Source organism: Mesorhizobium sp. BHscii (genome assembly GCF_053848065.1).
The window spans coordinates 56168-112499 of record NZ_JBSPKW010000018.1; the positions used below are offsets into that span (position 1 = coordinate 56168).

The 56332-nt window shown below is 61.9% G+C and carries 57 protein-coding genes and 1 tRNA gene (2 of these 58 cut by a window edge); 45 read left to right on the forward strand and 13 right to left on the reverse strand.

Translation table 11 applies throughout. The annotated features are described in order from the left end of the window. The 14 genes from ACWTU7_RS22690 to glpK all read left to right on the forward strand — a co-directional run. On the forward strand, positions 1-772 hold the 3' portion of the coding sequence (locus ACWTU7_RS22690) for a circularly permuted type 2 ATP-grasp protein (RefSeq protein WP_455840417.1). Its footprint begins 641 nt before the window's first position; the window shows 772 of its 1413 coding nt (coding positions 642-1413); the start codon falls outside the window, past its left edge; it ends in the stop codon at positions 770-772. A 129-nt stretch (positions 773-901) separates the two neighbouring features. Next, complete coding sequence (locus ACWTU7_RS22695) at positions 902-1843, forward strand: alpha-E domain-containing protein (protein WP_029352858.1); 942 nt, start codon at positions 902-904, stop codon at positions 1841-1843. A 61-nt stretch (positions 1844-1904) separates the two neighbouring features. After that, entirely contained in the window at positions 1905-2699 is a 795-nt protein-coding gene (locus tag ACWTU7_RS22700) for a transglutaminase family protein (RefSeq protein WP_455840418.1), read from the forward strand. Positions 2700-2730: 31 nt separating this feature from the next. Next, the gene (locus tag ACWTU7_RS22705; protein ID WP_065009553.1) at positions 2731-3462 is read left to right on the forward strand and encodes a peptidase; all 732 of its coding nucleotides are present in this window, start codon (positions 2731-2733) and stop codon (positions 3460-3462) included. Positions 3463-3517: 55 nt separating this feature from the next. Continuing rightward, positions 3518-4930: a pyridoxal phosphate-dependent decarboxylase family protein gene (locus ACWTU7_RS22710; protein ID WP_455840419.1), complete on the forward strand. Its 1413-nt coding sequence runs from the start codon at positions 3518-3520 to the stop codon at positions 4928-4930. Positions 4931-5057: 127 nt separating this feature from the next. After that, complete coding sequence (locus tag ACWTU7_RS22715; protein ID WP_029352850.1) at positions 5058-5825, forward strand: DeoR/GlpR family DNA-binding transcription regulator; 768 nt, start codon at positions 5058-5060, stop codon at positions 5823-5825. A gap of 126 nt (positions 5826-5951) precedes the next feature. After that, a complete protein-coding gene (gene glpD / locus ACWTU7_RS22720) occupies positions 5952-7478 on the forward strand; it encodes a glycerol-3-phosphate dehydrogenase (protein ID WP_455840420.1) in 1527 nt (508 codons plus the stop codon). Between the two features lie 28 nt (positions 7479-7506). After that, the gene (locus tag ACWTU7_RS22725) at positions 7507-8589 is read left to right on the forward strand and encodes an ABC transporter ATP-binding protein (protein ID WP_029352845.1); all 1083 of its coding nucleotides are present in this window, start codon (positions 7507-7509) and stop codon (positions 8587-8589) included. 13 nt (positions 8590-8602) lie between these two features. After that, the gene (locus tag ACWTU7_RS22730; protein ID WP_455840421.1) at positions 8603-9673 is read left to right on the forward strand and encodes an ABC transporter ATP-binding protein; all 1071 of its coding nucleotides are present in this window, start codon (positions 8603-8605) and stop codon (positions 9671-9673) included. Positions 9674-9678: 5 nt separating this feature from the next. Beyond that, the gene (locus ACWTU7_RS22735) at positions 9679-10545 is read left to right on the forward strand and encodes a carbohydrate ABC transporter permease (protein WP_065007669.1); all 867 of its coding nucleotides are present in this window, start codon (positions 9679-9681) and stop codon (positions 10543-10545) included. A gap of 112 nt (positions 10546-10657) precedes the next feature. Next, positions 10658-11476, forward strand: coding sequence for a carbohydrate ABC transporter permease (locus ACWTU7_RS22740; RefSeq protein ID WP_455840465.1), 819 nt, complete (start codon positions 10658-10660; stop codon positions 11474-11476). 27 nt (positions 11477-11503) lie between these two features. Continuing rightward, complete coding sequence (locus ACWTU7_RS22745; RefSeq protein WP_027151937.1) at positions 11504-11785, forward strand: DUF2160 domain-containing protein; 282 nt, start codon at positions 11504-11506, stop codon at positions 11783-11785. Between the two features lie 72 nt (positions 11786-11857). Then, on the forward strand, positions 11858-13600 hold the full coding sequence (locus ACWTU7_RS22750) for an ABC transporter substrate-binding protein (RefSeq protein ID WP_029352840.1): 1743 nt from the start codon (positions 11858-11860) through the stop codon (positions 13598-13600). Positions 13601-13684: 84 nt separating this feature from the next. Continuing rightward, the gene (gene glpK / locus ACWTU7_RS22755; RefSeq protein WP_455840422.1) at positions 13685-15178 is read left to right on the forward strand and encodes a glycerol kinase GlpK; all 1494 of its coding nucleotides are present in this window, start codon (positions 13685-13687) and stop codon (positions 15176-15178) included. An 87-nt stretch (positions 15179-15265) separates the two neighbouring features. On the opposite strand, the gene ACWTU7_RS22760 is transcribed toward glpK, so the two are convergent. Continuing rightward, a complete protein-coding gene (locus tag ACWTU7_RS22760) occupies positions 15266-15844 on the reverse strand; it encodes a BA14K family protein (RefSeq protein WP_455840466.1) in 579 nt (192 codons plus the stop codon). A 262-nt stretch (positions 15845-16106) separates the two neighbouring features. Between ACWTU7_RS22760 and ACWTU7_RS22765 the strand changes: the two genes are divergently transcribed. Next, positions 16107-16182, forward strand: a tRNA-Lys gene (locus ACWTU7_RS22765). 135 nt (positions 16183-16317) lie between these two features. On the opposite strand, the gene dprA is transcribed toward ACWTU7_RS22765, so the two are convergent. From dprA to ACWTU7_RS22785, 4 genes are all read right to left on the reverse strand, one after another. Continuing rightward, on the reverse strand, positions 16318-17442 hold the full coding sequence (gene dprA, locus ACWTU7_RS22770) for a DNA-processing protein DprA (protein WP_455840423.1): 1125 nt from the start codon (positions 17440-17442) through the stop codon (positions 16318-16320). Beyond that, a complete protein-coding gene (plsY, locus tag ACWTU7_RS22775) occupies positions 17439-18026 on the reverse strand; it encodes a glycerol-3-phosphate 1-O-acyltransferase PlsY (protein ID WP_455840424.1) in 588 nt (195 codons plus the stop codon). Before plsY ends, dprA begins: the two co-directional genes overlap by 4 nt. Positions 18027-18146: 120 nt before the next feature. Beyond that, complete coding sequence (locus tag ACWTU7_RS22780; protein WP_455840425.1) at positions 18147-19433, reverse strand: dihydroorotase; 1287 nt, start codon at positions 19431-19433, stop codon at positions 18147-18149. Next, positions 19430-20407: an aspartate carbamoyltransferase catalytic subunit gene (locus ACWTU7_RS22785; RefSeq protein WP_455840426.1), complete on the reverse strand. Its 978-nt coding sequence runs from the start codon at positions 20405-20407 to the stop codon at positions 19430-19432. Before ACWTU7_RS22785 ends, ACWTU7_RS22780 begins: the two co-directional genes overlap by 4 nt. Before the next feature lie 158 nt (positions 20408-20565). Here ACWTU7_RS22785 and ACWTU7_RS22790 point away from each other — a divergent pair, with 158 nt between their 5' ends. Beyond that, positions 20566-22194, forward strand: a complete 1629-nt coding sequence (locus tag ACWTU7_RS22790) for a DNA alkylation response protein (protein ID WP_455840427.1) — start codon at positions 20566-20568, stop codon at positions 22192-22194. On the opposite strand, the gene ACWTU7_RS22795 is transcribed toward ACWTU7_RS22790, so the two are convergent. Beyond that, entirely contained in the window at positions 22176-23114 is a 939-nt protein-coding gene (locus ACWTU7_RS22795) for an AEC family transporter (RefSeq protein WP_455840428.1), read from the reverse strand. The two genes, ACWTU7_RS22790 and ACWTU7_RS22795, sit on opposite strands and share 19 nt — an antisense overlap. 167 nt (positions 23115-23281) lie before the next feature. Here ACWTU7_RS22795 and ACWTU7_RS22800 point away from each other — a divergent pair, with 167 nt between their 5' ends. Both ACWTU7_RS22800 and ACWTU7_RS22805 read left to right on the forward strand, forming a co-directional pair. Continuing rightward, positions 23282-23860 (forward strand): hypothetical protein, encoded by a 579-nt coding sequence (locus ACWTU7_RS22800; RefSeq protein ID WP_455840429.1) that lies wholly within the window; start codon positions 23282-23284, stop codon positions 23858-23860. Then, positions 23860-24171 carry a DUF6105 family protein gene (locus tag ACWTU7_RS22805; RefSeq protein ID WP_455840430.1) on the forward strand — a complete coding sequence of 104 codons (312 nt, stop codon included), beginning with the start codon at positions 23860-23862 and terminating at the stop codon, positions 24169-24171. Before ACWTU7_RS22800 ends, ACWTU7_RS22805 begins: the two co-directional genes overlap by 1 nt. On the opposite strand, the gene ruvX is transcribed toward ACWTU7_RS22805, so the two are convergent. Next, on the reverse strand, positions 24138-24623 hold the full coding sequence (gene ruvX, locus ACWTU7_RS22810; RefSeq protein WP_029352820.1) for a Holliday junction resolvase RuvX: 486 nt from the start codon (positions 24621-24623) through the stop codon (positions 24138-24140). The two genes, ACWTU7_RS22805 and ruvX, sit on opposite strands and share 34 nt — an antisense overlap. An 88-nt stretch (positions 24624-24711) precedes the next feature. Between ruvX and ACWTU7_RS22815 the strand changes: the two genes are divergently transcribed. The 5 genes from ACWTU7_RS22815 to ACWTU7_RS22835 all read left to right on the forward strand — a co-directional run bounded on the left by ACWTU7_RS22815 (position 24712) and on the right by ACWTU7_RS22835 (position 28720). After that, a complete protein-coding gene (locus tag ACWTU7_RS22815) occupies positions 24712-25419 on the forward strand; it encodes a metal-dependent hydrolase (RefSeq protein WP_455840431.1) in 708 nt (235 codons plus the stop codon). Between the two features lie 143 nt (positions 25420-25562). Beyond that, a complete protein-coding gene (gene gatC, locus ACWTU7_RS22820) occupies positions 25563-25850 on the forward strand; it encodes an Asp-tRNA(Asn)/Glu-tRNA(Gln) amidotransferase subunit GatC (protein ID WP_029352817.1) in 288 nt (95 codons plus the stop codon). A 7-nt stretch (positions 25851-25857) separates the two neighbouring features. Continuing rightward, positions 25858-26316, forward strand: coding sequence for a GNAT family N-acetyltransferase (locus ACWTU7_RS22825; RefSeq protein ID WP_455840432.1), 459 nt, complete (start codon positions 25858-25860; stop codon positions 26314-26316). Further along, on the forward strand, positions 26316-27881 hold the full coding sequence (locus ACWTU7_RS22830; RefSeq protein ID WP_455840433.1) for an amidase: 1566 nt from the start codon (positions 26316-26318) through the stop codon (positions 27879-27881). Before ACWTU7_RS22825 ends, ACWTU7_RS22830 begins: the two co-directional genes overlap by 1 nt. A gap of 29 nt (positions 27882-27910) precedes the next feature. Beyond that, complete coding sequence (locus ACWTU7_RS22835) at positions 27911-28720, forward strand: YdcF family protein (protein ID WP_455840434.1); 810 nt, start codon at positions 27911-27913, stop codon at positions 28718-28720. Here the strand turns inward: ACWTU7_RS22835 and ACWTU7_RS22840 are convergent. Beyond that, positions 28657-29412, reverse strand: coding sequence for a DUF599 domain-containing protein (locus tag ACWTU7_RS22840; protein ID WP_455840435.1), 756 nt, complete (start codon positions 29410-29412; stop codon positions 28657-28659). The two genes, ACWTU7_RS22835 and ACWTU7_RS22840, sit on opposite strands and share 64 nt — an antisense overlap. 161 nt (positions 29413-29573) lie before the next feature. Between ACWTU7_RS22840 and ACWTU7_RS22845 the strand changes: the two genes are divergently transcribed. The 4 genes from ACWTU7_RS22845 to ACWTU7_RS22860 all read left to right on the forward strand — a co-directional run bounded on the left by ACWTU7_RS22845 (position 29574) and on the right by ACWTU7_RS22860 (position 33058). Then, positions 29574-30977, forward strand: a complete 1404-nt coding sequence (locus ACWTU7_RS22845; protein ID WP_455840436.1) for an L-serine ammonia-lyase — start codon at positions 29574-29576, stop codon at positions 30975-30977. A 115-nt stretch (positions 30978-31092) separates the two neighbouring features. Continuing rightward, a complete protein-coding gene (locus tag ACWTU7_RS22850) occupies positions 31093-31530 on the forward strand; it encodes a DUF1489 family protein (RefSeq protein ID WP_455840437.1) in 438 nt (145 codons plus the stop codon). Between the two features lie 98 nt (positions 31531-31628). Continuing rightward, positions 31629-32360 (forward strand): VWA domain-containing protein, encoded by a 732-nt coding sequence (locus tag ACWTU7_RS22855; RefSeq protein WP_455840438.1) that lies wholly within the window; start codon positions 31629-31631, stop codon positions 32358-32360. Beyond that, positions 32360-33058, forward strand: a complete 699-nt coding sequence (locus ACWTU7_RS22860) for a DnaJ domain-containing protein (protein WP_455840439.1) — start codon at positions 32360-32362, stop codon at positions 33056-33058. The genes ACWTU7_RS22855 and ACWTU7_RS22860 overlap by 1 nt, the downstream gene beginning before the upstream one ends. A 45-nt stretch (positions 33059-33103) precedes the next feature. On the opposite strand, the gene ACWTU7_RS22865 is transcribed toward ACWTU7_RS22860, so the two are convergent. Next, positions 33104-34519 carry a D-alanyl-D-alanine carboxypeptidase gene (locus ACWTU7_RS22865; protein WP_455840440.1) on the reverse strand — a complete coding sequence of 472 codons (1416 nt, stop codon included), beginning with the start codon at positions 34517-34519 and terminating at the stop codon, positions 33104-33106. A gap of 316 nt (positions 34520-34835) precedes the next feature. On the opposite strand from ACWTU7_RS22865, the gene ACWTU7_RS22870 reads away from it, so the two are divergent. From ACWTU7_RS22870 to clpA, 3 genes are all read left to right on the forward strand, one after another. Beyond that, entirely contained in the window at positions 34836-35165 is a 330-nt protein-coding gene (locus tag ACWTU7_RS22870; RefSeq protein ID WP_455840441.1) for a phasin family protein, read from the forward strand. Between the two features lie 272 nt (positions 35166-35437). Next, the gene (gene clpS, locus ACWTU7_RS22875; RefSeq protein ID WP_029352795.1) at positions 35438-35764 is read left to right on the forward strand and encodes an ATP-dependent Clp protease adapter ClpS; all 327 of its coding nucleotides are present in this window, start codon (positions 35438-35440) and stop codon (positions 35762-35764) included. A gap of 6 nt (positions 35765-35770) precedes the next feature. Then, the gene (gene clpA, locus ACWTU7_RS22880; RefSeq protein ID WP_455840442.1) at positions 35771-38239 is read left to right on the forward strand and encodes an ATP-dependent Clp protease ATP-binding subunit ClpA; all 2469 of its coding nucleotides are present in this window, start codon (positions 35771-35773) and stop codon (positions 38237-38239) included. A gap of 92 nt (positions 38240-38331) precedes the next feature. On the opposite strand, the gene ACWTU7_RS22885 is transcribed toward clpA, so the two are convergent. From ACWTU7_RS22885 to ACWTU7_RS22900, 4 genes are all read right to left on the reverse strand, one after another. Further along, positions 38332-38763 carry an HIT family protein gene (locus tag ACWTU7_RS22885; RefSeq protein ID WP_029352791.1) on the reverse strand — a complete coding sequence of 144 codons (432 nt, stop codon included), beginning with the start codon at positions 38761-38763 and terminating at the stop codon, positions 38332-38334. A 127-nt stretch (positions 38764-38890) separates the two neighbouring features. Further along, the gene (locus ACWTU7_RS22890) at positions 38891-40108 is read right to left on the reverse strand and encodes a GNAT family N-acetyltransferase (protein WP_455840443.1); all 1218 of its coding nucleotides are present in this window, start codon (positions 40106-40108) and stop codon (positions 38891-38893) included. A 42-nt stretch (positions 40109-40150) separates the two neighbouring features. Then, positions 40151-40879, reverse strand: coding sequence for a glycerophosphodiester phosphodiesterase (locus ACWTU7_RS22895; RefSeq protein WP_455840444.1), 729 nt, complete (start codon positions 40877-40879; stop codon positions 40151-40153). 7 nt (positions 40880-40886) lie between these two features. Then, complete coding sequence (locus ACWTU7_RS22900; RefSeq protein WP_455840445.1) at positions 40887-41351, reverse strand: RidA family protein; 465 nt, start codon at positions 41349-41351, stop codon at positions 40887-40889. 137 nt (positions 41352-41488) lie between these two features. Between ACWTU7_RS22900 and ACWTU7_RS22905 the strand changes: the two genes are divergently transcribed. From ACWTU7_RS22905 to ACWTU7_RS22975, 15 genes are all read left to right on the forward strand, one after another. Next, positions 41489-42319 (forward strand): cell envelope integrity EipB family protein, encoded by an 831-nt coding sequence (locus ACWTU7_RS22905; RefSeq protein WP_029352783.1) that lies wholly within the window; start codon positions 41489-41491, stop codon positions 42317-42319. 199 nt (positions 42320-42518) lie between these two features. Further along, positions 42519-43817, forward strand: coding sequence for a hypothetical protein (locus ACWTU7_RS22910; RefSeq protein WP_455840446.1), 1299 nt, complete (start codon positions 42519-42521; stop codon positions 43815-43817). A gap of 72 nt (positions 43818-43889) precedes the next feature. Beyond that, a complete protein-coding gene (locus ACWTU7_RS22915) occupies positions 43890-44168 on the forward strand; it encodes a DUF4031 domain-containing protein (RefSeq protein WP_029352779.1) in 279 nt (92 codons plus the stop codon). 206 nt (positions 44169-44374) lie between these two features. Further along, the gene (gene rpsB, locus ACWTU7_RS22920; protein ID WP_029352777.1) at positions 44375-45172 is read left to right on the forward strand and encodes a 30S ribosomal protein S2; all 798 of its coding nucleotides are present in this window, start codon (positions 44375-44377) and stop codon (positions 45170-45172) included. A gap of 117 nt (positions 45173-45289) precedes the next feature. Continuing rightward, positions 45290-46213 carry a translation elongation factor Ts gene (gene tsf / locus ACWTU7_RS22925; RefSeq protein ID WP_455840447.1) on the forward strand — a complete coding sequence of 308 codons (924 nt, stop codon included), beginning with the start codon at positions 45290-45292 and terminating at the stop codon, positions 46211-46213. 298 nt (positions 46214-46511) lie between these two features. Then, positions 46512-47234, forward strand: a complete 723-nt coding sequence (pyrH, locus tag ACWTU7_RS22930) for a UMP kinase (protein WP_029352773.1) — start codon at positions 46512-46514, stop codon at positions 47232-47234. 123 nt (positions 47235-47357) lie between these two features. Further along, positions 47358-47912: a ribosome recycling factor gene (frr, locus tag ACWTU7_RS22935; protein WP_036267909.1), complete on the forward strand. Its 555-nt coding sequence runs from the start codon at positions 47358-47360 to the stop codon at positions 47910-47912. Positions 47913-47944: 32 nt separating this feature from the next. Further along, the gene (locus tag ACWTU7_RS22940) at positions 47945-48676 is read left to right on the forward strand and encodes an isoprenyl transferase (RefSeq protein WP_029352770.1); all 732 of its coding nucleotides are present in this window, start codon (positions 47945-47947) and stop codon (positions 48674-48676) included. Then, entirely contained in the window at positions 48673-49503 is an 831-nt protein-coding gene (locus tag ACWTU7_RS22945; protein ID WP_455840448.1) for a phosphatidate cytidylyltransferase, read from the forward strand. Before ACWTU7_RS22940 ends, ACWTU7_RS22945 begins: the two co-directional genes overlap by 4 nt. A gap of 116 nt (positions 49504-49619) precedes the next feature. Next, complete coding sequence (rseP, locus tag ACWTU7_RS22950; protein ID WP_029352766.1) at positions 49620-50762, forward strand: RIP metalloprotease RseP; 1143 nt, start codon at positions 49620-49622, stop codon at positions 50760-50762. 217 nt (positions 50763-50979) lie between these two features. Beyond that, positions 50980-53334 (forward strand): outer membrane protein assembly factor BamA, encoded by a 2355-nt coding sequence (bamA, locus tag ACWTU7_RS22955; RefSeq protein ID WP_455840449.1) that lies wholly within the window; start codon positions 50980-50982, stop codon positions 53332-53334. Positions 53335-53513: 179 nt separating this feature from the next. Continuing rightward, positions 53514-54572, forward strand: coding sequence for a UDP-3-O-(3-hydroxymyristoyl)glucosamine N-acyltransferase (gene lpxD / locus ACWTU7_RS22960; RefSeq protein WP_455840450.1), 1059 nt, complete (start codon positions 53514-53516; stop codon positions 54570-54572). Between the two features lies 1 nt (position 54573). After that, the gene (gene fabZ, locus ACWTU7_RS22965) at positions 54574-55032 is read left to right on the forward strand and encodes a 3-hydroxyacyl-ACP dehydratase FabZ (RefSeq protein ID WP_095520391.1); all 459 of its coding nucleotides are present in this window, start codon (positions 54574-54576) and stop codon (positions 55030-55032) included. Positions 55033-55045: 13 nt separating this feature from the next. Beyond that, on the forward strand, positions 55046-55879 hold the full coding sequence (gene lpxA, locus ACWTU7_RS22970) for an acyl-ACP--UDP-N-acetylglucosamine O-acyltransferase (RefSeq protein WP_455840451.1): 834 nt from the start codon (positions 55046-55048) through the stop codon (positions 55877-55879). Continuing rightward, on the forward strand, positions 55866-56332 hold the 5' portion of the coding sequence (locus tag ACWTU7_RS22975; protein WP_455840452.1) for an LpxI family protein. 436 nt of this gene lie beyond the right edge of the window; the window shows 467 of its 903 coding nt (coding positions 1-467); it begins with the start codon at positions 55866-55868; its stop codon lies off the right edge, out of view. Before lpxA ends, ACWTU7_RS22975 begins: the two co-directional genes overlap by 14 nt.

Below are 56332 nucleotides of genomic sequence, written 5' to 3' on the forward strand. Positions count from 1 at the left end.
GACCATTGCCGTGCTGACGCCGGGCAGCTTCAACTCCGCCTATTTCGAACATGCCTTCCTTGCCGACCAGATGGGCGTGCAGCTTGTCGAGGGGCAGGATCTGCGCGTCGTCGATGGCCACGTCGCGATGCGCACGACCGAAGGCTACAAGCAGATCGATGTGCTTTATCGAAGGGTGGACGATTCTTTCCTCGATCCGCTGACCTTCCGTCCGGACTCGGCACTTGGAGTGCCGGGCATCATGGATGTCTACCGCGCCGGCAACATCACCATCGCCAATGCGCCGGGAACCGGCATCGCCGACGACAAGGCGATCTATTCCTACATGCCCGAGATCGTCGAATTCTACACTGGCCGCAAGGCAATCCTCGGCAACATCCCGACCTGGCGATGCTCGGAGCCGGACAGCCTGAAATACGTGCTCGAACATATCGACGAGCTGGTGGTGAAGGAGGTGCACGGCTCAGGCGGCTACGGCATGCTGGTCGGGCCGGCGGCGACCAAGAAGGAATGCGAGGATTTTTCCAAGAAACTCGCGGCAAAACCGTCGAACTACATCGCCCAGCCAACGCTGGCGCTGTCGACCTGTCCGATCCTGACCGACAAAGGGCTGGCGCCGCGCCATGTCGACCTCAGGCCCTACGTGCTGGTTTCCGACCGCATCCAGATCGTGCCGGGCGGGCTGACGCGCGTGGCGCTGAAGGAAGGCTCGCTGGTGGTCAACTCATCGCAGGGCGGCGGCACCAAGGATACGTGGGTGCTGGATGATTGAGACGGGTAAGTAGTGAATAGTAGTAGTCAGTAGTAGAGGGAAAGCACAATGTCATACTCCGTCAAAATCCAAACATTCACCATGCACTACTCACCACTCACTACTCACTAGCCCGAAGGGCAGCCCCACATGCTTCTCGGCCGCACCGCCAACGGGCTCTACTGGATGAACCGCTACATCGAGCGGGCGGAAAACATGGCGCGGCTGGTCGATGCCGGGCTGCGCATGGCGCTGACCCGAACCCAGAACGCCTCCGAAGAGTGGAATTCGGTGCTGCTCAGCGCCGGTTCGGACGCTGCCTTCACGCAGAAATATTCCGACTATACCGCCGCCAACGTCGCGGATTTCCTGCTTCGCGACACATCGAACCCGTCGAGCACGATGGCGTCGATCGAGACGGCTCGCAACAACGCCCGCATGGTGCGCACCGCGCTGACGCGCGAAACCTGGGAAAGCATCAACGAGGCCTGGATGTCGCTGAAGCGCATGCTGGCCAAGCCGATCGACGAACGCGACCTGCCCAGCGTGCTCGACGCGATCAAGCGCGAAACGGCGCTGATCCGCGGTTCATTCTACGGCACCATGCTGCGCAACGAGATCTTCGATTTCTCGCAGCTCGGCACCTATGTCGAACGCGCCGACAACACGGCACGCATCCTGGACGTGAAGTATTACGTGCTGTTGCCGTCGATCTCTTGGGTCGGCTCGACGCTCGACAATTATCAGTGGGAATCGATCCTACGTTCGGTGTCGGCGCACCGCTCCTATCGCTGGGTGTACGAGGCCGACTACAAGCCGAGCAACATTGCCGACTATCTGATCCTCAACGTTCGAATGCCGCGCTCGCTGACCTTCTGCTACCGTTTCCTGACGGAGCACCTGAAATTCCTGGGCGACGATTATGGCGAACGCCACGCCTGTCATGCGACAGCCGGCAAGACCCAGGCTATGCTGACGGCCGGCTCGATCAAGGACATATTCGACGCCGGCCTGCACGAATTCCTGGCCAATTTCATTCGCGACAACACTAGGCTCGGCGACGAGATCGCGCAGGACTACAGGTTCTATTGAGCATGATCCCGGAAAGTGAACGCCGGTTTCCGGTAAAGATCATGCTCGGGGGACGAGAGCAATGCGGCTGAAGATCACCCACCGGACCGAATACCGCTACGATGCGCCGGTGCATTATCTATTGCAGCGGTTGCGGCTGCTTCCGGTTAGCGGGCCGACGCAGACCGTTTTGTCCTGGGCGCTGACGATCGAAGGGGCACGCGAGGAAGTGCGCTTCATCGACCATTTCGGCAACGATACGCGGCTGTTGAGCGTCGAAGGTGAGCGCGATTTCATCACCGTCGAGGCATCAGGCGAGGTGGTGACACGCGACACCGCTGGCGTCTCCGGGCCACATCAGGGTTTCGCGCCGCTCTGGCTGTTTGGCCATGAAACCCCGTTGACCACGATCGGGAGCGGCATTCGCGAACTCGCGGCCTCGGTCGGCGAGGGGACCGATATCGAAAGGCTGCACCGGCTGATGGCCGTGATCGGCGAGCGCGTGGCTTATACGCCGGGTACCACCAATGCGGCGACTCCGGCCGAGGACGCGCTGGCGCTCAAGACCGGCGTCTGCCAGGACCACAGCCACATCTTTGCCGCCGCGGCTCGCGCCATGGGATTTCCGGCCCGCTACGTCAGCGGCTATTTGATGATGGATGCGGCGGTCGAGCAGGCGGCAAGCCATGCCTGGGGTGAGGCGCATGTTGCGGGCCTCGGCTGGGTCGCGTTCGACGTCGCCAACGGCATTTCGCCCGACGAACGCTATGTAAAGGTGGCGACCGGCCGTGATTACCGCGATGCCACGCCGGTGTCGGGAATTCGGCTGGGACAAGCGGAAGAACAGCTTGCGGTCACCGTCACCGTGGAGCAGTAATCCACGGCAAGATTGCTGCCAAAGAGATTCGATGACCTATTGCGTCGGCTTGAAGATCGATCGCGGGCTCGTGTTCATGTCGGACACGCGTACTAATGCCGGCATGGATTCGATCTCGACCTTCAAGAAGATGCATGTCTGGGAAGAGCCGGGCGAGCGCGTCATCGTGCTGATGTCGGCCGGCAATCTGGCGACGACGCAGGCGGTCGTCAGTTTGCTCGACGAACGCACCAAGGCGGTGGCCGATCGCCACGCCACTCTGCTCGAAACGCCGTCTATGTATCAGACGGTGCGGATGGTCGGCGACACCGTTAAGGAAGTCATCGCCAGTTCGTCGCCGGCAGGCGAAAAGGCCGATTCCTATTTCAATGCCTCCTTTATCCTCGGCGGCCAGATCAAGGGCAGCGCGCCGCGGCTGTTCATGATCTATCCGGAAGGCAATTTCATCGAATCGACCGATGACACGCCGTTTTTCCAGATCGGCGAGACCAAGTACGGCAAGCCGATCATCATCCGCGCCTATGAAAAGACGATGAGTTTCGCCGAGACGGTGAAACTCCTGCTGGTGTCGTTCGACTCGACGCTGAAATCGAACCTGTCGGTTGGTCTGCCGCTTGACCTGCTGTTCTACGAAAAGGATGCCTTCAAGGTCAGCCTGAAGAAACGGATAGCCCAGGACGATCAATACTATCGCACGATCTCGGACGGCTGGTCGAACGCGCTGAAGACCGCTTTCGCGAGCCTGCCCGATTTTCCCGAATGAAAGCCTCCGTTTTTCGTGCTCTTTGATTTCTGGGCTCGATGCGACGGAGAGGAAAATGAATAGCAACGAATTCCGGGAATGGTCGCTGTACGCGGCCGAATGGGGTGCCGACTACAGGAGCACACTTCGCGAAAGACCGGTGCGGCCGCTGGTCGAGCCGGGCGAAATCTCTAGAAGCATCGATGTCTCGCCGCCGGAAGAGGGCGAAACGATGCAGGCAATCTTCGCCGACTTCGAGCAAAAAATCCTGCCGGGCATGACGCATTGGCAGCATCCGCGCTTCTTCGCCTATTTCCCGGCCAACGCCGCACCGGTCTCGGTGGTGGCCGAATATCTGGTCTCGGTGATGGCCGCGCAATGCATGCTCTGGCAGACCTCGCCGGCAGCGACCGAACTCGAGACGCGCGTCGTCGACTGGATGCGTCAGGCGCTTAGCCTGCCGGAAGGGTTTTCCGGCGTCATGCAGGATTCGGCATCGTCGGCGACGCTTGCCGCCGTGCTGACCATGCGCGAGCGCGCGCTAGACTGGCAGGGCAACAAGAAGGGCCTGCAAGGCCAGCCGATATTGCGCATCTATTCTTCCGACCAGGTCCATACTTCCATCGACCGGGCGATCTGGGTCTCGGGCATTGGCGAGGACAATCTCGTGCGCATTCCGGTTGCTGGCCGCCTTCGCGCCATGGATGTCACAACCCTCGAAGCGGCGATCGTCGCCGACCGGGATGCGGGCATGCTGCCGGCCGGCATCATCGCTTGTGTCGGCGGCACCAGTACCGGCGGCACCGATGACATCGCCGGCGTCGCCGCTGTGGCTAAGCGGTACGGGCTCTATCTGCATGTCGATGCCGCCTGGGCCGGATCGGCGATGATATGTCCGGAATACCGGCATTTCTGGGCCGGCGCGGAGCACGCGGATTCCATCGTCTTCAATCCGCACAAATGGCTGGGCGCGCAGTTCGACTGCTCGATGCAGTTCATCCGCCGGCCGGAAGACCTGGTGCGGACGCTCGCCATCAAGCCGGATTACCTGAAGACGCATGGACGCGACGGCATCATCAACTATTCCGAATGGTCGGTGCCGCTCGGGCGGCGCTTTCGCGCACTGAAACTGTGGTTCCTGCTGCGCGCCCACGGGCTGGAAAATCTCCGGACCATGATCCGCAACCATGTCGCCTGGAGCGAAGGCCTTGCCGCGCGGCTGGCTCGGCAACCGGATTTCGAGATCGTCACGGAACCGATGCTGTCGCTGTTCTCGTTCCGGCATCTGGCGGCGGCCGGCATCGATTCGGACGAACACAATCTGCGGCTGGTCAACGCGATCAACGACGATGGCCGCATCTATCTGACACAGACACGGGTGGACGGGCAGATCGCGATCCGCTTTCAAGTCGGTCAGTTCGAGACGACGGCGGCGGATATCGACACAGCTTTCGAGGTCATCACCGAAATCGCCCGCGGTCTGGGTTGAGTTGAAATGGTCGGCAAAGTTGCGCCGTGGTTGTCTTTGGGCGGATGTAATTTCGTTAGCCGGCTTATGCCTTTTCATCACTTTCGTTTTCCGCTATAGACAAGAAAAGCGAAAACGAGAGGCCCCAATGTATCTGTCGCCGCGTCATTCCGAAATCATCCAGATGGCCAAGGACAATGGCCGCGTGCTGGTCGACGACCTGGCAACGCATTTCAACGTGACGCCGCAGACCATCCGCAAGGACCTTAACGACCTGTGCGACCAGCGGCTGCTTTCCCGTATCCATGGCGGGGCGCTGTTTCCGTCCGGCATCGAGAACATGGAATATGAGGCGAGACGCAAGATCGCCGCCGAGGAGAAGGAGGCGATCGGCCGCGCAGCAGCCAGGCTGATCCCGGACAATGCCTCGCTGTTCATCAATATCGGCACCACGACGGAGTCGGTCAGCAAGGCGCTTCTTGATCATACCGGATTGATGGTCATCACCAATAATATCAATGTTGCCAACAGGATGCGCATATACCCTTCCATCGAAGTCGTTATTGCCGGCGGGGTTGTGCGCGGCTCCGATGGCGGCGTGGTCGGCGAGGCGGCGGTCGATTTCATCAGGCAGTTCAAGGTCGACTACGCGGTGATCGGCGCCTCGGCGATCGACCATGACGGTGCGTTGCTCGATTTCGATTTTCGTGAAGTGAAGGTGGCGCAGGCGATCATCGCCAATGCCCGGCATGTCATCCTCGTTTCCGACCAGACCAAATTCGAGCGGACGGCGCCGGTCCGCATCGGCCATCTGTCGCAGGTCAACACCTTCATCACCGACCGTTGCGACATCCCGTCGGTACGCAAGATCTGCCAGGAGGCAGAGGTTCAGCTGATCGAAACGTCGCTCTCGTAAGGGTGCCGTAGCGGCAATTGTCGCTGTTTACATTTCGTTTGACATTCGTTCCCATTTCGAAATAATCCCACCACGGTTTCGTAAAAACCTAAAAATGCTGCAATGCGAAATCCGGGAGGACTTATTGTGGACGCACCCCCGATCCATGACATCTTCGTCATCGGTGGCGGTATCAACGGCTGCGGCATCGCCCGCGATGCGGTTGGGCGCGGCTTCTCGGTCTTCCTTGCCGAAATGAACGATCTGGCCAGCGGAACCTCCTCCGGCTCGACCAAACTGATCCATGGCGGCTTGCGCTATCTCGAGTTCTACGAATTCCGCCTGGTGCGCGAGGCGCTTATGGAGCGGGAAATTCTCTGGAAGAATGCGCCGCACATCATCTGGCCGATGCGCTTCGTGCTGCCCTATGCCAAGGGTTTGCGTCCGGCCTGGCTGATCAGGCTCGGCCTTTTCCTTTACGACCACATTGGCGGGCGCAAATTGCTGCCGGCGACCAAGACGCTGGACATGGCAAAGGACCCAGCCGGCAAGCCGCTGAAGCCGTTGTTTCGCAAGGCCTTCGAATATTCCGACGCCTGGGTCAACGATGCGCGGCTGGTAGCCCTGAACGCCCGCGACGCCGCCGATCGCGGCGCAACGATCCGAACCCGCACGAAAGTCATCGGCGCACGCCGTGAAGGCGAACTTTGGACGGTCAGGCTGGAAAACGCGCAGACCGGGGACACCGAGGAGGTCAAGGCGCGGCTTTTAGTCAACGCCGCCGGTCCATGGGTCGACCATGTGCTGTCTGCTACGGTCGGCTTGAACGAGGTGCACAATGTCCGGCTGGTACAGGGCAGCCATATCGTCATCGGCAAGAAGTTCGACGATCCGCGCGCCTATTTCTTCCAGAACAAGGATGGCCGCATCATCTTTGCTATCCCCTACGAGGAAGAGTTCACGCTGATCGGCACCACTGACCAGGACTATGCTGGCGACCCGCACGACGTGAAGATCAGCGACGCCGAGATCGATTATCTCTGTGCCGCGGCGAGCGAATATTTCGCGCAGCCGGTCAAGCGTTCGGACATCGTCTGGACCTATTCCGCCGTGCGCCCGCTTTATGACGACGGCGCCTCGAAGGCGCAGGAAGCAACCCGCGATTATGTGCTGAAGACCGACGGCGGCGAGGGCACGGCACCGATCATCAACACCTTCGGCGGCAAGATCACCACCTATCGCCGGCTGTCTGAATCGATGCTCGAGAAAATCGAGGGTTTTCTCGGCAAGCGCGGCAAGCCGTGGACGGCAAACGCGCCGCTGCCGGGCGGCGATTTCCCGGCCAGCGGTTTCGACGCCGAAGTGGCGAAACTGAAAACGGCCTATCCGTTCCTCGACGCACGTCTGGCGCGCCGCCTGAGCCGGCTTTACGGAACTCGCGCAAGGATGCTGCTGGGCCTCGCCAGATCGAATGCCGACCTTGGCCGCAACTTTGGCGCCGATCTCTATGAGGCCGAAGTGCGCTACCTCGTTCAAAATGAATGGGCGATGACGGCTGAAGATGTATTGTGGCGCAGGACCAAGCGCGGCCTGCATCTGAGCCGCGAGCAGACGGCAGCGCTCGACGAATTCATGCGCGGGATAAGCCGGCGCCATGTCGCGGCTGCCGAATAGTCATGCAGAAAGCCTGGGAGGAGGCATCATGCTGGAACTGAGAAACGTGACGAAGACGGTCGGGGCGACGGAGCATATACGCGACGTGTCGCTGACGCTTCAGCACGGCTCGCTCAATGTCCTTCTCGGGCCGACGCTTTCCGGCAAGACCAGCCTGATGCGGCTGATGGCCGGCCTTGATGTGCCGACATCCGGCTCGGTCTGGTTCGATGGCAAGGATGTCACCGGCATCCCGGTGCAGAAGCGCAACGTCGCCATGGTCTACCAGCAGTTCATCAATTATCCGGCGATGACCGTCTACGAGAACATCGCCTCGCCGCTGAGGGTGGCCGGGACCGAGCGGGCAAAGATCGACAAGGAGGTGCGCAGTGCGGCAGCCCTTCTCAAGCTGACGCCCTATCTCGACCGCACGCCGCTCAGCCTCTCCGGTGGCCAGCAGCAGCGCACCGCGCTGGCGCGCGCTATCGTCAAGAACGCCAGCCTCGTGCTGCTCGATGAGCCGCTCGCCAACCTCGACTACAAGCTGCGCGAGGAGCTGCGCGCTGAATTGCCGAAAATCTTCGCGGCGACCGGCACCATTTTCGTCTACGCCACTACGGAGCCGCACGAAGCCTTGCTGCTCGGCGGCAACACGGCGACGCTTTCCGAAGGCCGCATCACTCAGTTCGGCCCGACGATCGACGTCTTCCGCAGGCCGAACGACCTCGTCACCGCCAAGACATTCGCCGATCCGCCGCTCAACACGATCGTGCTGAAGAAGAGCGGTTCGAGCTTCCTTCTTGATGGTGGGGTGAACCTTCCGGTGCCGGCTGAACTCGCCGGTATTGCCGATACGAGCTACACGATCGGCTTCCAGCCTCACCATCTCTCTCTTGCTCGGCCGAGCCCGTCGGCGGTTCCGGTGAGAGCCAAGGTGTCGGTCACCGAAATCACCGGTTCTGAAAGCTTTGTGCATCTCGATTTCGCCGACGTCCGCTGGGTGATGCTGGAGCACGGCATCCTGGTGTTCGAACCGGACCAGACCATCGAGGTGTTCATCGACCCGCGGCACATCATGGTGTTCGACGCGAACGGCCGCTCGGCCGCGCCGCCACAGATGCTGGCGGCTTGAGGGAGGAGGGCACATGGCGCGCATCGACTGCAACCACATCCGCCACGCGTACGGGCCGCATCCGAAGTCGGACAAGGACTATGCGCTGAAGGAGGTGCATCACGCCTTCGAGGATGGCGGCGCCTATGCGCTGCTGGGGCCGTCGGGCTGCGGCAAGACCACGCTGCTCAACATCATTTCCGGCCTGTTGTACCCCTCGCATGGCGAGCTTCTGTTCGACGGCAAGGACGTGACCAATCTGTCGACGCAGGAGCGCAACATCGCGCAGGTGTTCCAGTTCCCGGTCATCTACGACACCATGACCGTCTACGATAATCTGGCCTTCCCGCTGCGCAACCGCGGCGTTCCAGAACCCGACGTCGACCGCAAGGTGCGCGAAACGCTGGAAATGACGGGGTTGGCCGATATGGCCAAAAGAAAGGCGAGGGGGCTGACCGCCGACCAGAAGCAGAAGATCTCGCTCGGACGCGGGCTGGTGCGCTCCGATGTCAACGCGATCCTGTTCGACGAACCGCTGACCGTAATCGACCCGCACATGAAGTGGGTGCTGCGCTCGCAGTTGAAGCAGCTGCACAGGCGCTTCGGTTTCACCATGGTCTATGTCACGCACGACCAGACCGAGGCGCTCACCTTCGCCGAAAACGTCGTCGTCATGTATGAGGGCGAGATCGTGCAGATCGGCTCTCCAGCCGAACTGTTCGAGCGTCCCAAGCACACATTCGTCGGCTATTTCATCGGCTCGCCGGGCATGAACGTCATGCCGGTCGCGGTCGAAGGCAGGAATGCGCGGCTCGGCAGCCAGACAATCGAATTGCCTGGCGCGCCAAAGGCTGGAACCTCAGGCGTGATCGAACTCGGCATCCGCCCCGAATATGTCAGGCTTGGCGCTAGCGGCATGCCGGTTTCAATCCGGAAGGTCGAGGATATCGGCCGCCACAAGGTGGTGCGCGCCAGTTTCGAAGGCCGCGACATAGCGGCGATCGTCGGCGAGGACGAGGACATTCCGGCCGATCCGAAGATCGCTTTCGACCCGGCCGGCATCAATATCTATGCCGATTTCTGGCGCGTCGAGATGGGAGGCTGAACTCCATGGATAAGACCTGGAACAACAAGGCTTGGTTCATGGTGCTGCCGGTGCTGGTGCTAGTGGCGTTCAACGCAATCATCCCGCTGATGACGGTGGTCAACTATTCAGTTCAGGAGACGTTCGGAAACAACCTGTTCTTCTTTGAAGGCGTTAAGTGGTTCCAGGAAGTGCTTAATTCGCCGCGCTTCCACGCGTCGCTCCTGCGCCAGTTCGCCTTCACCGGGTTAATCCTGCTGATCGAGGTGCCCCTAGGCGTGGCGGTGGCGCTTGCCATGCCGCGTTCCGGCCCATGGGTCGCGGTCTGCCTGGTGTTGATGTCGCTGCCGTTGCTGATCCCATGGAACGTCGTCGGCGCTATGTGGAACATCTTTGCGCTGCCGGACATCGGGCTGCTCGGCTATGTTATCAACGCGATGGGCATCAGCTACAATTTTACCAGCCAGCCGCTGTCGGCGTGGTTCACCGTCGTCCTGATGGACGTATGGCATTGGACCTCGCTGGTGGTGCTGCTTGCCTATGCAGGCCTCGTCTCGATACCCGACGCCTACTATCAGGCTGCAAAGATTGACGGTGCATCACGCTGGTCGGTGTTCCGCTTTATCCAGCTGCCCAAGATGAAGCGCGTGCTGACCATTGCCATGCTGCTGCGGTTCATGGATTCCTTCATGGTCTACACTGAACCGTTCGTACTGACAGGCGGGGGACCGGGCAATGCCACGACCTTCCTGTCGATCGATCTTGTCAAGGCTGCGCTCGGCGAATTCAACCTCGGAATCGCGGCGGCCATGAGCATCATCTACTTCCTGATGACGCTGCTGGTGTCGTGGCTCTTCTACACCCTGATGACCCAATCCGAAGCGGAGGGCTGAGATGACATCGGTGAAGGAAGGCCTTGGGGACAAAAGGGGCGACGTTTTGATGCGAGAGCAGACAACGCCGCCACCGGCGTCGAATGCGACGGGTCTCCAGTCGGCGAGCGTAATGAGCGGGCGCGGCCGGGAGGCGCGCTTCCTTTGGCTCGTGCCGACGGTCTACATCATCTTCCTGATGCTGCCGATCTACTGGCTGCTCAACATGTCGTTCAAGACGACGAACGAAATCCTCGGCGGCTTTTCATTGTGGCCACGCAGTTTCACGGTGGCGAGCTATGTCGAGATCCTCACCAACCCCGTTTGGTACAATGGCTACATCAGCTCCATCAGCTATGTATTTATCAACACTGCGATTTCGGTCAGCGTGGCGCTGCCCGCTGCCTATGCCTTCTCGCGCTACCGCTTCCTTGGGGACAAGCACCTGTTCTTCTGGCTGCTGACCAACCGCATGGCGCCGCCGGCGGTTTTCGCGCTGCCGTTTTACCAGCTCTACTCGGCCATCAATCTCTTCGACACGCCTTGGGCCGTTGCGCTGGCGCACTGCCTGTTCAACATACCGCTCGCAGTGTGGATTCTCGAAGGCTTCATGTCCGGCGTGCCGAAGGAGATCGACGAGACGGCCTTCATAGACGGCTATTCCTGGCCGCGGTTCTTCGTGAAGATATTCATGCCGCTGATCGCTTCCGGCATCGGTGTCACGGCGTTCTTCTGCTTCATGTTCTCTTGGGTCGAGCTGTTGCTCGCCAAGACGCTGACGTCTGTCGCCGCGAAGCCGATCGCCGCCGTGATGACCCGGACGGCGAGCACAGCGGGCTACGAACTCGGATTGCTGGCGGCCGCCGGCGTGCTCACCATCGTTCCGGGCGCGATCGTCATCTGGTTCGTCCGGAACTATATCGCCAAGGGGTTTGCGCTCGGCCGCGTCTAGCGGCGGCGCAGGGAAGGAGTAAAGACGATGGATCTGTCATGGATGGCCTGGACTTGGCAGACCGCCACCTTCTTCGGCGTGATCCTGCTTCTTCTGGTCGGGATGACCGTGTGGGAGTGGGCCAGTCCTGGCGGAGCGCCGCGCCATGGCATTCTCGGCCTCGATACTACGCGTGGCGACCGACTGTTCATTTCGCTGCTAGGCAGCGCCTACATCCATCTCGCTTGGCTGGGTCTTGTCGGACCCAACCTGTGGTGGGCACTCGCCCTCTCGATCGTCTACGCCATCGGCGTTTTTCGATTCGTCTAGGGGGAGAAACTGTTGGAGCGGCCGCGCAACGACCGGTCCGATCGCACTTGAAACCGAAATGGGAGGAACCTCATGCGACGTCACCTACTAACATCGACAACGGCACTAGTCCTGCTGCTCGGGGCCAGTCAGGCCTACGCAGGCATGGACGAAGCCAAGACATTCCTTGACACGGAAATCAATGGTCTTTCGACCCTTGATCGTTCGGCTCAGGAAGCCGAAATGCAATGGTTTGTCGATGCCGCGAAACCGTTCGCCGGCATGGAAATCAACGTGCTGTCGGAAGGTATCCCGACACACACCTATGAATCGACCGTGCTCACCAAGGCGTTCGAGGCGATCACCGGCATCAAGGTCAACCACCAGATCCTCGGCGAGGGCGAAGTCGTCCAGGCAGTGCAGACCCAGATGCAGACCAACCGCAACCTTTATGACGCTTATGTCAACGACAGCGACCTGATCGGCACCCATTCGCGGCTGCAGCTTGCCGTGAATCTCACCGATTTCATGGCCGGCGAAGGCAAGGATGTCACCCTTCCGACGCTCGATCTCGAAGACTTCATTGGCATCAAGTTCACGACCGGCCCGGACGGCAAGCTCTACCAACTCCCGGACCAGCAGTTCGCCAACCTCTACTGGTTCCGCAAGGACTGGTTCGACAAGCCGGAACTCAAGGAAAAGTTCAAGGCCAAGTATGGCTACGATCTCGGCGTCCCGGTGAACTGGTCCGCCTACGAGGATATCGCCGAATTCTTCTCCAAGGACGTGAAGGAAATCGACGGCGTGCAGGTCTTCGGACATATGGACTACGGCAAGCGCGCACCCGATCTCGGTTGGCGCATGACTGACGCGTGGCTGTCCATGGCCGGCACCGGCAGCCCCGGCGAGCCGAATGGCATCCCGATCGACGAATGGGGCATTCGCATGGAGGCGGGTACCTGCAATCCGGTCGGCGCGAGCGTTTCGCGCGGTGGCGAGGCGAATGGTCCGGCGTCGGTCTATGCCATCGCAAAGTGGGACGAGTGGCTGCGCAACTTTGCGCCTCCCGGAGCAGCGAGCTACGATTTCTACCAGTCGCTGCCCGCGCTGAGCCAAGGCAACGTGGCCCAGCAGATCTTCTGGTACACGGCTTTCCTCGCCGACATGGTGAAGCCCAAGTCGGAAGGCAACAACACGGTCGATGATGAGGGCAATTTGTTGTGGCGCATGGCCCCGTCGCCGCACGGCCCGTACTGGAAGGAAGGGCAGAAGATCGGCTATCAGGACGTGGGCTCTTGGACGATCCTGAAATCGACCCCGGCCGATCGTGCCAAGGCCGCCTGGCTTTATGCGCAGTTCGTCGTGTCGAAGACCGTGTCTTTGAAGAAGTCCCATGTCGGGCTCACTCTGATCCGCGATTCCGACATTCGGCATCAGTCGTTTACCGACCGTGCGCCCAAACTCGGCGGCTGGGTGGAGTTCTACCGCTCTCCAGACCGGGTCGCCTGGTCACCGACCGGCATCAACGTGCCCGACTACCCGAAGCTCGCCCAGATCTGGTGGCAGCAGATCGGCGACGTGAACTCCGGGGCGTTCACGCCGCAGCAGGCGATGGACCGCCTCGCTGAGGAAATGGACATCACGATGGCCCGCATGCAGGCCGCCGACGAGTCCGCTAAGGTCTATGGCGGCTGTGGTCCGCGACTCAACGAGCCGAAAGATCCGGCCGAATGGTTGGGCAAGCCGAACGGTCCTAAGGCCAAACTCGAGAACGAGAAGCCGAAAGGCGAGACCATCGTCTATGAGGAACTGATCAAGCGCTGGACCACCCAGTAGGCTTGCCGAACCGCCAAAGCGGAAAGAGACCACAGGGAGGCGGCGCGAGCCGTCTCCCTTCGTTGTAACTGAGGGGTAGACAGCATGACCGGATACATCTTGTCGATCGACCAGGGCACCACGTCCAGCCGCGCCATCGTGTTCGACGGATCCATGAAACTCGTGGGCAGCGGACAAAAGGAGTTTGCCCAGCACTATCCGGCCTCCGGCTGGGTCGAGCACGATCCAGAGGAAATCTGGGACACGGTCGTTTCGACCTGCAAGGCAGCTTTGGCTGCTGCCGGGCGAAAGGCCGCCGACATCGCGGCGATCGGCATTACCAACCAGCGCGAGACCGTCGTCATCTGGGACAGGGCGACCGGCAAGCCGATCCATAACGCGATTGTCTGGCAAGACCGCCGCACCGCGCCGCTGTGCCAGAAATTGAAGAAGCAGGGGCTGGAGAAGAAGTTCACCAGAAAGACCGGCCTGCTGCTCGATCCCTATTTCTCCGGCACCAAGATCGCCTGGATGCTGGACAAGGTGAAGGGCGCGAGGAAACGCGCCGCCAAGGGCGAATTGCTGGCCGGCACTATCGACAGCTTTCTGATCTGGCGGCTGACCGGCGGCAAGGTTCACGCTACCGATGCCACCAATGCCTCGCGAACGCTGGTCTACAACATCGAAAAGAATGCCTGGGACGACGAGCTTCTGGCCATTCTCGGCATACCGGGAAAAATGCTGCCGCAGGTGAAGGATTGCGCTGACGACTATGGAATCACAGAGAAAAGCCTGTTCGGCGCAGAGATAAGAATCCTCGGCGTGGCTGGCGACCAGCATGCGGCGACCATCGGCCAGGCCTGTTTCGAGCCGGGCATGATGAAGTCCACCTATGGCACCGGCTGCTTCGCGCTGCTCAACACCGGCAGCGATCTGGTGCGCTCGAAGAACCGGTTGTTGACGACCATTGCCTACAGGCTGAACGGCAAGACCACTTATGCGCTGGAAGGCTCGATCTTCATCGCTGGTGCGGCCGTGCAATGGCTGCGCGACGGCATCAAGGTGATCGGCAAGGCCGAGCAGAGCGGCGTGCTGGCGGCGAGCGCCGACCCGACCCAACAAGTCTACCTGGTGCCGGCTTTCGTCGGGCTTGGCGCGCCGCACTGGGACGCCGAGGCGCGCGGCGCCATCTTCGGGCTGACCCGCAATTCGGGCCCGGCGGAATTTGCCCGTGCCGCACTCGAATCCGTTGCGTTCCAGACGCGCGACCTGCTCGACGCGATGCGCAGGGACTGGAAGAGCGCGTCAGCGAAGACCGTTCTCAGGGTCGATGGCGGCATGGTGGCGTCGGACTGGACGATGCAGCGGCTTGCCGACATCCTCGATGCGCCGGTCGACCGGCCGACCATCCTGGAGACGACGGCGCTCGGCGCGGCATGGCTGGCCGGCTCGAAGGCCGGCATCTGGCCGAAGACAAGGGAATTCGCCAAGAGCTGGGCGCTCGAACGGCGGTTTCGACCGGACATGGATGCGTTGGTCCGTTCCGCAAAGCTGGCGGGTTGGCGCCATGCTGTGCGCCGGACACTGAGCACGCTGTAGATTGGCGCACCGAAAAGAAAAAGCCTGCGCCGTTGCCGGCGCAGGCTCTTCTCTTCAACGACTTTTGTTCAGCTCTGCCCTGGCTTATCAATAGGGCGAGATGCACTGCCGGCGAGGGCCGTAGTAAGGCTGATACGTGTTGTCGTAGGCCCGGTAAGATCTGTAGCGGCTGTAGCACCACTCCACATGCGCATCGCCGCGATAGATGCGGCGGGGCTGGCTGTTGATGATTGCGCCGGTGATCAGGGCGCCGGTGGCGAAGGCCGCCAGCGGGAACCAGTAGTCGTTGTAGCGACGATAGCCGGGGCGATAATAGCGATAGCCGCGATAGCCGCGCCAATACCTGAAATCGTCACCGGCGAAGCGACGAAAATCGCGGCGGGAAAAATCGCGACGGGCAAAATCCCGACGGAAATCACGGCGGAATTCGCGACGGAAATCACGGCGGAAGTCGCCGCGGCGGAAGTCGCGACGGAAATCGCGGCGTGAAAAATCGCGATCGCCGTCGAAACGCCTCCAACGCCTGTGGTCGACGGTCTGGACATCCGACGAGACGTTCTGACCTAGCGGCACGTAAATGGGCTGGGCGTTGACGGGCACGATCTCCGCTACAGCGAATGACGCTGACAGCGCGGTCGCCAGCAAGCCCGACATGATCCTGTTCATCATCTTCTCCTTGAAAGCGTCGTCCCTTGTAGCCACAAAAACGGGCAGGTTGCGCAATTGTTCCGCAAAAAATAGCAAGCTGCTGATTTGTAACGCGTCTCGGTTTTTGTGCGAGACAGCAACTCCGACCTTGTCGAGACGTTTTGCGAGGCGCCATGAGATCGCGAAAAGCCCGGCTTACGTGCCCACTTTTCCGGTTGACCGGTCGAAGCACTCTCCCTATGTTCCGCGCAATTTCGAGGGCGGCATTCTGAGCCCGCGGGAGCGCGTAGCTCAGCCGGTAGAGCAACTGACTTTTAATCAGTAGGTCCAGGGTTCGAATCCCTGCGCGCTCACCATTGTTTCACGTTAAGATTCAGTTGCTTAGGCTTATCAGCGGATTACTGCCACGACAAACGCGACCGGCAAGAGGCGGCGAGCATCGGGGCAGGTTCTCCCAAGAATCGTGTGCTGAGAGATCCGGAACACTTCGATCACACCAGCGAGACGTTTCCGCCGGCGTGGCGTTCCAGCCGGCCGGCGAGGTCGAGTTCCAGCAGCACCATGAAAACCTGGGCGGGATGCAGGCCGGTGTGGCGGATGATTTCGTCGACCGCCACCGGCGTCGGGCCGAGCGCTTCGACGACGCGGGTGCGGTCGCTCTCGCCGGGCGGCGGCGTTGCGGAAAAGTCGGGCGGTTCTTCGAAGGGTGCTGTCCTTGGCACCAGCGAGCCGACCAGCGGCGCGATCGCATTGGTAATATCCGATGCCTCGGTGACCAGGGTGGCGCCGTCCTTGAGCAAGGCGTTGGCGCCGGCGGCGCGTGGATCGAGCGGCGAGCCGGGGACGGCGAAGACCAGTCGGCCCATCTCGCCGGCAAGCCTGGCGCTGATCAGCGAGCCGGAGCGTTGCGCGGCCTCGACCACGACCAGCCCCAATGCCGCACCGGCGACAAGGCGGTTGCGGCGCGGAAAATCCTGGGGGCGCGGCTCCCAGCCGAACGGCATTTCCGAAATGATGGCGCCGCCGCGCTCGGCAATCTCGTTGCACAGCCCGGCATTCTCGGGCGGGTAGGGCAGATCGAGGCCGCCGGCCAAAACGCCGATCGTGCCTGACGCAAGGCTGCCCTGATGTGCTGCCGTGTCGATGCCGCGCGCCAGGCCGGAGACGATGCTATAGCCGTCGCGGCCGAGTTCGGCGGCGAGCGTCCGCGCCATCTTGATGCCGGCCAGCGAGGCGTTGCGGGCGCCGACAATGGCGACCGCCGGCAAGCGGAACACTGCACCTTCGCCCTTGACCGCGAGCAGCGGCGGCGGATGGTCCATGCTTTTCATCAGCGGCGGATAGTCGGCCTCGCCGATGCCGACGAAGCGGGCGCCGGCCCGCCGGGCAGTCTCCAGTTCCGCCTCGGCCTCGGCCATCGACGGGATGCGGACGCTCTTTCTGGCGCCGCCCGAAATCATCAGCTCGGGCAGCATCTCGAGCGCTGTCTCGGCCGAGCCGAAGCGGTTGATCAGGTCGCGAAAGGTGGCCGGGCCGACATTCGGCGTGCGGATCAAACGAAGCCAGCTCAACCGCTGCCGGTCGCTGAGCTGCGGGCCGGCGGCGCGCTGGCTCACTCCCTGGCCCCGATCTTGCCCTCGGTGCCGGCCAGCAGCCGGGCAATGTTGGCCCGGTGTTTTATGATGGCGATCAGGCTCATCAGCGCGAACAGCCCGGCAATCTGCGGCGTGCTGAGGACATAGAGCGCAATCGGCACGACGACGGCTGCCGTCAGCGCCGCCAGCGAGGAATAGCGGAACAGGAAAGCCATGGCGAGCCAGACGACGGCGAAGATCAGCGCCACCTGCCAGGCAAGAGCGATCAGCACGCCGAGATAAGTGGCGATACCCTTGCCGCCCTTGAAACCGAGCCAGACCGGAAACAGATGGCCGAAAAAGGCGCCAAGGCCGGCCCAGGGCCCGAGTTCCGGTGCAAAGCGACCGGCGATCAGCACGGCCGCCGTGCCTTTCAGCGCGTCGAGCAGCAGCGTGGCGGCAGCCAAGCCCTTGTTGCCGGTGCGCAGTACATTGGTGGCGCCGATATTGCCGGAGCCTATATTGCGGATGTCGCCAAGACCGGCGGCACGAGTGATCAGGAGCCCGAACGGGATCGAGCCGAGCAGGTAACCGAACACCAGCGCCAAGACGATGCCGTAAGCCATTGTTCCCCCAGATATGCCCTAAAGCGCGTCGCGTTTGACCGGCCTCAGCGACGCGCTTTAGGCTACTGTTTTATGCATGTCGTTATCGCAAAACCGCTGCACACTTTTGCGCGACATGCATTAGGCTGAAAACACTGTGCGGCCCGCCACCATCGTTTGCAAGACCTTGCCCTGCAGCCGCGCGCCTTCGAAACAGGTGTTTTTCGAGCGCGAACGGATGCCGCTTTCGCTGACGATCCATGGCTCGTCGAGATCGACCAGCGCAAGATCGGCGACCGCACCCGGCTTCAGCGTGCCGCCGGGCAGGCCGAACAACCTTGCAGGGGCAGTGGACAATGTCTCAACCAATCTAAGCAGCGTCACGTCGTCATTGTGATAGAGCCGCAGCGCCGCACCCAGCAGCGTCTCCAGGCCGATGGCACCGGCCGCGGCGTCGGCGAAGGGCAGGCGCTTGGTGTCGACGTCCTGCGGATCGTGCGAGGATACGATGAGGTCGATCGTGCCGTCCTTGACCGCCTCGATCATTGCCATCCGGTCTTCCTCGGCGCGCAGCGGCGGTGTCAGCCGGAAGAAGGTGCGGTATTCGCCGACATCGTTCTCGTTGAGCGATAAATTGTGGATCGAGACGCCTGCTGTGACATTCGCGCTGTCGGCTTTCGCCCGCGTTACCGCGTTTGCCGCCATGGCCGTCGAGATCTTGGCCGCGTGATAGGCGCCGCCGGTCAGCCGCGCCAGCGCAAGGTCGCGCTCCAGCGGAATGGACTCGGCCTCGCGCGGAATGCCGGCAAGGCCGAGCCAGCTGGCATAGAGGCCTTCATTCATGACGCCTGATGAGGCGAGGTCGGCGTCTTGGGTTTCATGAGCGATCACGCCGCCGAAATCGCGCGCATAGGTCAGCGCACGGCGCATTACCAGTGCGCTTGATATGGTGTGCTGCCCGTCGGTGAAGGCGACCGCGCCGGCCTCGCGCAACAGGCCAAATTCGGTCATCTCGCGGCCTTCGAGGCCCTTGGTGATCGCAGCCGCCGGAAAGATGTTGACGATGGCCGTGTCCTTGGCGGTGCGCAGAACGAATTCGACGAGCGCGACATTGTCGATCACCGGGTCGGTGTCGGGCATCATGACGATGGAAGTGACGCCGCCGGCGGCCGCCGCCACGCTGGCCGAAGCGATGGTTTCGCGGTGCTCACCGCCCGGTTCGCCGATGAAGACGCGCGCATCGATCAAACCGGGGATAACAGCCTTGCCGGCGCAGTCGATGACGACGGCATCTTGCGAAGCGCCCTGGTTCAAGGCCGACTTGCCGGCAGCGACGATCTTGCGGCCCTCGACAATGACCGTGCCGACCTCGTCGATGCCGCGCGACGGATCGACGATGCGGGCCCGGCTGAAGACCGTTGTATTCATGCGCCGCGGCCCTCGAGGTTGCGGTCCTCACGATTGCGGCGGGGGTCGAGCAGGGCTTCCATCACCGCCATGCGCACGGCAACACCCATCTCCACCTGTTCCTGGATGACGCTCTGCGGACCGTCAGCGATTTCCGAGGCGATCTCGACGCCGCGGTTCATCGGGCCGGGATGCATGACCAGAGCGCCGTCCTTGGCCGCCTTCAGCTTCTCGGCATCGAGGCCGAAATAGTGGAAATATTCGCGCACCGAAGGCACGAAGGCGCCTTCCATCCGCTCGCGCTGCAGCCGCAGCATCATCACCACATCCGCGTCCTTGAGCCCTTCGGCCATCGAACGGGTGACGACTACGCCCATTTTCTCGATGCCGGCGGGCAGAAGCGTCGACGGCGCCACGACGCGGACCTGGGCGCCGAGCGCATTGAGCAGCATGATGTTGGAACGCGCCACGCGCGAATGCAGGATGTCGCCACAGATCGCCACGATCAGCTTCGACAGCTGGCCCCTGGCGCGGCGGATGGTCAGCGCGTCGAGCAGCGCCTGCGTCGGGTGCTCATGGGCGCCGTCGCCGGCATTGATCACCGAGCAGCCGACCTTTTGCGCCAGCAGTGCGGCGGCACCCGCCGACTGGTGGCGGATGATCAATATGTCCGGGCGCATGGCGTTCAGCGTCATCGCCGTGTCGATCAGCGTCTCGCCTTTCTTCACCGAAGAGCTCGCCACCGACATGTTCATGACGTCGGCGCCTAGCCGTTTTCCGGCCAGCTCGAACGACGACTGCGTGCGGGTCGAGGCTTCGTAAAAGAGGTTGATCTGGGTGCGGCCGCGCAGCGTCGTGGTCTTCTTCTCCGACTGCCGCGAGATCGCGACCGCCCGGTCCGCCTTGTCCAGCAAAAGCTCGATGTCGGCGGGGGAAAGATCGCGGATGCCCAGAAGATGGCGGTGAGGATAGAGTGGCAGCGAAGCGTCGGTCATCTCAAGGCGCTGCTATAGGGTGGAGGACCTTTGGCTGCAAGCACCAGCTTTGGATTGCGGTCTTTCTCCCCGGTATTTTCGTCGCGCGCGTTGCGCGGCTTGGGCTATAAACCGCTACTGGCTTCGGATTCGTGGCCTTGTGATGATAAGGACAGTGCGTGACCGACGACGTGACGAACCAGCCGCCGCCGCTGGCAGGCGGCAACGCCTGGCGGGGCGATCCGTTGCTGATCCAGCTTGCCGAGCGTTTTTCCGATCCGGTGCGCAAAGATCTCGATGGGCTTGGCCGTTTCGTGCTGACGCAGGAGGCGCAGGAACTGGCTCGCCTGGCCAATGTCGAGACGCCCAAGCTCAGGACCCATGACCGGCAGGGCCGGCGCATCGATCTGGTCGAGTTTCATCCAGCCTATCACGCACTGATGCGCCGGTCGCTGGCAAACGGGCTGCATTCGTCGGTCTGGGAAAATGGCGATGCCGAGATCGGCCGCCGTCATCAGGTGCGCGCCGCGCGTTTCTACCTTACGGCCGAGCTCGAAACCGGGCATCTCTGTCCCATCACCATGACCAGCGCATCGCTGGCAGCGCTGATGGCAAGCCCGAAGCTGTTTCGCGAATGGGCGCCGCGGGTGACGACACGCAAATACGACCAGGGCCAAAAGCCGCCGGTCGAAAAGGCCGGGCTGACGCTCGGCATGGGCCTGACCGAGAAGCAGGGCGGCACCGATGTCCGCGCCAACATCACCAGGGCCGAGCGGGCCGGCAGCAGCTTCTATCGGCTGACCGGCCATAAATGGTTCATGTCAGCGCCGATGTCGGATGCGTTCCTAGTGCTTGGACAGGCGCCGGAAGGACTTTCGTGCTTTCTCGTTCCCCGCATTCTCGGCGATGGTTCGGGCAACGGCTTCCGCTTCCAGCGGCTGAAGGACAAGCTCGGCAACCGCTCCAACGCCTCGTCCGAAGTGGAGTTCGTCAACGCCATCGGCGAGATGGTCGGCGAGCCCGGGGCGGGCGTGAAAACGATCATGGACATGGTGACGCTGACCCGGCTCGACTGCGCGATCGCCTCTTCGGCGATCATGCGTGCCGGCCTGGCCGAGGCCGTCCACCACACCCGTCACCGCCAGGTGTTTGGAACCAATCTGATCGAGCAGCCGCTGATGCAGCGCGTGCTGGCCGACATGGCGCTCGACGTCGCCGCGGCCACCGCGCTGTCGTTCCGGCTGGCGCGCTCCTTCGACGAAGCGGCCGGCGACCGCGGCGAGGCGGCCTTCGCTCGCGCCATGACGCCGGTCGTAAAGTACTGGGTCTGCAAGATTGCACCACCGCTGCTCTACGAAGCGATGGAGTGCCTCGGCGGCAATGGCTATGTCGAGGAGGCGCCGCTCGCCCGCTACTATCGCGAAGCTCCGGTCAACGCGATCTGGGAGGGATCCGGCAACGTCATGGCGCTCGACGTGCTGCGCGTGCTGGCGCGTGCACCCGGCCTGTTCGAGGAGGTGCTGGCCGGCATCGATCGCGATCTCGGCGCCGGCGGACGCGGCACCGTCGGTGTACTCAAGGCGGCAATGCAGGTCGCGGCAACCGACGAGGGCTCGGCCCGCCTGCTCACCGAGCAACTGGCGCTGTCGGCGGCTGCGGCGGAGCTTCGCAGGCTGGGGGCAGGGCGGATCGCCGACGCCTTCGTCGAGACGCGCCTCGCCGGCCAGTGGCGCAACACCTATGGCATGCTCGATTCGCGCCATGACGCGCGTATGATCATCGATACGCTCTATCCGCCGACGAACTGAGCCGCCAGCAGCAGTACAACCGGGATGGTCGCGAAGGAAGCAACCGTCTGCAGCGTCGTAACCGTAGCGTAAAGCTCGGCGTCGCCGCCCATCTGCTTGGCCAGCACATAACCGTTCATGGCGGTCGGCACGGCGCCGCACAGGATGAGAAACAGCAATTCCTCGCCGGTGACGCCAAGCAGGAGCGAAATGGCCAGCAGCAGCGCCGGAAACACCACCAGCTTGACCGCAACCGGGACGAGGATAGCGATCCTGGGCTTGACCAGGCTGTCGAGCCTCAGGCCCGCACCAATGCCGACGAGGCCAAGCCCAAGCGCGGCCTGGCCGATCAGCTGAAGCGTCTTGTTGACCGGCGCAAAAAGTTCGAAGGGCAGCGCGCGCAGCAGAAGACCGCCGGCAGCCGCGATCACCATTGGATCGGTCGCCATGCGGCGGATCAGCGTCGGCCAGTTGGCCGTCCTGTCGGCGAAGCGTGTAACCACGAAAACCGTCACAAGATTGATCGGCAGGATGATGATCGCCATCACCAGCGCGACGACAGCCATGCCGGCGGGCGGAAACAGTTTCTGGGCAATGGCCAGCGCCATGAAACCGTTCCAGCGGATCGACGTTTGGAAAATCGACGAGAATTCGGCCGTTCCGGCAAGACCGGCCTTGCGCAGAAACGGCCACAATGACAGCACGAATACAAACATCAGCGGCACGGTGATTGCCAGCGCCAGCATCATGGCATCCAGCTGCAGGCCGGTGAAATCGGCGTTTACGATCGTCACGAGAATCAGTGTCGGATAGAAGAACCAGTAGCCCAACTGGTCGATGCCGTGCCAGCCGGCCGGATCGATCACGTCGACGCGCCGAAGAATATTTCCGCACAGGATAAGCAGGAAGATCGGCAGGATGCTTTCGAACGTGGCTTGCATGGAAGCGTCTCGGAGGGAGACTGTGCCATAGCAGGCATTACCGGCATGTAAAGCGCCACGACCGGCGCTGTCGTGCTCCTGCAAACGCCCGTTAACCTTAATAAATGGTTTCCATTGCGGTGGCGGGCCGCAAAGCCCACTGTCCTGTTTACGGAAGCAGGAACGCCATGCGGCATATATTGAGCTCCTTTCTGGCCTTGCACTGGGCGGTCGTTTTCGCCCTGCTGGCGTTCCTCTGCATCGACGGGAATCGCGGTGTTGCGGCAGCGCTTGGCGTGCTCGGCGTCGCCGTCCAGAACACCCGCTTCGCCGACCTCGAAAGCGCCGTTGTCGTGGCACCGCTTGCTGTAGCGCTGCTGGTCGTAGCGGTGCTGTTCTGCTGGGCCTTTGTCGAGACTCTGTTTAGCGATCCGACAAATCCGGACGCCACCGACAGCGTCGTGCGGGTCGCCTTCATATCTGCCTCCGGCGTATTGTCGCTGATTATCGTCGGCGGCGCCGCGCAAGGCATCAGCGGGCTGTTCATGGTTGTCGCGGTGCAACTGGCGGCGCTGCTGGCGTCCTATGTCGCCATGCTCGCAGAGTGGCGGTCGGCCCTTGCCGCAGCGGTTCCGGGCACGGGTGAAATCCGTGCCGCCGCGCATGTGATGGCGAAGGCGGCGGCGCACAACTCGGCGCTCTCGCGCATTTCCGGCCGGCTGGACACGAACTTGAGGCCGGACACGAACTTGAGGGATGGCCGCTGATGCGTACCTTGTTCGCGCTATGGGCGGCGCCGCTCGCCCTGTTCTGGGGCTGGTTTTTCCTGTCGCTCAACGACATCAATTTCGGATACATCATGCTGAGCCGCCAATTGCATGACCTCGTCTTCCAGCTTTATGGGGAGATGCTCGGCATTGATCCGGCGCTCATTCCCGGCATGGTGGCAAAGGCCTGCATCTTCGACAGTCTGCTGCTCATGGCATTTTGGGCGTTCCGCCGCCGCCGGGTGATCGGCGCCTGGATCAGGATAATGCGCGACCGCTATTTCGGCCAGGCATCGACGCCGAGCGCCTGAAGCCGGTCGAGAACGCCCTGCAGAATAAAGGCCGCCGCGGCCGAATCGATCTTGCCGGCGCGTTTGCGGCGCGAAAAATCCATCTCGATCAACGTCCGCTCAGCCGCCACCGTCGACAGTCGCTCGTCCCACAAAACGAAGGGCAGGTCGGTCACACCAGCCATGTTGCGGGCGAAGGCGCGGGATTTCTGGGCGCGCGGGCCTTCCGACCCGTCCATGTTGATCGGCAGGCCGAGCACCACGGCGCCGACGTTCTCTTTCTGCAGCAAGGCGAGCAGCACAGCTGCATCCAGCGAGAATTTCCTGCGCATGATGACCGGACGCGGATGGGCGAAGGCAAAGCCCCTGTCGGAAACCGCCACGCCGATGGTCTTGTCGCCGAGGTCGAGCCCGGCCAGCGTCTTGCCGCCGCTGAGCCGCGCCGGCAACTCTTCGATGGTGATGATGCTCAACGGCCTTCCTTGGACCACACGCCGTGGGACTTTAATTTCACTGCCGGCGTTCTATCCTCTGGCGAAGCAAAAATCGAGGAAGGCATTCATGAAACTGACCTGGTACGGACATTCCGCATTCCGCATCGAAACCACCGACGCGAAAATCCTCATCGATCCCTATCTGATCGGCAATCCGTCATGGACGAGCGGCTGGGAAGGACCGGCGGAAGGGGTCACGCATGTTCTTTTGACCCATGGCCATAGCGATCACATCAGCGGTGCGCTCGAAGTGCTTGGGAAAAGCGGCGCTATGCTGGTCGCCAATTTCGAGGTCTGCATGTACCTGGTCGGCCGGGGCGCCAGCGACAAGAAGATCAATCCCGGCAATATCGGCGGCACCGTGGATTGCGGCGGTTTCACCACCACCTTCGTCCAGGCGCTGCATTCATCGTCGTTCCCGGGTGACAATGGCCTGAACACCTATCTCGGCAATCCAGGCGGCCTCGTCCTGCATTTTCCGGAAGACAAGACGCTCTATCACATGGGCGACACCGACATCTTTTCCGACATGGCGCTGATCAACGAATTGCATGAACCGAAGATCGGTATTGTGCCGATTGGCGACCGCTTCACCATGGGTGGCGCGGTGGCAGCCCTTGCCTGCCGACGCTACTTTCAGTTTGAGACGGTCATCCCCAGTCACTTCGGCACGTTCCCGATCATCGACCAGACCGCCGACAAGTTTGTCGCAGGGTTGGAGGGATCCGGCGTGAAGGTGGCGTTGCCGGAGATCGGTGGGACGATTTCGTTGTAGAGGATGCCCAAGGCGGCAGCTATGTCAGCTGCGACAGCGTGGCCTGCCAAGACCTTCTGGGCCGGTTCTCAGCACGATGCATGTTGCGCGGCACGCGCCGCGCCGCTATAGCGCGGACTGGTTTTCCAGAGGCACAAACAACCATGTCCGTTGATCTTCAGACTGTGAAGCGCGTCGCGCGTCTCGCCCGTATTGCGGTGAGCGAGGAGGATGCCGAGCGCATGACCGGCGAGTTGAACGCCATTCTGGGCTTTGTCGAGCAATTGAACGAGGTCGATGTCTCCGGCATCGAGCCGATGACCTCGGTGATTCCGATGGAAATGAAGAAGCGCCCGGACGTCGTCACCGACGGCAGCAAGGCGGCCGACATCGTCGCCAACGCACCGGCCACCGAAGAGAATTTCTTCCTCGTTCCGAAGGTGGTGGAGTAGCGGGCCGATGGCAATCGAGATCGCCATCGAAACGCCGGTGCAGGACGATGTGCGCGGGCTGGTTAAGGAGCTCAACGACGCGCTGCTGGAACTGACGCCGCCGGAGCACTGCTATCACATGACCGTCGAACAGATGGCCGACAACGACACAACTGTCTTCATCGCTCGCGACAACGGCCTTGCCGTCGGTTGCGGCGCGCTGAAGCGCCACGATGGCACCGTCGGCGAGGTCAAGCGCATGTACACGCGGCCTTCGCATCGTGGACAGAAGATCGGCGCCAGGATCGTCGAGCGGATCGAAGCGCTGGCGCGCAATGAAGGGCTGAAGCGTTTGGTGCTGGAAACCGGCGACCGCCATCCGGCAGCGTGGACCGTCTATGAAGGCGCCGGATTTTCGCGCTGCGGCCCGGTACTGGACTATCCCGATTCCGAGTGGTCGGTGTTTTACGAAAAGAGCCTTGCCTGATGAGCGACCTGACCCACCTGACGATTTCGCAGGCCCGCACCAAGCTGCGCGCCAAGGAAATCACCGCAACCGAGATCACCGAAGCCTATCTCCAGGCGATCGAGCGGGCCAATCCGACGCTCAACGCCTATGTCGTCGTTACCGACGACAAGGCGCGCGACATGGCCAAGGCCTCGGACGCGAAGCTGGCGAAGGGCGAGGGCGGGACGCTCGAAGGCATACCGCTCGGGATCAAGGACCTGTTCGGCACCGAAGGCATCCACACCCAGGCCTGCAGCCATGTGCTGGATGGGTTCAAGCCACATTACGAATCGACTGTCACTGCCAATCTGTGGGCCGACGGCGCCGTGATGCTCGGCAAGCTCAACATGGACGAGTTCGCCATGGGCTCGTCCAACGAGACCTCCCACTACGGCCCCGTCATCAATCCGTGGCGGCGTTCGCGCCTCGACACGGTGGTGATGCCAACCACGCATCAGGGCGATGGCGGTTTCGTCTCGGCCGGCGGCACCAGGACCGCGCGCACGCTGGACAACGCCCAGCTGGTGCCGGGCGGTTCGTCAGGCGGCTCGGCCTCCGCCGTTTCAGCGCTCCTATGTGCCGGCGCCACCGCCACCGACACCGGCGGTTCGATCCGCCAGCCCGCCGCCTTCACCGGCACGGTCGGCATCAAACCGACCTACGGCCGCTGCTCGCGCTGGGGTATCGTCGCCTTCGCTTCGTCGCTTGACCAGGCCGGACCGATCGCCCGCGATGTGCGCGACGCCGCGATTCTCTTGAAATCGATGGCCTCGGTCGATCCGAGAGACACCACCTCGGTCGACCGGCCGGTGCCGGATTACGAGGCGGCGATCGGCAAGCCGATCAAGGGCATGAAGGTCGGCATCCCCAAGGAATACCGCGTCGACGGCATGCCCGACGAGATCGAGGCGCTGTGGCAGAAAGGCATTGCCTGGCTGAAAGATGCCGGCGCCGAGATCGTCGACATTTCCCTTCCGCATACCAAATATGCGCTGCCGGCCTATTACATCGTCGCGCCCGCCGAAGCCTCTTCGAACCTCGCCCGCTATGACGGCGTCCGCTATGGGTTGCGCGTGCCGGGCAAGGACATCGTCGACATGTACGAGAAGACCCGCGCCGCCGGCTTCGGCCGCGAGGTCAAGCGCCGCATCATGATCGGCACCTATGTCCTCTCCGCAGGCTACTACGACGCCTACTATCTGCAGGCGCAGAAGGTGCGGAATCTCATCAAGCGGGATTTCGAAAACGCATTCGCCGCCGGCGTCGGCGTCATCCTGACGCCGGCGACGCCGTCGGCGGCCTTTGGCATCGCCGACGAGGACATGGCCGCCGACCCGGTCAAGATGTACCTCAATGACATCTTTACGGTGACGGTGAACATGGCTGGACTGCCGGGTATCGCCGTGCCCGCAGGGCTAGACGCCAAGGGCCTGCCGCTCGGCCTGCAGCTCATCGGCCGGCCTTTCGACGAGGAAACCTTGTTCCAGGCCGCCCATGTCATCGAACAGGCGGCGGGTAGGTTCCAGCCGGAAAAGTGGTGGTAGTGCCGTCTCCCATCTGAAGGGGTGAGGGAATGTTCTACTATCTTTCCAAGGTGTCTTGGCTCCTCGTCCAGCCGTTAAATCTGGCGATCATCCTGCTGTTGGTCGCGTTGCTTGCTGCCTTGGTTGGGCGCAGAAAGCTGTTTGCCACCGGCAGCGGGCTGGCCTTTCTTATCCTCGCCCTCTCGACCTGGACCTCGCTCGGCGCACTGATGCTCAACCCGCTGGAAGAGCGCTTTCCGCGCCCGCCGCTGCCGGAAAAGGTCGATGGCGTCGTCGTGCTCGGAGGCGGCATGGAGGGCGCCGTCAATTTCGCGCGTGGCGGCTATGAACTGAACGCCAGCGGAGACCGGGTGGTCGCGGCTGCCGTGCTGGCACGGCATTTTCCGACAGCTAAAGTCGTCATCTCAGGGGGCACTATCGCAATGATCGGCGAAGGCGAGGGCGATGCAGAGACGGCGCCGCGTCTGTTCGCCGCGCTTGGTGTGACGGCCGATCGGCTGATCCTCGAGAACAAATCCCGTAACACCTACGAGAACGCCGTCTTTACCAGGGAACTGGTCACCCCGAAACCGGGCGAGACCTGGCTGCTGGTGACGTCGGCCTTCCACATGCCGCGCGCCAAGGCGCTGTTCGACAAGGCCGGCTTTGCCACCATTCCTTGGCCGGTCGATTACCGCACCTTAGGCAAGGAAGGCATCGGCCTGTTCCGCGACGATCCCTTCGGTTCGCTGCAAACCGCCAGCACGGCGGTCCGCGAATGGATCGGGCTCGTCGCCTACTGGTTGTCGGGCCGCATCGACCGGCTTTTCCCTGGACCGGGTGTTGGTTCGGGCGGCTGACCGATCACGGCTTGCCGCGCCGCCGAGAAGAACTGGCGACGCACCAGGACCGCCACCAAAAGCAGCGTCGACAGCACGAACACTTTTGGGTCGACGAACCAGCCGAGATAACCGATCGAGAAAAACACGCCGCGAAGGCCGGAATTGAAGTGTTTCCCGGCCAGCATGTTCATGCGCGCCGCACGCCATACCGCCGTCTCGCTAACCGGGTTACGTGAAGCCTCGCCATGCGGAATCGGCACAGCTCCGATCAGGATCGAGCAGTAGTTGAACAGCCGGTAGGCCCAGCCGAACTTGAAAAAGGAATAGGCAAGGATCAGCACCAATCCGAACACCTTCATCTGAAAGGCGGAGCGGGATGATGTCGCGCCGAGCGGCAGATCGCTCAGCATCGAAACAACCTGATCGGAGGCGCCGACCAAGGCAAAACAGCCGCCGATCGCAATCAGCGAACTGGAGGCGAAGAAGGCGGTTCCCTGTTGAAGACCTGCCATAATGGCGGTGTCGACGATGCGGATCTCGCGTTCGGCCATGGTCCGCATCCAGGCTTCGCGCTGGACGTTCATCGCTGTCGTCAGCGACATGCGGCTGACCAGCTTCCCGTCGGATGCGAGCGTATGCAGCACCCATACGAAAAGGAAGAAGGCCAGCGCCACGAGGTCGGCCGTCGACAAATGAAAGGAATCGCCCATGCGGCCCTTTTACCACAAGCGGTGGCGCCGCTTCGATGGCGGAACGCAACGATGTCGCTGCCGGAGCAAACAAGGTCGGCAGGTGCAGCGCCGCGATCTTCGAAAGAGCGGAAACATCACAGGAATTCCTATATGTAAATTCCAGTAGGAGACAGCGGCGCGTGTTCCTTTCGGTTTTCGACCTGTTCAAGATCGGCATTGGACCATCGAGTTCGCACACGATGGGACCGATGACAGCTGCGCGGCGTTTTCTCGACGAGGTCGCGGGAGATGACTGGCCACGCCCGGCCGGCGCCAAGGTCGACCGCATCGCCGCCAGCCTGCACGGCTCGCTTGCCTATACCGGCATCGGCCATGGTTCCGATCGCGCCGTCGTGCTCGGGCTTGCCGGCCAGACGCCGCAGACGGTGGACCCCGATCAGGCGGACAACATCGTCGACCGTATCGCCGCCGACAAGCGGATTTCGCCGCCCGGCCATCCCTCCTATCGCTTCGACCCGGCGACGGATCTGGTGCTGGAACGCAAGACGCCGCTTTCCGGCCACGCCAACGGCATGGCTTTTTTCGCCTATGATGCTGACGACCGCCTGCTGCTCAAACGCATCTATTATTCGATCGGCGGCGGCTTCGTGGTTTCCGAGGAGGAGCTGCAGCGGATGAAGGTGAAGGGCTCGGTGAAGACGGAAGGCAAGAAGGTTCCATACCCCTTCAAGAACGCCGTCGAGATGCTGTCGATGGCGGCGAAAAGCGGCCTTTCCATCGCCGACATGAAGCGCGTCAACGAAGAGACGCAGATGCCGCGCGAGGAACTCGACGCCGGCCTCGACGGCATCTGGAGCGCCATGAAGAGCTGCATCGAGCGTGGCCTGTCGCAGGACGGCATCATGCCGGGCGGGCTGAAGGTGCGCCGACGCGCGCGGCAATTGCATGACAAGCTGCAGGACCAGTGGCGGCAGAACCGGCCCAATCCGCTGCTCGCCAACGACTGGCTGTCGATCTATGCCATGGCGGTGAATGAGGAGAACGCCGCCGGCGGGCGCGTCGTCACCGCGCCGACCAACGGTGCTGCAGGCACGCTGCCCGCGGTGCTGCGCTACTGGCTGCATTTCCATCCCGAGGCCGACCAGCCAAGCATCCGCGATTTCCTGCTGACCGCGGCAGCGATCGGCGGCATCATCAAGACCAACGCTTCGATCTCGGGCGCCGAAGTCGGCTGCCAGGGCGAGGTCGGTTCGGCCTCGGCGATGGCGGCAGCGGGGCTGTGCGCCGTGATGGGCGGCACGCCCGAGCAGGTCGAGAACGCCGCCGAGATCGCGCTTGAACATCATCTCGGCATGACCTGCGATCCGGTCGGCGGGCTGGTGCAGGTGCCTTGCATCGAGCGTAACGCACTCGGCGCCGTCAAGGCGGTGACGGCTGCTTCGCTGGCCATCAAGGGCGACGGCGTTCACTTCGTGCCGCTCGATGCCGCGATCGAGACCATGCGCCAGACCGGCCTCGACATGAACGAGAAATACAAGGAAACCAGCCTCGGCGGACTGGCCGTCAATATCGTGGAATGCTGAGCCAAACTTTGCACTGGGGATTGGCACTGTGGAGAACGGCACTGCGAAGACTGGCACTGTGGAGAAAGTCGGCCAGGCCGTTGACGCCTTCCCACCCCGGACTAAACCTTAATTCATGTCTCTTAATCTCATAAAGCTCTGCGTCGGCTGCGACAGCGTTGAAGATCTCGAAGAGTGGATTGCCTTCCGCCTCGACGAACGGCGGCGCGCCGGTGAACCGGTCGAGCATTACCACACCACCCGCATGATGCCGACGCGCGGCGCCGAGGTCACCGATGGCGGTTCCCTCTACTGGGTGATCAAGGGCAATGTGCAATGCCGCCAGTTGATCACGGAAATCCGTCCTTTCACCGATGACGAGGGCATCGGCCGCTGTCATCTGATGCTCGATCCCGCGGTGGTGCGCACCGAATGGCAGCCGCGCCGCGCCTTTCAAGGCTGGCGCTACCTGAAACCGTCGGACGCACCGGCCGATCTCGGCAAGGGTAAAGCGGGATGGGTCGAGATGCCGCCGAAACTCAGGCGCGAGCTTGCCGATCTCGGCCTTCTCTAGGAAGGTCCCCCAAATTCAAAGCTGCCGTGATCGCTGGCCCTCCAGATCGCCTCATGCTGGGCTTGCAAGCTGTGCGACAACGCCACATCTTGAATGTCATGAGCGACAAGAAGCAGCCCGTGCCCGCAAAGGCCAATCCTGCGCCGGTCGAGTCCCAATCAAGCACTGGCGAGATCGACGCCTTTATCCGTCAGGCAAGGACGCTCGCTGCGTCCGCGACCGGTTCTGGCAGGCTGATACTCTCGCTCGACGCGACGATGAGCCGCCAGCCGACCTGGGACCTTGCCTGTGCGCTGCAGGGCGAGATGTTCGACGCCGTCGGCAAGGCCGGAGCGCTGAAGGTTCAATTGGTTTATTTTCGTGGTCTTGGCGAGTGCCGCTCATCTGGATTCGTCACCGATACGGACGCGCTGAAGCAGCTGATGACGCGGATCGAATGCCGCAGCGGCCAAACCCAGATCGGCAAGGTTCTCGCCCATGCGCTGAAACAGACGGCGGCGGCCAGGGTGAATGCGCTGGTCTATATCGGCGACGCGATGGAAGAAAACATAGACGATCTGGCCGAAAAGGCCGGCAGCCTCGGCCTGCACGGCGTTCCTGTCTTCGTCTTTCAGGAGGGCCATGATGCCGGCGCAGAAAAGGCATTTAAGGAGATTGCGCGGCTGTCCAAAGGTGCTTGGTTCCGATTTGATCGGCGGGCCGCCGCAACCTTGGCCAGCCTGCTTTCGGCGGTCGCCGTGTTTGCAACCGGCGGGCTGAAGGCACTGGAGGCCAGGGGCAGGCCGGAAGACCGGCTGATGATCGAGCATCTGCGGAGCGGCAGGAAATAATGGGCGCGATTATCGCATTCGTGGCGTTGCTTTTGGTGCTGCTCGGCGTGGCCACGATCTTTCTCCGCGCCGACCCCGCGAGACTCGCAAGCGGGATGAGGACACTTGGGCCCGTCCTGCTGGCGCTGATCGGCGTCGCCGTGCTTCTGGTCGGACGCGAAGGTATCGGCGGCTTGATCCTGTCGACGGCGCTCGCCTGGTATGGCTCCATGCGGATGAAGCGGCCGACGGCGAAACTGGAGCCGGGCAAGCATTCGACGGTGCGCACCGCGGCACTCGAAATGGAGCTTGATCACGATACCGGCAATCTGGAGGGGCTCGTGCTCGCCGGCCGCCATGAAGGCAAGATGCTTGGCACGATGAGCCTTTCGGAGTTGCAGCAACTTTATCGCGAGCTCCCCGGCGACCCGGAGAGCCGCCAGTTGCTAGAGACGTATCTTGACGGCAGATTTCCCATCTGGCGCAAAGACGGTGAGGCGAATGGTGGCGAAGGGCTGGGTGTTTCGCCAGGTTCGGGCGCCATGACTAAGGAGGAGGCCTACAAGATCCTTGGTCTTGAAGCGGGGGCCGCCGCGGCGGATGTCCGCAAGGCGCACCGCCGCCTGATGCAGCGCCTGCACCCCGATATCGGCGGCACGTCTTTTCTGGCGGCGCGGATCAATGAAGCCAAGGACGTCTTGCTCTCCAATCACAACTAGTCTCCTTCGACGCAGAATTTTTCCGGGAGATGTTTTCGACGCCGTCTACTGCTGGACGGCGTAGCACTCGATTTTCTTTTTCTTCAGGGCGTTGCAGGCTTTCCAGGCAGCAGTCTTCGAACCAAAGCCGAACCGGGCGCGGTAATAGGTGACGCCGTCCTTTTCGAAGGCGACGGTGAAACCTGTGGCATCGGCGAGGATCGAAGGCGCCTGCTTGCTCGTCTCGTCCAGGAGAGCCTGGGCTTCGGATTGTTTTGGCGAAGAGGCGACCTGGACTGCCCAGCCGGACGGCACCGATGCCGTGTTGACGGGATCGACCGCCGCCGGTTCGGCGTAGGCTGCTGCGACCCGTGCCGTCGCGACATCGTCCGCCGTGGCCGCGGCCACTGTGTCGACCTTCTTGGTCTGAGAGACGGGCCTGGTCTGGACAACGGGGGTGGCTTCTTCAACGGCGGGGTCGGTTTCCTCAACTAGCGAGGCAATGGCATCATCGTCCGGGGCATCGTCGTCCGGCCGGCTGTCCGGCGTCGGCGCGTCGCGCTTGGGCAGGAACACTTTTGCCAGGGCGCTGATCGGGTTGCCGCCGCCGGCCTTGGCGACCAGCATGCCGCTGCCGCGCGACGACGCCTTCGGCATGTAGGTTTTGATCAATGCGGCCATCTGGTTGTCGCGGCTGCCGCCGGATTTCCCGCCTATCACCACCGCCACGATGCGGCGATCGCCGTCGTCGACCGAGGAAACGAGATTGTAGCCGGAGGCGCGGGTGTAACCGGTCTTGATGCCGTCGACGCCCTTGATGCGCCCAAGCAGGCGGTTATGGCCGTTGATCCGCCTCCGCCCGTAGAGAAAGGAACGCTGCGAGAAATAGCCGTAATACTGGGGAAAATGCTCCCGCAGCGCGATGCCGAGCACCGCCATGTCGCGCGCGGTCGTGAACTGACCGGGGTTTGGCAAGCCGTGGGCGTTGCGGAAAACGGTCCCCTTCATGCCCAGCGCCCGCGCCTTGGCTGTCATCATGTGGGCGAAATTGGCTTCATTGCCGCCGAGAAGCTCGCCGAGCGCCGTCGCCGAGTCGTTTGCAGACTTGGTCACCATCGACAGGATCGCGGTCTCGACCGTGATCGCGCCGCCCCGTCTGACGCCGAGTTTCGTCGGCGGTTCAGCAGCAGCATTGGCCGAAAAGACGACCCGGGAGTTCTTGCTGATCTTGCCGTTCGCCATGGCCTCGAAGGCCAGGTAGAGCGTCATCATCTTGGTGAGCGAGGCCGGATAGCGCCGACCATCGGCATTCGAAGAATAAAGCACCTTGCCGGTCTTGGCATCGATGACGATGGCCGCCGACCTCGCTGCCATGGACGAAGCAGCCTCGGCAACGACGAATGTCATCGCCAAAGCGAGGATCATGATCGTTTTCAAAGAGGACGCGGATTTGGAGAGAATGCCCGACAACGCCTGACGCACCGATAGTTCCTTTGAATTTTTTGTTGCTGGAGGCGGCAAAGGTCCTGCCTCACTTCGAGCCAAGCTATCGCGGCCAGCGTTACCAATCCGTTTATGGTAACCATTGTGTTCACCATTTTCTTCGGGCTTGAGCTTCCCTTTATTCGAATTTTAGCGATTGCCGGTGGCTGGGCATGCACGCCGGGCCGGTCGCCTGGAACCGCGCTCGGCGAACATTGACTTTTTGTGCAGTGCACAATATATAACTTGCATTGCACAACGCGGCCCCGGACAGGGCGCGTCCACCGTTCAACGGCAACTGTCAAGGGAGCGTGAGATGACCCAGACCTATGAAGATTTCAGCAAATACGGCAAGGAGATTGCCGACACCGGCTTGAAGAGCTTCGCATCCCTTTCCAAGGGTGCGCAGGCCATCGCCACCGAGGCGGGCGAGTACACCAAGAAAAGCTTCGAGGCCGGCAGCGCAGCAGCCGAGAAACTTTTGTCGGCCAAGTCGCTGGAGAAGGCGATCGAGATCCAGTCCGATTTTGCCAAGCAGTCGTACGAAGCCTTCGTCGCCGAAGCGACCAAGCTAGGCGATCTCTATGCCGAACTCGCCAAAGAAGCCTACAAGCCGTTCGAATCAATCGTCGCAAAAGCGAAATAATCTCGCTATAATGCGAAGATGGCCCTCGGGCTGCAAGACAGACCCGGTCGCGAACGCGCGGCCGGGTTTTTTCATGGCAATTTGAAATCAGGGGGCTCTGCCGCCTTCACGATTTCGAAAATCGGCCAAGTTTGGCCACCTAGCCATATTGTCAGCTAAACAGAAGGGCTTAAAATCGTTCATCGAAGACCTACATGTCGAACTCGTATGGGGATTCGAAAAGGCAGGGCTACGTGACGATTGGTTTGACTGCCATGAGAGATGTGGTGCGGATGCAAAACGGCAACGACGGCAATGAGGCCGGTCGCGGCACGGCTGTCATCACGCGCACCAAAACCAAGACCAAGAAGCCTAGCCTTTATCGGGTCCTCATTCTCAACGACGACTATACGCCCATGGAATTCGTGGTTCACGTACTGGAGCGTTTTTTCCAGAAGGACCGTGAAGCCGCCACACGCATCATGCTACATGTTCACAATCATGGAGTGGGCGAGTGCGGGGTCTATACATTCGAGGTGGCCGAGACCAAAGTGTCTCAGGTCATGGATTTCGCCCGACAGAATCAGCATCCGCTGCAATGCGTGATGGAGAAGAAGTGAGGTAACATGCCGGCTTTCTCCCAAGGCCTGGAAAAGGCGCTTCACCAGGCGCTGACGCTCGCCAATGAGCGGCACCACGAATACGCAACCCTTGAACATTTGCTGCTCGCTCTCATCGACGACACCGAGGCGGCCGCGGTCATGCGCGCCTGCAACGTCGATCTCGACGAGCTGAAGCACACGGTTCTCACCTATATCGACACCGAGCTCGACAATCTCGTCACCGGCTACGACGAGGATTCCAAGCCGACGGCCGGTTTCCAGCGCGTCATCCAGCGCGCGGTGATCCATGTGCAGTCGTCCGGCCGCGAGGAAGTCTCCGGCGCCAACGTGCTCGTTGCGATCTTCGCCGAGCGTGAGAGCCATGCCGCTTATTTCCTGCAGGAACAGCAGATGACCCGCTACGACGCGGTCAACTACATTTCGCATGGCATCGCCAAGCGTCCCGGCGCATCCGAGACGCGGTCGCCGCGCGGCGCCGACGACGAGCAGGGCGGCCAGAGCGGCGCCGAGCCGCAAGAGGACGGCGGCAAGAAGAAGCAGCAGCAGGACGCGCTCACCGCCTATTGCATCAATCTGAACAACAAGGCCAAGGCCGGCAAGATCGATCCGCTGATCGGCCGCGGGTCCGAGATCAACCGCACCATCCAGGTGCTGTGCCGCCGCTCCAAGAACAATCCGCTCTATGTCGGCGACCCCGGCGTCGGCAAGACGGCGATCGCCGAGGGCCTTGCCAAGCGCATCGTCGAGGGTGACGTGCCGGAAGTGCTGCACAACGCCACCATCTTTGCGCTTGACATGGGAACATTGCTGGCCGGCACCCGCTATCGCGGCGATTTCGAGGAGCGGCTGAAGCAGGTCGTCAAGGAACTTGAGGACTATCCGGGCGCGGTTCTGTTCATCGACGAGATCCACACCGTGATCGGGGCAGGGGCGACGTCGGGCGGCGCCATGGATGCGTCGAACCTGTTGAAGCCGGCGCTGTCGTCCGGAACGATCCGCTGCATCGGCTCGACCACCTACAAGGAGTTCCGCCAGTTTTTCGAGAAGGACCGCGCTTTGGTGCGGCGCTTCCAGAAGATCGACGTCAACGAGCCGACCATCGAGGACGCCATCGAGATCATGAAGGGTCTAAAGCCGTATTTCGAGGAGTTCCACAAGGTTCGCTACACGGCCGAGGCGATCAAGGCTTCGGTCGAACTGTCGGCGCGCTACATCAACGACCGCAAGCTGCCGGACAAGGCAATCGACGTGATCGACGAGACCGGCGCCTCGCAGATGCTGGTGCCGGAGGCCAAGCGAAAGAAGACTATCGGCATCAAGGAGATCGAAGCGACGATCGCCACCATCGCCCGCATTCCGCCGAAGACGGTTTCCGCCGACGACGAGAAGGTGCTGGCCGGTCTCGACGTTGAGTTGAAACGTGTCGTCTACGGTCAGGACACCGCGATCACGGCATTGACCTCGGCGATCAAACTGGCGCGGGCCGGCCTGCGCGAACCGGAGAAGCCGATCGGCTCCTACCTGTTCTCGGGACCGACCGGCGTCGGCAAGACCGAAGTGGCAAAGCAGCTCGCCGCCTCGCTCGGTGTCGAGCTGATCCGCTTCGACATGTCGGAATATATGGAACGCCACACCGTCTCGCGGCTGATCGGCGCGCCTCCCGGCTATGTCGGCTTCGACCAGGGTGGCCTGTTGACCGACGGCGTCGACCAGCATCCGCATTGCGTGCTGTTGCTGGACGAGGTCGAGAAGGCGCATCCGGACCTGTTCAACATCCTGCTGCAGGTCATGGATCACGGCAAGCTGACCGACCACAACGGCAAGCAGATCGACTTCCGCAACGTCATCCTGATCATGACCACCAATGCGGGCGCCTCGGATGCGCAACGCGCGGCGATCGGGTTCGGCTCGACCAAACGCGAAGGCGACGATGTCGAGGCGATCAACCGGCTGTTCACGCCGGAATTCCGCAACCGTCTCGATGCGATCATCCCGTTCGGCTCGCTGCCGGTTCCGGTCATCCACCAGGTGGTGCAGAAGTTCGTCATGCAGCTCGAGGCCCAGCTCTCCGAGCGTGGCGTCACCTTCGACCTGTCGCAGGAAGCGATCTCCTGGCTGGCCGAGAAGGGCTACGACGAGCGCATGGGAGCACGGCCGCTCGGCCGCGTCATCCAGGAGCACATCAAGAAGCCGCTGGCCGACGAGGTGCTGTTCGGTAAGCTCAAGAAGGGCGGCACGGTGCGTGTCACCGTCGAGAAGAAGGAGACCGGCGAGACCGGCCTGAAGCTCGAGTCGGTCGCCGACGAGGCGCCGGTCAAGCCGAAGAAGGAAGAACCGGACGACACGCCGAAACTCAAGAAAGCTGCCAGCAAGAAGCCCGTCGCGAAAAAGGCGATCGCGCAAAAGGCGGAGCCCAAGGGCAAAGATGGCGGCAAGCGCAGCTTGGTGCCGCAACTGCCCCGCAAAGGGTAATGGCCTGAAAACTAAAAAAGCCCCGGAAACGGGACTCTTTTATTGGATAAAGAGGTAGTGGACGCTGGAGGCGTTGTGCGCGACGCCCGGCTTCAGCTCCCCAGCTCTGTTCGTATCTTGTCAGCGTTCTCAGTCAGCACTTCCGGTTTCTCCATCTGCCCGCTATGCGGCTTCAAAGGGATTCCCTGGAAGCGCGGAATGACATGGACATGGAGGTGGTAGACGGTCTGGCCCGAAGCAGGCTCGTTGAACTGCAGGATGGTGACACCATCGGCGCCGAAGGCCTTCTTCACCGCCAACGCCACCTTCTGCACGACGGCGAAGAGCGGGCCGAATACTGCCGGGTCCGCGTCAAGCAGGTTGCGCGACTGCGCCTTCGGCACAACCAGCGTATGACCCGGCCCTTGCGGCATTACATCCATGAAGGCAACGATCGCGTCATCTTCATAGACGCGATGCGACGGTATTTCACCGCGCAGGATTTTCGCGAAGATATTGTTGCTGTCGTAGGTGGGGTCAGCCATGGCGTGCGCTCCGGATTGTGCCTTGCTCTACCGCATCAAACCCGAAAATCGGAATCGATTTTCGGAAAGTACGATGCGGCGATTCAAAGTGTTAGAGCATGCTGTGCGTCCAATTGGACGCGTTGCCCTAACCGTCCGCCAGATCCTTGCGGAACGGCGTGTGCTCTTCAAGATAGTCGCCCATCCGCTCCACTTCGCGCCGCTCGCGCCTGAGATAGTCGGCGACCGCGTTGCGCAAGCCGGGATGCGCGATGTAATGCGCCGAATGCATGGTCACCGGCCTATAGCCGCGCGCCAGCTTGTGCTCGCCTTGCGCGCCGGCTTCGACCACTTTCAGCTTACGGTCGATCGCGAAGTCGATCGCCTGGTGATAGCAGACCTCGAAATGCAGGAACGGATGGTCTTCGATGCAGCCCCAGTTGCGGCCGTAGAGCGCATCGGAACCGATGAAATTGATAGCGCCGGCAATGTAGCGTCCATTGCGCTTGGCCATCACCAGCAGGATGTCGGCGGCCATGCGCTCGCCGATCATCGAGAAAAACTCGCGGTTGAGGTAGGGCCGCCCCCATTTCCTGCTGCCGGTATCCATGTAGAAGGCAAAGAAGTCGTCCCAGATCCTTTCGGTGAGATCCCTGCCGGTCAGCCAGTCGATCGAGATGCCGTGGGCGAGCGCCTCGCGCCGCTCCTTCTTCATGGCCTTGCGCTTGCGCGACGCCAGAGTGGCGAGAAAATCGTCGTAAGTCGAAAAACCTTCGTTGAAGAAGTGGAACTGCTGGTCGGTGCGGTGCAGGAAACCCGCCGCTTCCAGCGCCCCGACATCCTTCTGCTGCGCGAAGGTTACGTGCGCGGAAGAGACGCCGAGCTTGTCCGTCACCGCCTTCAGGCCTGCTGCCAAGCCGGCTTTCACGGCGCGACTGTCCTCGCCCTTGTTGACCAGCAGGCGAGGACCGGTGACCGGCGTGAACGGCACGGCACATTGCAGTTTTGGGTAGTAACGCCCGCCGACGCGCTCGAGCGCGTCGGACCAGCCGTGATCGAAAACATACTCGCCCTGGCTGTGCGACTTCAGGTAGCAGGGAACGGCACCGAGCAGTTTTCCCTGCGCTGTCTCCAGCCTGAGATGATGGCCCCGCCAGCCGGTGCGCTGCACGGCGCAGCCCGAATCTTCAAGTGCGCTCAGAAAAGCGAACGAAACCAGGGGGTTGTAGCCGTTTTCTGTATCGCCGCGTGCGGTACCGCCGAGGCCATCCCATTCCGCGCAGGTGAAGGCTCCGATGCCGGAGGCAACCCGGATCGCATACGCTCCATTCGCCGTTTGCCCGTCGCCTTCATCGCCTTGATCCATGAGGCTTATTTAAGCTCCGTGCCGGTCCATGCAAGCTCGGTTTCAAGCGACCTGCACAAGATCGGGTTCGAATCCTTCGAATGTCATTTGGTCGGCGTATCTAAAGGTCAGGTCGACCGCCGGTTGGTCGAGCACGGTCCAGGTGATGACCGGCATTTTGAGCCTTTCGCGCACGAAACTGACAAACCGGTTCGGCAGGTCGCCGGCGGCGTAGGAGGCGAAGGCGATGTCGTGCGCCAGCATCGCGAAATGCGCCTCGATCAGCTTGACGTCCTTGCCATAAGCGGTCAGCCCGCCCGGAATGCCGGGCGCGTGTTTCGGGAAATCGCGGATCAGCCAGTGGTCGAACGACATGATCGCCGCCTTGCCCTTGTAGCGCTTAAGCATCTCGCCGACGCTTTCCACCAGACCTTCGTCCCGGCCGGGGACCCCTTTCAACTCGACGACCATCGGCACACGACCATCGACCAGGTCGAGTGCCTGCTGCAAAGTCGGCAGATGGTCTGATGTGCCGCCAACCCTGAGCGCCGTCATCTCCGCTGCCGTTCGCTGCCAGACGAAGCCGTCCTGGCCGGTCAGCCGCTTCAGATCGCTGTCGTGAATGACGACCGGGATGCGGTCAGACGACAGATGCACATCGCATTCGATCGCATAGCCGCGTTCGGCTGCCGCGGCAAAGGCGGAAAGCGTGTTCTCCCACCGCGTCTTGTTCATGTCGTGGAGGCCGCGATGGGCAACGGGTCGGGCGGTCAGCCAGGAAAGATCGGTCATGACTGGCTCATTCGACTTCGAAGATGGCTTCGATTTCCACTGCGGCATTAAGCGGCAGTGAGGCGGCGCCGACGGCGGAGCGGGCATGTTTGCCGTGATCGCCGAGCACTGCAACCAGAAAATCCGAGGCGCCGTTGGCAACCAGGTGCTGTTCGACAAAATCCGGTGCCGAGGCGACGAAGACGGTGATCTTCACCAGGCGGCGGATTTTCTCAAGATCGCCAAGGGCTGCCTTGGCCTGCGCCAATATGTTGATTGCGCAGTATTTTGCCGCTTCCTTGCCGCTTCCGGTGTCGACATCGCGGCCGAGCAGTCCGCTCGCCTGCAGCTTGCCCTCGCTGAGCGGCAGTTGTCCGGCGGTGAACAGCAGATTGCCTGACCTGGAATAGGGCACGTAATTGGCGGCGGGCGCGGCTGCGACCGGAAGCGTCACGCCGAGATCGCTTAGCCGCTTTTCGATTGTTTCGCTCATGGTATTTCCCTATTGCTTGATGACGCCGGGCAGGCCGGGCCGAAATTGCTATTTTTGCCTCGCTTCCGCCACGACTTTTTTTAAGCTGGACCCTCTTTCCTGCGGCCTGCCATCAGGCGCGATGATCGGAGCCCCTCATGCGCGCAACACGCCTCGCATTCCACGCTGTCCTGCTGCCAGCGGTGTTCTCGATGGCGCCGGCTTTTGCCGTACCGGCGCTGCAAGCGCATCGCGCGGTTTACGATCTGAGCCTGGACAAAGCCTCCGATCGCTCCGGCATTACCGGCATTTCCGGCCGCATGGTCTATGAGTTCAACGGCTCACCTTGCGAAGGCTACACGGTGAAGTTCCGCTTCGTCACCCAGATTGCCACTAACGACAATGCAACAAAGCTGACCGACCAGCAGACGACCACTTTCGAGGACGCCGAGGGCAAGACGTTCTCGTTCGTGACAAAATCCTTCGTCGACCAGAACCTCGACAAGGAGGTCAAGGGCACCGCGACGAAGGAGACGAAGGGCCTCAAGGTCGACATCGACAAGCCGGAGAAGAGCAGCCTCGAACTCGCTGCCACCCAGTTTCCGACCCAGCATCTGGCCGAACTGATCGACAAGGCCGAAAAGGGCGAAAATTTCTACGAAACCAACCTGTTCGACGGCTCGGAAGATGCCGACAAAGTGATGACCACCACCGTCGTAGTCGGCAAGAAAGCCGATGCCGACAAAGCTGATCCGGAAGCGCCGGCATTGGCGAAACTCGCCACCGACAAATACTGGCCAGTCGACATTGCCTATTTCGACGGCACCGACAAGTCAGGCGAGGAGGTGCCGGAGTACCGGATCAGCTTCAAGCTGCATGACAACGGCATCACGCGCGACCTCGTCATGGACTATGGCGAGTTCTCGATGACCGGCAAGCTGGTCAATCTGTCGTTGTTCGATCAGTCGAAAGCCTGTCCGCCGAAATAGGCTTCAGGTTAACCACGCCCGCAAGGCGGCGCCTACAGCGCCGCGCGTTCTTGGCCGCGCAAAGGACGCTGTAGCACTTTGATTTTGCGCATGATCCTTTCCGAACATCGATTCCGATTTTTGGGGTCATGCGCCATGACTTGAACACGCCGCAATTGCATCTCAACTTCTATGCCGATGGGTCGATCGGGGGGGTGGGTTGAGCAGAATCGATGTGTTCGTGGCGCCGAGGCCCAATCCGGCGCTGATCAGGATCATGACTGTAGTCAACCGGGTTGTCATGCTGCATGGCATTCCCGGGTTTCGCGACCTGTTGCCGTTCAACCGCCTGGCCGGATTGCGCGGCGTCGCCAATATCCGTCATATCGACTTTCCCGACGACGACCGGCAGCGGCTGAAGGCCTGTTGCGGCGCCGGCAAGGCGACGTTCATCACGCCCAACCATCCGGAATTCTTTACCGACTGGATGATCGACAAGGAGATCGTCTCGCAGGTCAGTCCGCTCGCGGCATCCTGGGCCACGCATGGCGTCGTCAACGGCCTCGGCCGGATCATGCAGAAATTCTGGCTGGCCAACAATCTGATCGCCCAGATTCCCGGCAACAGTGGGGCCGCCAAGGAACACTCGATCGCCTGGGCGCTGAAAGGGCATGGTGTTCTCTTGCATCCCGAAGGCGGCGTCGGCTGGCATGCAAATGTCGTCGGTTCGCTCCTTCCGGGGGCGGTCGAGATGGGGTTCGAAGCGCTTAAGCGCGGTCGAGCCACGGATCAGGATTGTAGGATTTGGATCGCGCCGGTTGTCTGGAAGCTCGCCTTCACCAAAAATGTCGAGCCGGCGCTGGCGCAGGAATGCGCGTATGTCGAGAAGAGCCTGAAGATCGAACGCCGTGCCGCCGATACGCTGCCGGAGCGCGTCCACCATGTCTATGCGACGTTGCTGTCGCGCGATGAGATTGCCTGTGGCATGGCGCCCGACGAACGGGCTTCGTATGCAGCGCGTCAGACGCAACTGCTGCTCGAATTGAGCCGGCGCCTGGGAGAGGGCATTTCATTCGATCCCGGCGCCAACGAGATCGCCGAGCTTTTGCGCCGGTCGCGCCGCTGGCTGCGGGAAAACACCGGCGACGCTGAGAGACAAAAACAGGTCCGCACGCTGGCGGACACGATCCAGCGTCTCCAGCGCGTCGGACCGTGGGCCTCAGTTAACTCGCGCATCACGCAAGAGGGGATCGCCGAGCATCTGAAGCGCGTCCGCAACGACTATTGCAAGGGCACGCTGCGCGACACGATCAACCGCTTCGTGCCGCAGCCGGCCGGGCCGCGCTGCGCGCATATCCGGGTGCCGGAACCGTTGGGATTGCATGCCTTTCGGGGCTCGATCGACGATGCGCTCGCCGAACTTCACAGCCGTATGCAGGCGGCTGTCACCACGTCAGTAGCCGAACTCGAAGCCGCCGGCGGCTTCATTTTCTATCCGAATCCCTTCTATCATCGCTAACGTTTGGATCTTGGCCCCAGGTGAACTGCGGCTCCGCTGGTCGGCGCAAGATGAAGGAGTGCGGCAAACCTCATGGCGGTGTATGTCGACGCGGCGATCTGGAAATGGGTCGGCCACCGCTGGTGTCATCTGCTGGCCGACGACACCGACGAGCTGCATCGTTTTGCAGCACAGCTCGGCGTCAAGCGCTCGTCCTATCAGGGGCCGCCGAAGACATCGGCGCCGCATTATGACATAACCGGCTTCGAGCGCGACCGGGCGGTGCGGCTAGGCGCCATCGAATGCAGCCGCGAAGAGATCGTTGCTGTTTTCCGGCGTGTCCGCGTGCCGAAGGGGAAGATACGCCCATAGCCCGGGTGCGCTGATCGCCGCATGCTGAGCCGCAAGACACCGCAGCGCTTGCGTTTGTCGCGCATCCCCTCTATATGCGCGCTCATTCCACACACGGACTTTGGTGTCTGCCCGGGAGAAATCCGGCTGAAACCTCCGGTGGCGTTCGAGGACAAAGTCCAGAAATGCCTGTGTCCGTGGAGGCTAACCGGAAAGGATACTCAAGAATGGCTCTGCCTGATTTCAGCATGCGCCAGCTTTTGGAAGCTGGCATTCACTTCGGCCACCAGACTCACCGCTGGAACCCGAAGATGGCGCCCTATATCTATGGCGCCCGCAACAACATCCACATCATCGACCTCTCGCAGACGGTGCCGCTGCTGCACCAGGCGCTCAAGCAAGTTTCCGACACCGTCGCCAAGGGTGGCCGCGTGCTGTTCGTCGGCACCAAGCGCCAGGCGTCCGACATCGTCGCCGACGCCGCGCAGCGCTCGGCCCAGTACTATGTCAACTCCCGCTGGCTCGGCGGCATGATGACCAACTGGAAGACGATCTCGAATTCCATCCAGCGCCTGCGCAAGCTCGACGAGATGCTGGCTGGCGAGGCCCAGGGGCTCACCAAGAAGGAGCGCCTCAACCTCGATCGCGAGCGCGAGAAGCTCGACAAGGCGCTGGGCGGCATCAAGGACATGGGCTCGACGCCCGACCTGATGTTCGTGATCGACACCAACAAGGAAGCGATCGCCATCCTCGAGGCCAAGCGCCTCGGCATCCCGGTCGTCGCCATCATCGATTCCAACTGCGACCCGGACAAGATCGATTTCCCGATCCCCGGCAATGATGACGCGGCCCGCGCCATCCAGCTCTATTGCGATCTGATCGCCAAGGCTGCAATCGACGGCATTGCTCGCCAGCAGGGCGCGCTTGGCGTCGACGTTGGCGCTTTGGCCGAGGCCCCGATCGAGCCGGCACTCGAGCCGACGCCGACCGCCGAGACACCGGCTGCCCGGACACCGGAAGCATAACAGGGAAGGCCGGCTTCGGCCTTCATCTTTTTCATATTCTGGCGCGCTAGGCGCTGGCGCCAGGCGCATCATCGAGGACCGGTGGTGCGTCGGTGCATTTTAAACAAAGAGGCGACAATGAGTATTTCGGCTGCACAGGTCAAAGAACTCCGCGACTTGACCGGCGCGGGCATGATGGACTGCAAGGCGGCGTTGAACGAGACCAACGGCAACATGGAAGAGGCCGTCGACTGGCTTCGCAAGAAGGGCATTTCCAAGGCCGACAAGAAGGCCGGCCGTACCGCGGCCGAAGGCCTGATCGGCGTGGATTCCGGTATCCGCGAGGCGGCGGTCGTCGAGGTCAATTCTGAGACCGACTTCGTTGCCCGCAACGCCGCCTTCCAGGAGATCGTCGCCAAGGTCGCCAAGGTCGCGCTCGCCTATGGCGGCAAAACCGAGGCCGTCGCAGCCGCCCCCTATCCGGGTTCCGACAAGTCGGTTGCCGACACCATCAAGGACGCTGTCGGCACAATCGGTGAGAATCTTGGCTTCCGCCGTTCGGCCAAGCTCACGGTCGAGCACGGCGCTGTCGCGACCTACGTCCACAATGCGGTTGCCGACGGCCTTGGCAAGCTCGGCGTGCTGGTCGCCATCGAGACGACAGGCAACGCGCAGGCCGCCAACGCCTTTGCCCGTCAGGTCGCCATGCATGTCGCCGCCACCAACCCGATGGCGCTGACGACGGAGCAGCTCGATCCGGCCGCGGTTGAGCGCGAGAAGGCGATCTTCGCCGACCAGGCGCGCCAGTCCGGCAAGCCGGAGGCGATCATCGAGAAGATGGTCGAGGGCCGTCTGCGCAAGTTCTACGAAGAGGTCGTGCTGCTCAAGCAGGCTTTCGTGCTCAATCCCGACATCACCGTCGAGAAGGCGCTGCAGGATGCCGAGAAGGACATCGGCGCACCGGCCAAGATCACTGCTTATCTGCGCTTCGCGCTCGGCGAGGGCATCGAGAAGGAAGAGACCGATTTTGCGGCGGAAGTCGCGGCGGCGGTCAAGAAGTAAACCGCACCCCATCTTTCTGAAATGACTTTATGGCCGGGTGTCCGCGAGGATGCCCGGCCGATTTCTTGCGCGGTGCGGCCGGCGACAGGCCGGTTGGCTATCTGCCGGATTTGCTCATGCCCGGATCTGCTCATGCAAGGTGCATTTGCCGGCGTAAGCTAAAGGCTGGAAGAGAGTTTTCCGGTTCGGGCGCCGCGTGACATCGCGGCGCCCTTCGTGTATCGGAACCCAATGTTTCGGGGCAGCGCCTGCGCGGCGGCAGCCCGCGGCGCGTCACACGCATGATAATGAGGACCAGATGACGGTGAAGCCCCTCTACCGACGTGTCTTGCTGAAAGCATCTGGCGAAGCGTTGATGGGCGAGCAGCATTTCGGCATCGACGTGTCGGTAGTCGATCGCATCGCCGCCGACATCGCCGAGGCCCGCGCCCTGGGCATCGAGGTCGGCATCGTCATCGGCGGCGGCAACATCTTTCGCGGCGTGGCGGTTGCGTCCAAGGGAGGTGACCGGGTCACAGGCGACCACATGGGCATGCTCGCCACCGTCATCAACTCGCTGGCGCTGCGCACTTCGCTGAACAAGATCGGCGTCGACGCGGTGGTGCTGTCGGCAATCGCCATGCCTGAGCTTTGCGAGAGCTTTTCGCAGCGTCAAGCGACCGCCTACATGAACCAGGGCAAGGTCGTCATTTTCGCCGGCGGCACCGGCAATCCTTTCTTCACCACCGATTCGGCCGCGGCGCTGCGCGCGGCAGAAATCGGCGCCGATGCGCTGTTCAAGGGTACCCAGGTCGACGGCGTTTATTCGGCAGATCCCAAGAAGGACCCGAATGCGACCCGCTTCGAGCGCATCAGCCATGGCGAAGTCATAAGACGCGGTCTTTCGATCATGGATACGGCCGCGATTGCACTTGCGCGCGAAAACAACATCCCGATAATCGTCTATTCGATCCACGAGAAGGGTGGTTTCGGTGATATTCTGAGGGGCGGCGGCCGTTGCACGGTCGTCACGGACGACTGATCGGGAGCCCGATCCCGAACCGAAGGTTTCCCGTAGGCGAAAAGCGGGAACCGGTTTTCGGATTGAGGCTTGAATACGGGATTACCCTGAAGTGAACCCGGCTAACGGGTCGAGGAGACGATGATGAGTGGCGAATACGATGATCTCAAACGGCGCATGGACGGGGCGATCGCTGCGTTCAAGCACGATCTGGCTTCGCTGCGGACCGGCCGCGCTTCGAGCAACCTGCTCGACGCGATCCAGGTGCAGGCCTACGGCACCACCATGCCGATCAACCAAGTGGCAAACGTGTCGGTGCCGGAGCCGCGCATGATTTCGGTTTCGGTCTGGGATAAGTCGATGGTCGGCGCGGTCGATCGCGCCATCCGTGAATCCAATCTCGGCTTCAATCCGATCGTCGATGGCACCAATCTCAGAATTCCGCTGCCCGAGCTCAACGAACAGCGCCGCAAGGAACTGGTCAAGATCTCGCACGGTTATGCAGAGAATGCCCGTATAGCCGTGCGCCACGTGCGCCGGGACGGCATGGAGTTTCTCAAAAAGGCGGAAAAGGACGGCGATATAAGCGAAGACGATCATCGCAAGCGGTCCGACCAGGTTCAGAAACTCACCGACGAGACGATCAGCACCATCGACCATCTGCTTTCCGATAAGGAAGCTGAAATCATGCAGGTTTAGGGTCTGGCCACTGCTGGCTCGAAAGCGAGAACATGACAAGCCCCGCGCATGTCGCGATCATCATGGACGGAAACGGACGCTGGGCCAAGGCGCGTGGCTTGCCACGGCTTGCTGGGCATCGTGCCGGCGTCGAGGCGCTGCGCAACACGGTGCGCGCCGCTCCTGGCCTTGGCATCTCGTTCCTGACCGTCTACGCCTTCTCGTCGGAAAACTGGTCGCGGCCGAAGTCCGAAGTCAGCGACCTGATGGGCCTGTTGAAAATCTTCATTCGCCGCGATCTCGCCGAACTGCACCAAAACGGCGTGCGGGTCAGGATCATCGGCGACAGGGCAGGGCTGCAGCCTGACATCAGGACCCTGCTTGAAGAGGCCGAAACCCTGACCGTCCACAACGACGCGCTGACCCTGGTCATCGCTTTCAACTATGGCGGACGCGACGAGATCGTGCGCACAGCGCGCAAGCTTGCCTCGGCGGTGGCGCGCGGCGAGCTCGACAGCGAGGCGATCACGGCCGAATCCTTTGCCGGCTCTCTCGATACCCAGGGTATTCCGGATCCGGAACTGGTCATCCGTACCAGCGGCGAGCTCAGGCTGTCGAATTTCCTTCTGTGGCAAGCGGCCTATAGCGAGCTTGTCTTCCTGCCTTGCTACTGGCCCGATTTCAGCCGCGAGCATTTGGCCGACGCATTGCGTGACTTTGCCAGTCGCGAGCGCCGTTTCGGCGGTCTGGGCGCTCAAGACGTCGCCGTGACGGCCAAGGGATGAGCAACCTCCAGCTTCGGGTTATTTCTGCCGTCGTGCTTGCGGTCGTCACACTCAGCCTGACCTGGCTGGGCGGACTGCCCTTCCGGTTGCTTTGCGCGGCCATGACGATTCTGATCTTCTACGAATGGTCACGAATGTGCCGCCCGGTTGCCGCCACGGGTCTTGGTTTTCTGCCGGAAGCGCTGCTTCTGGTTTTCGTCGGCGGTTTGGTCGCCGGCTTGCCTGCGTCATGGCTTCTGCTTCTTGTGGCAGTGATGGTCGTTGTCACCGTGGTCGTGGGTTCGATGCGCCAGACTTCGATGCGCCAGGCGGGACAGTGGGACGCGTCCGGCCTTGCCTATGCCGCCATTTTCGGACTGTCACTTGCTCTTTTGCGTGATGGCGATCATCCCGGCCTCGTCGCCATTCTCTTCCTGTTCGCGGTGGTTTGGGCGACCGACATATCAGCCTTTTTCGTCGGCCGCGCTGTCGGCGGTCCGAAGCTGGCGCCGTCGATCTCACCAGGCAAGACTCAGAGCGGGGCACTCGGCGGCGCCGTCGGCGGCGTGGTTGCCGGGCTGCTTCTGGCGGCCGCGGCCGGAGCCGGCAATCTCGCAGTGCTCAGCGTCGTCGCGCTTGTGCTTTCGCTCGTCTCCCAGGCCGGCGACCTTTTCGAATCATGGGTGAAGCGCCGCCACAACCGCAAGGATTCGGGCACGCTGATACCGGGCCATGGCGGCGTCATGGACCGGGTCGACGGGCTTGTCGCGGCGGCTTTCGCCCTGTACGTCATCGGCTGGATTTCGGCGACCGCCGACCATCCGGCACAGGGGCTGTTTCCAGCTTGACCAGCATTGATTCCCGGCCTGGTTTCTTGACCTGCGCCCGGATGCGCCATGGATTCGCCTGGATTGATGCCACAGTCGCGGTACGACCGTGCTGCGGACGAATTTGAGGACTTAAGTTGAACGAGATTCTTCACGCGGTTTTCAGCACGGAAGGCTTTGTCCTCGGCACGCTGGTGCCGTTCCTGTTCGTGCTGACCGTAGTCGTGTTCGTCCACGAGATGGGCCATTATCTCGTCGGCCGCTGGTGCGGCATCGGCGTGAAAGTCTTTTCGATCGGCTTCGGCCCGGAACTCTTCGGCTTCAATGACAGCCATGGCACGCGCTGGAAACTCTGCGCCATACCACTCGGCGGCTACGTCAAATTCGTCGGCGACATGAACGCCACATCGAGCCAGCCCAGCTCGGAGGAGATCGAAACGCTGACCGATGCCGAGCGCAAGATCGCGTTTCACACGCAGCCGGTCTGGAAGCGCGCCGCGACTGTGGTGGCCGGTCCGCTGTTCAATTTCCTGCTGACGATCGCCGTCTTCGCGGTGCTGTTTACCGCCTATGGCCGCCCTGTGATGGAGCCGATGGTGGCTGAAGTCACCGCCGACAGTCCGGCGGCGCAGGCCGGGATCCTGCCCGGGGACCGATTCGTCAGCGTCGACGGCAGCAAGGTCCAGACCTTCGCCGACGTCCAGCGCCGGGTCTCGGGCCGCGGCGGCGACGCCATCACCTTCGTCATGCTGCGCGACGGCAAGGAGATCACCGTTACGGCGACGCCGCGGTTAATGGAACAGGAAGACGCGCTGGGCAACAAGGTCAAGGTGGCCGTGATCGGCGTCGTCAACAACCAGGAATTCGGCCAACCGCGCCTGATCACCTACAGCCCGGCTGGCGCACTGGCTGCCGCGGTCGAGGAAACCGGCCACATCATCCAGGGTACCGGCCAGTTCCTGCAGCGTTTCGTCGTCGGTCGCGAAGACAAATGCCAGCTGGGCGGTCCAATCAAGATCGCAAAGATGTCGGGGCAGGCGGCAAAACTGGGCTTCGACTGGCTTGTGCAACTTGTTGCGCTGTTGTCGGTCGGGATCGGTATTCTCAACCTTTTGCCGATTCCCCCCCTCGACGGCGGCCATCTCCTGTTCTACGGCGTGGAGGCCGTCATTCGGCGACCGGTGTCGGAACGGATGATGGAAATGGGTTACAGGGCCGGCCTGCTTCTCGTCTTGGGCTTCATGGGGTTCGTTTTCTGGAACGACCTGTTTGGATGCTGAAATCATGAAGAAATTTGGCTTCGGCACAGCCAATGTTGAGACGCCGTTTACCATGCATGGGGATATGCGTGACGCGAAAGCCACGCAACAGGGTTAAGTAATTACAAATTAACCAGGAGCCTTGCGTGTAGGGAAAATCCGGTTAATACGGTAGGGGAAATTACCGCACGTCCGGTTTTCTCGCCGTGGGGACTTCGAGAAAAGGTACAAAAGCCCGATGAAGGCAGCATCCAAGTTTCTGAGCGCCGCGTCCGCGGTGGCCCTGTCCGCCGCCCTGGTCGTACCAGGTGCGCTCGCAGTGCAGTTCGTTGCCACATCGGCGGCCGAGGCCGCTGTTGTTTCAAGAGTTGAAGTCAGCGGCAATCAGCGTGTCGACGCCGACACGATCCGCAACTACGTCACGATCAAGCCCGGCAAGCCATTTTCCAGTTCCGATATCGACGATGCGGTCAAGGCGCTGTTCGGCACCGGGCTGTTCTCGGACGTCCAGATCAACCAGGTCGGTTCGTCGCTGGTCATCAAGGTTTCCGAATATCAGGTCGTGAACCAGGTCCTGTTCCAGGGCAACAAGAAGCTCAAGGACAACGCCCTTGCGGCCGCGGTCCAGTTGAAGCCGCGTGGAACATTCTCGCAGCAGGCGCTCGATGCCGATGTCGAGGCGGTCAAGGCTGCCTACAGGCGTATCGGCCGCGACGACGCCGCCGTGACCACCCAGATCATGGACCTCGGCGACAACCGCGTGAACGTGGTCTTCAACATCAACGAAGGCGGCCGCACGCAGATCGCCGCGATCAATTTCGTCGGCAACAGTGCCTATTCGAGCCGTCGCCTGTCCGACGTCATCTCCACCAAGCGCTCGTCCATCCTTTCGTTCGTGCTGCGCGACGACGTCTATGACGAAGATAAGCTGCGCGCCGACGAGGAGCTGCTGCGCCGTTTTTATTACAATCACGGCTATGCTGACTTCCAGGTGATTTCCGCGGTCGGCGAACTCGACGAAACCACCAACAAGTACACGGTGACCATCACCGTGCAGGAGGGCGACCGCTACACCTTCGGCGACGTCAGCGTCGAGAGCACGATTCCCGAGGTCGACGCTGCATCGCTGCAGTCGTCGGTCGAAACCCACAAGGGCGACGTCTACAACGCTGAGAACGTCGAAGACACCATCATTGCGTTGACCGAGAGGGTCGCCGGTTCCGGCTATCCCTTCGCCCAGGTGACGCCGCGCGGCGACCGCAATTTCGAGAACCACACCATTTCAGTGGTCTATACGATCGACCAGGGCACCAAGGCCTATGTCGAGCGCATCGAGATTCGCGGCAACGACCGGACACGCGACTATGTCATTCGCCGCGAATTCGACGTGAGCGAGGGCGATGCCTTCAACCAGGTTCTCATCCAGCGCGCGAAGAAGCGGCTGGAAGCGCTCAATTATTTTGAAAAAGTCGAAGTTTCCACCGTTCCCGGCTCTGAGCCAGACCAGGTGGTGCTCGTGGTCGACGTGGTCGAAAAATCGACCGGCGAGTTCTCGATTGGCGCCGGCTATTCGACAGGCGGCGACACGTCAGGCCCGTCCGTCGAGGGATCGATCACCGAGCGCAACTTCCTCGGACGCGGCCAGTTCATCAAACTATCGGCGGGCGGCGGCAGGAATTCGCGCGACTACAGCTTCTCCTTCACCGAGCCCTATTTCCTCGGGCGGCGCATTGCCGCCGGTTTCGATGTCTTCAATCGGACCAGGGAGTACAACGACTATAAGAGCGAGACGCTAGGCGCGACAGTGCGCTTCGGCCTGCCGATCACTGACAACATCTCGACGCAGCTGGCGTACAATATCGCGCAGGAAAAGTACAAGCTCGACGATGACTGCGATCCACTGGCTGGCTGCGACATCTCTACGGCTATCTTAAACGGGATTGCGGAAAGCCCGTGGCTCAAGTCGTCGGTTAGTCTCGGCCTGGTCTACAACACCATCGACGACATGAAGAACCCACATGAAGGCATCTTCGCCAACGTCACCACGGAATTCGCCGGCCTCGGCGGCGACGCCAAATTCGTCAAGGTGACCGCGCGTGGCAGCGTTTACCAGACATTGTCTGAGCAGCTTGATCTGGTTGGTTTGATTTCGGGCGGAGCCGGCCATATCCAGGGCTACGGCAACGACGACCTGCGCATCTTCGATCATTTCCAGAGCAGCGACCGCATGATCCGTGGCTTCGCCTATGGCGGCATTGGCCCGGTCGACAATGAAGACGCCGACGACCATCTCGGTGGCACCACCTATTTCAATGCCTCTGCGGAAGCCCAGTTCCCAATGCCGGTCATTCCGGAAAGCTTCGGCCTGCGCGGCGCGGTGTTCGCCGATGCGGCGACGCTCTATGGCAGCAAGATCGATCCTACACTGGTCGATCAGTCGACGGTCGACATGCAGTGGCGCGCATCTGTCGGCGTCGGTCTTATGTGGGCGTCGCCCTTTGGCCCGATCCGCATCGACTATGCGATTCCGGTCCTCAAGGAGGACACCGACGACGTGCAGGAATTCAACTTCGGTATATCGACCCGCTTCTGATCGGCGGGCAACGATGCTTCCGGGCGTTGGCGTCCGGAAGAGAGTGATCCGACACTACAGCGCCGCGCGTCCTCTTGGACGCGCAAAGGACGCTGTAGAACTTTGATTTTGCGCATGATCCTTTCCGAAAATCGATTCCGATTTTCGGGGTCATGCGCTAGCTGGATATAGCTTCTGGAATGACCGATCCGGTGTTCTTCGCGCCATCACGCCGGTATACGGCTGGCGAAGTCGCGAATCTGACCGGCTCGGTGCTTGTTGATTCCGACCTCTCCGATATATCGATCGAAGCCTTGGCGCCGGCAAGCGAAGGCGGCGAGCACGCCCTTGTCTTCGTCGATGGCAGGCGCAACTTCGCGCTGATGCAATCGCTGCGGGCAGCGGCGGTTCTCTGTCCCGCCGAATTTGCCGGCAAAGCGCCGGCGGGCATCGCGGTTTTGGTCCATCCACGCCCGCAACAGGCTTTCGCGATGGTCGGACGCCTTCTTTTTCCGGCGGCTGCGACACCGGCGCCGATGACCGGCGAAACCGGTATCTCGCCGCATGCCCATGTCGATTCATCGGCGCATGTCGAGGCCGGCGCGATCGTCGAGGCCGGCGCGATCATCGGCCCCCGCGCATCTATCGGCAGCGGAACCGTCATCGCTCCTCATGCCGTCATCGGTCCCTCCTGCCAGTTCGGCCGCGACGGCTATGTCGGTCCAGGCGCCAGCATCCAGTACGCGCTTATCGGCAACCGCGTCATCATTCATGGCGGCGCCCGCATCGGCCAGGACGGTTTTGGCTTCGTGGCCGGCGCCAAGGGCCCGGAGCGCGTCCCGCAAATCGGCCGGGTCGTTATCCAGGACGACGTCGAGATCGGCTCGAACACCACGGTCGATCGTGGCGCCATGTCCGACACGATCATCGGTCAAGGCACCAAGATCGACAATCTGGTGCAGATCGCTCATAACGTCCGTATCGGCCGCAACTGCATAATCGCCGGCCTTTCGGGTATTTCCGGTTCCGTAACGGTGGGCGACAACGTCACCATGGGTGGCGGTGTCGGCCTTGCAGATCACCTGACCATAGGGACAGGAGCCAAGCTTGCTGCAAGAAGCGGGTTCATGAGCAACGTCCCTGCGGGCGAGATTTGGGGTGGGTACCCAGCGCAGCCCATGGCGGAAGCCATGCGGGAGATCGCGGCTCTGCGAAGACTGGCCAGGGCGCGCAAATCAGGCGACGGAGGGAAGAACTGAGATGGTGGCGGCGACGACGCTCGAGGCGGTCGACATATTGGGGCTGATGAAGCTCCTGCCGCATCGCTATCCGTTCCTGATGATCGACCGCATCATCGACATCGATGGCGACGAGTCCGCTATAGGCATCAAGAACGTGACCATAAACGAGCCGCATTTCCAGGGTCATTTCCCGGATCAGCCGGTCATGCCCGGCGTGCTGATCGTCGAGGCAATGGCGCAGACGGCCGGCGCCATCTGCATCCGCAGCCTTGGCACCGAAAAACCGTCGCTGGTCTATTTCCTGACCATCGACAATGCCAAATTCCGTAAACCGGTCGTTCCCGGCGACCAGTTGAAGATCCATGTGAAGAAAATCAAGAAACGCGGCAACCTTCTCAAATTCGCCTGCGAGGCTCTGGTCGACGGCGTCAAGGCCGCGGAAGCCGAGATCTCCGCGATGATGGTTACGAGCGACTGACGATCGAATGCTTATGAAAATCCAGACAGTCATCCATCCATCGTCGGTCATCGAGGCCGGCGCAAAAATCGGCGAAGGCGTCCGCATCGGGCCGTTCTGCCACATCAGCGCCGACGCGATGATCGGCGACCGCGTCGAACTGGTCAGCCACGTCTCGGTGATGGGCGCGACCATCATCGGTGCGTCGACCAAAGTGTATCCGATGGCGACACTGGGCGCGCCGCCGCAGAACACCAAGCACAAAGGCGGCCGCACCACGCTGGTCATCGGCGAGAACTGCACGATCCGCGAAGGCGTGACCATGCACCTCGGCACCGATTCCAGCCGCGGCGAGACGACGATTGGCGACAACGGCAACTTCCTTGCCTACGCCCACATCGCCCATGACTGCTTCGTCGGCAAGAATGCCACCTTCGCCAATCAGGCGACGCTGGGCGGCCATTGCGAGATCGGCGACAACGTCTATATCGGTGGCCTCACCGCCGTTCATCAGTTTGTCCGCGTCGGCGACAACGCCTTTCTCGGCGGTTGCTCGGCAATCGTCGGGGATGTCATTCCCTACGCCATCGCCGTCGGCAATCGCGCCAGCCTTCGCGGACTCAACATCATCGGCCTGAAGCGCGCGGGCCTGCCGCGCTCCGAGATCCATACGCTGCGCAAGGCCTACAGGACGATCTTCGATCGCTCCCGAACCGTCGGCGAGAACCTCGAGTCCGCCAAGGCGGAATTCGCCTCGTCACCGACCGCCATGAAAATCATCGATTTCATCGCCAGTCGCGGCAAGCGGCACTATGCCGTCCCGTCGCTCAAGGCTGGCGACGGCGACGATGCAGATGACGAAGAGTGAGGCCACCCGGACGGGCCTTGATCTCGCGCCAGACGCCAAGGTCGGCATCATTGCCGGCGGCGGCAGTCTGCCGGTCGAAGTCGCCAGGGCGCTTGGTGGGCAAGGTAAGTCTCCCTTCGTGGTAATCGTGGCGGGCGAGGTCGACCGCATATCCGATTTCGACGCCTACGAGCAGGCAACGTTGAGGCTGGAGGATGTCGGCTCACTGCTGCCGACGCTCAAAAATCATCATGTTACCCATTTGGTGACAGCGGGCCATATCACACGCCGTCCCCGGCTGAGCGCCATGCGCCTCAATCTCGGCCTGCTCGCCTGGGTGCCCAGCCTTCTTGTCGGTGTAACCCAAGGCGACGACACCGTGCTGAAACTGTTCGTGCGGAGGATCGAGCGCAGCGGCATCAACGTTGTCGGCGCCCATGAGATCGTGCCGGAATTGGTCGCTGCCGAAGGCGC

Bases quoted from the DNA above. Each gene is read 5' to 3' on its own strand.
- ACWTU7_RS22695 (WP_029352858.1), top strand. From the start codon at position 902: ATGCTTCTCGGCCGCACCGCCAACGGGCTCTACTGGATGAACCGCTAC.
- ACWTU7_RS22700 (WP_455840418.1), top strand. From the start codon at position 1,905: ATGCGGCTGAAGATCACCCACCGGACCGAATACCGCTACGATGCGCCG.
- ACWTU7_RS22705 (WP_065009553.1), top strand. From the start codon at position 2,731: ATGACCTATTGCGTCGGCTTGAAGATCGATCGCGGGCTCGTGTTCATG.
- ACWTU7_RS22710 (WP_455840419.1), top strand. From the start codon at position 3,518: ATGAATAGCAACGAATTCCGGGAATGGTCGCTGTACGCGGCCGAATGG.
- ACWTU7_RS22715 (WP_029352850.1), top strand. From the start codon at position 5,058: ATGTATCTGTCGCCGCGTCATTCCGAAATCATCCAGATGGCCAAGGAC.
- ACWTU7_RS22725 (WP_029352845.1), top strand. From the start codon at position 7,507: ATGCTGGAACTGAGAAACGTGACGAAGACGGTCGGGGCGACGGAGCAT.
- ACWTU7_RS22730 (WP_455840421.1), top strand. From the start codon at position 8,603: ATGGCGCGCATCGACTGCAACCACATCCGCCACGCGTACGGGCCGCAT.
- ACWTU7_RS22735 (WP_065007669.1), top strand. From the start codon at position 9,679: ATGGATAAGACCTGGAACAACAAGGCTTGGTTCATGGTGCTGCCGGTG.
- ACWTU7_RS22740 (WP_455840465.1), top strand. From the start codon at position 10,658: ATGAGCGGGCGCGGCCGGGAGGCGCGCTTCCTTTGGCTCGTGCCGACG.
- ACWTU7_RS22745 (WP_027151937.1), top strand. From the start codon at position 11,504: ATGGATCTGTCATGGATGGCCTGGACTTGGCAGACCGCCACCTTCTTC.
- ACWTU7_RS22750 (WP_029352840.1), top strand. From the start codon at position 11,858: ATGCGACGTCACCTACTAACATCGACAACGGCACTAGTCCTGCTGCTC.
- glpK (WP_455840422.1), top strand. From the start codon at position 13,685: ATGACCGGATACATCTTGTCGATCGACCAGGGCACCACGTCCAGCCGC.
- ACWTU7_RS22760 (WP_455840466.1), bottom strand. From the start codon at position 15,844: ATGAACAGGATCATGTCGGGCTTGCTGGCGACCGCGCTGTCAGCGTCA.
- plsY (WP_455840424.1), bottom strand. From the start codon at position 18,026: ATGGCTTACGGCATCGTCTTGGCGCTGGTGTTCGGTTACCTGCTCGGC.
- ACWTU7_RS22780 (WP_455840425.1), bottom strand. From the start codon at position 19,433: ATGAATACAACGGTCTTCAGCCGGGCCCGCATCGTCGATCCGTCGCGC.
- ACWTU7_RS22785 (WP_455840426.1), bottom strand. From the start codon at position 20,407: ATGACCGACGCTTCGCTGCCACTCTATCCTCACCGCCATCTTCTGGGC.
- ACWTU7_RS22795 (WP_455840428.1), bottom strand. From the start codon at position 23,114: ATGCAAGCCACGTTCGAAAGCATCCTGCCGATCTTCCTGCTTATCCTG.
- ACWTU7_RS22800 (WP_455840429.1), top strand. From the start codon at position 23,282: ATGCGGCATATATTGAGCTCCTTTCTGGCCTTGCACTGGGCGGTCGTT.
- ACWTU7_RS22805 (WP_455840430.1), top strand. From the start codon at position 23,860: ATGCGTACCTTGTTCGCGCTATGGGCGGCGCCGCTCGCCCTGTTCTGG.
- ACWTU7_RS22815 (WP_455840431.1), top strand. From the start codon at position 24,712: ATGAAACTGACCTGGTACGGACATTCCGCATTCCGCATCGAAACCACC.
- gatC (WP_029352817.1), top strand. From the start codon at position 25,563: ATGTCCGTTGATCTTCAGACTGTGAAGCGCGTCGCGCGTCTCGCCCGT.
- ACWTU7_RS22825 (WP_455840432.1), top strand. From the start codon at position 25,858: ATGGCAATCGAGATCGCCATCGAAACGCCGGTGCAGGACGATGTGCGC.
- ACWTU7_RS22830 (WP_455840433.1), top strand. From the start codon at position 26,316: ATGAGCGACCTGACCCACCTGACGATTTCGCAGGCCCGCACCAAGCTG.
- ACWTU7_RS22835 (WP_455840434.1), top strand. From the start codon at position 27,911: ATGTTCTACTATCTTTCCAAGGTGTCTTGGCTCCTCGTCCAGCCGTTA.
- ACWTU7_RS22840 (WP_455840435.1), bottom strand. From the start codon at position 29,412: ATGGGCGATTCCTTTCATTTGTCGACGGCCGACCTCGTGGCGCTGGCC.
- ACWTU7_RS22850 (WP_455840437.1), top strand. From the start codon at position 31,093: ATGTCTCTTAATCTCATAAAGCTCTGCGTCGGCTGCGACAGCGTTGAA.
- ACWTU7_RS22855 (WP_455840438.1), top strand. From the start codon at position 31,629: ATGAGCGACAAGAAGCAGCCCGTGCCCGCAAAGGCCAATCCTGCGCCG.
- ACWTU7_RS22860 (WP_455840439.1), top strand. From the start codon at position 32,360: ATGGGCGCGATTATCGCATTCGTGGCGTTGCTTTTGGTGCTGCTCGGC.
- ACWTU7_RS22870 (WP_455840441.1), top strand. From the start codon at position 34,836: ATGACCCAGACCTATGAAGATTTCAGCAAATACGGCAAGGAGATTGCC.
- clpS (WP_029352795.1), top strand. From the start codon at position 35,438: ATGCAAAACGGCAACGACGGCAATGAGGCCGGTCGCGGCACGGCTGTC.
- clpA (WP_455840442.1), top strand. From the start codon at position 35,771: ATGCCGGCTTTCTCCCAAGGCCTGGAAAAGGCGCTTCACCAGGCGCTG.
- ACWTU7_RS22885 (WP_029352791.1), bottom strand. From the start codon at position 38,763: ATGGCTGACCCCACCTACGACAGCAACAATATCTTCGCGAAAATCCTG.
- ACWTU7_RS22890 (WP_455840443.1), bottom strand. From the start codon at position 40,108: ATGGATCAAGGCGATGAAGGCGACGGGCAAACGGCGAATGGAGCGTAT.
- ACWTU7_RS22895 (WP_455840444.1), bottom strand. From the start codon at position 40,879: ATGACCGATCTTTCCTGGCTGACCGCCCGACCCGTTGCCCATCGCGGC.
- ACWTU7_RS22900 (WP_455840445.1), bottom strand. From the start codon at position 41,351: ATGAGCGAAACAATCGAAAAGCGGCTAAGCGATCTCGGCGTGACGCTT.
- ACWTU7_RS22905 (WP_029352783.1), top strand. From the start codon at position 41,489: ATGCGCGCAACACGCCTCGCATTCCACGCTGTCCTGCTGCCAGCGGTG.
- ACWTU7_RS22915 (WP_029352779.1), top strand. From the start codon at position 43,890: ATGGCGGTGTATGTCGACGCGGCGATCTGGAAATGGGTCGGCCACCGC.
- rpsB (WP_029352777.1), top strand. From the start codon at position 44,375: ATGGCTCTGCCTGATTTCAGCATGCGCCAGCTTTTGGAAGCTGGCATT.
- tsf (WP_455840447.1), top strand. From the start codon at position 45,290: ATGAGTATTTCGGCTGCACAGGTCAAAGAACTCCGCGACTTGACCGGC.
- pyrH (WP_029352773.1), top strand. From the start codon at position 46,512: ATGACGGTGAAGCCCCTCTACCGACGTGTCTTGCTGAAAGCATCTGGC.
- frr (WP_036267909.1), top strand. From the start codon at position 47,358: ATGAGTGGCGAATACGATGATCTCAAACGGCGCATGGACGGGGCGATC.
- ACWTU7_RS22940 (WP_029352770.1), top strand. From the start codon at position 47,945: ATGACAAGCCCCGCGCATGTCGCGATCATCATGGACGGAAACGGACGC.
- ACWTU7_RS22945 (WP_455840448.1), top strand. From the start codon at position 48,673: ATGAGCAACCTCCAGCTTCGGGTTATTTCTGCCGTCGTGCTTGCGGTC.
- bamA (WP_455840449.1), top strand. From the start codon at position 50,980: ATGAAGGCAGCATCCAAGTTTCTGAGCGCCGCGTCCGCGGTGGCCCTG.
- lpxD (WP_455840450.1), top strand. From the start codon at position 53,514: ATGACCGATCCGGTGTTCTTCGCGCCATCACGCCGGTATACGGCTGGC.
- fabZ (WP_095520391.1), top strand. From the start codon at position 54,574: ATGGTGGCGGCGACGACGCTCGAGGCGGTCGACATATTGGGGCTGATG.
- lpxA (WP_455840451.1), top strand. From the start codon at position 55,046: ATGAAAATCCAGACAGTCATCCATCCATCGTCGGTCATCGAGGCCGGC.